Source organism: Streptomyces rubellomurinus (assembly GCF_000961885.1).
Classification (GTDB): domain Bacteria; phylum Actinomycetota; class Actinomycetes; order Streptomycetales; family Streptomycetaceae; genus Kitasatospora; species Kitasatospora rubellomurina.
Genome location: NZ_JZKH01000046.1, coordinates 1 through 57,159, shown reverse-complemented (window position 1 = coordinate 57,159; position 57,159 = coordinate 1). Strand labels below are relative to the sequence as shown.

Annotated in this window: 48 protein-coding genes, 1 tRNA gene, 1 pseudogene and 2 riboswitches (1 of these 52 only partly in view); of the genes and pseudogenes, 24 read left to right on the top strand and 26 right to left on the bottom strand. The window is 73.8% G+C overall.

The window, feature by feature from the left end:
* The 11 genes from VM95_RS22070 to VM95_RS45530 form a co-directional block, all read right to left on the bottom strand.
* On the bottom strand, positions 1–881 hold the 5' portion of the coding sequence (locus VM95_RS22070) for a polyprenyl synthetase family protein (RefSeq protein ID WP_045699597.1). 208 nt of this gene lie to the left of the window's left edge; 881 of the gene's 1,089 nt are visible here — the first part of the coding sequence; the start codon lies at positions 879–881; its stop codon lies beyond the left edge, outside the window.
* A gap of 251 nt (positions 882–1,132) precedes the next feature.
* The gene (gene hpnE, locus VM95_RS22065; RefSeq protein ID WP_045699569.1) at positions 1,133–2,566 is read right to left on the bottom strand and encodes a hydroxysqualene dehydroxylase HpnE; all 1,434 of its coding nucleotides are present in this window, start codon (positions 2,564–2,566) and stop codon (positions 1,133–1,135) included.
* Positions 2,567–2,720: 154 nt separating this feature from the next.
* Positions 2,721–3,578, bottom strand: coding sequence for a presqualene diphosphate synthase HpnD (gene hpnD / locus VM95_RS22060; protein WP_107073046.1), 858 nt, complete (start codon positions 3,576–3,578; stop codon positions 2,721–2,723).
* A 41-nt stretch (positions 3,579–3,619) separates the two neighbouring features.
* Positions 3,620–4,585, bottom strand: a complete 966-nt coding sequence (gene hpnC, locus VM95_RS22055; RefSeq protein ID WP_045699563.1) for a squalene synthase HpnC — start codon at positions 4,583–4,585, stop codon at positions 3,620–3,622.
* A 271-nt stretch (positions 4,586–4,856) separates the two neighbouring features.
* Positions 4,857–5,666, bottom strand: coding sequence for an ABC transporter ATP-binding protein (locus VM95_RS22050; RefSeq protein WP_045699561.1), 810 nt, complete (start codon positions 5,664–5,666; stop codon positions 4,857–4,859).
* A complete protein-coding gene (locus VM95_RS22045) occupies positions 5,659–6,600 on the bottom strand; it encodes an ABC transporter permease (protein ID WP_045699559.1) in 942 nt (313 codons plus the stop codon). The genes VM95_RS22050 and VM95_RS22045 overlap by 8 nt, the downstream gene beginning before the upstream one ends.
* A gap of 149 nt (positions 6,601–6,749) precedes the next feature.
* Positions 6,750–7,661: a glycosyltransferase family 2 protein gene (locus tag VM95_RS22040; protein ID WP_045699557.1), complete on the bottom strand. Its 912-nt coding sequence runs from the start codon at positions 7,659–7,661 to the stop codon at positions 6,750–6,752.
* Positions 7,662–7,678: 17 nt separating this feature from the next.
* Positions 7,679–8,416, bottom strand: a complete 738-nt coding sequence (locus tag VM95_RS22035) for a CDP-alcohol phosphatidyltransferase family protein (RefSeq protein WP_167352945.1) — start codon at positions 8,414–8,416, stop codon at positions 7,679–7,681.
* Positions 8,417–8,507: 91 nt separating this feature from the next.
* Positions 8,508–9,569 (bottom strand): iron-containing alcohol dehydrogenase family protein, encoded by a 1,062-nt coding sequence (locus VM95_RS22030; RefSeq protein ID WP_045699555.1) that lies wholly within the window; start codon positions 9,567–9,569, stop codon positions 8,508–8,510.
* A complete protein-coding gene (locus VM95_RS22025) occupies positions 9,557–10,312 on the bottom strand; it encodes a phosphocholine cytidylyltransferase family protein (RefSeq protein ID WP_045699553.1) in 756 nt (251 codons plus the stop codon). The genes VM95_RS22030 and VM95_RS22025 overlap by 13 nt, the downstream gene beginning before the upstream one ends.
* Complete coding sequence (locus VM95_RS45530; RefSeq protein ID WP_341846026.1) at positions 10,309–10,617, bottom strand: DUF5941 domain-containing protein; 309 nt, start codon at positions 10,615–10,617, stop codon at positions 10,309–10,311. The genes VM95_RS22025 and VM95_RS45530 overlap by 4 nt, the downstream gene beginning before the upstream one ends.
* A 185-nt stretch (positions 10,618–10,802) precedes the next feature.
* Between VM95_RS45530 and idi the strand changes: the two genes are divergently transcribed.
* Positions 10,803–11,423 carry an isopentenyl-diphosphate Delta-isomerase gene (gene idi, locus VM95_RS22020; protein ID WP_425265343.1) on the top strand — a complete coding sequence of 207 codons (621 nt, stop codon included), beginning with the start codon at positions 10,803–10,805 and terminating at the stop codon, positions 11,421–11,423.
* A 48-nt stretch (positions 11,424–11,471) separates the two neighbouring features.
* Here the strand turns inward: idi and VM95_RS22015 are convergent, their stop codons facing one another.
* On the bottom strand, positions 11,472–11,963 hold the full coding sequence (locus VM95_RS22015) for an ATP-binding protein (RefSeq protein WP_045699591.1): 492 nt from the start codon (positions 11,961–11,963) through the stop codon (positions 11,472–11,474).
* Between the two features lie 397 nt (positions 11,964–12,360).
* Here VM95_RS22015 and VM95_RS22010 point away from each other — a divergent pair.
* Positions 12,361–12,448: transfer RNA gene (locus tag VM95_RS22010), tRNA-Leu, on the top strand.
* A 328-nt stretch (positions 12,449–12,776) separates the two neighbouring features.
* Positions 12,777–14,420 (top strand): APC family permease, encoded by a 1,644-nt coding sequence (locus tag VM95_RS22005; protein ID WP_045699551.1) that lies wholly within the window; start codon positions 12,777–12,779, stop codon positions 14,418–14,420.
* A 169-nt stretch (positions 14,421–14,589) separates the two neighbouring features.
* On the opposite strand, the gene VM95_RS22000 is transcribed toward VM95_RS22005, so the two are convergent.
* Complete coding sequence (locus VM95_RS22000) at positions 14,590–15,579, bottom strand: class I SAM-dependent methyltransferase (protein WP_244178883.1); 990 nt, start codon at positions 15,577–15,579, stop codon at positions 14,590–14,592.
* A gap of 387 nt (positions 15,580–15,966) precedes the next feature.
* Here VM95_RS22000 and VM95_RS21995 point away from each other — a divergent pair, with 387 nt between their 5' ends.
* The gene (locus VM95_RS21995; protein ID WP_045699549.1) at positions 15,967–16,509 is read left to right on the top strand and encodes a DUF6624 domain-containing protein; all 543 of its coding nucleotides are present in this window, start codon (positions 15,967–15,969) and stop codon (positions 16,507–16,509) included.
* A gap of 111 nt (positions 16,510–16,620) precedes the next feature.
* On the top strand, positions 16,621–18,048 hold the full coding sequence (locus tag VM95_RS21990; protein WP_045699547.1) for an aldehyde dehydrogenase family protein: 1,428 nt from the start codon (positions 16,621–16,623) through the stop codon (positions 18,046–18,048).
* Between the two features lie 89 nt (positions 18,049–18,137).
* Here the strand turns inward: VM95_RS21990 and VM95_RS21985 are convergent, their stop codons facing one another.
* The gene (locus VM95_RS21985) at positions 18,138–19,607 is read right to left on the bottom strand and encodes a glycine hydroxymethyltransferase (protein ID WP_045699545.1); all 1,470 of its coding nucleotides are present in this window, start codon (positions 19,605–19,607) and stop codon (positions 18,138–18,140) included.
* Positions 19,608–19,628: 21 nt separating this feature from the next.
* Positions 19,629–19,726: riboswitch (ZMP/ZTP riboswitch) on the bottom strand.
* Between the two features lie 327 nt (positions 19,727–20,053).
* On the opposite strand from VM95_RS21985, the gene VM95_RS21980 reads away from it, so the two are divergent.
* From VM95_RS21980 to VM95_RS45265, 4 genes are all read left to right on the top strand, one after another.
* Positions 20,054–21,025 carry an ABC transporter permease gene (locus tag VM95_RS21980; protein ID WP_045699543.1) on the top strand — a complete coding sequence of 324 codons (972 nt, stop codon included), beginning with the start codon at positions 20,054–20,056 and terminating at the stop codon, positions 21,023–21,025.
* A 95-nt stretch (positions 21,026–21,120) separates the two neighbouring features.
* On the top strand, positions 21,121–22,875 hold the full coding sequence (locus tag VM95_RS21975; RefSeq protein WP_045699541.1) for an ABC transporter substrate-binding protein: 1,755 nt from the start codon (positions 21,121–21,123) through the stop codon (positions 22,873–22,875).
* Between the two features lie 120 nt (positions 22,876–22,995).
* Positions 22,996–23,988 carry an ABC transporter permease gene (locus tag VM95_RS21970; RefSeq protein WP_045699539.1) on the top strand — a complete coding sequence of 331 codons (993 nt, stop codon included), beginning with the start codon at positions 22,996–22,998 and terminating at the stop codon, positions 23,986–23,988.
* 139 nt (positions 23,989–24,127) lie between these two features.
* The gene (locus VM95_RS45265; protein WP_063773542.1) at positions 24,128–25,909 is read left to right on the top strand and encodes a dipeptide ABC transporter ATP-binding protein; all 1,782 of its coding nucleotides are present in this window, start codon (positions 24,128–24,130) and stop codon (positions 25,907–25,909) included.
* 68 nt (positions 25,910–25,977) lie between these two features.
* On the opposite strand, the gene VM95_RS21960 is transcribed toward VM95_RS45265, so the two are convergent.
* Positions 25,978–27,045 carry a DNA topoisomerase subunit B gene (locus VM95_RS21960; protein WP_244178882.1) on the bottom strand — a complete coding sequence of 356 codons (1,068 nt, stop codon included), beginning with the start codon at positions 27,043–27,045 and terminating at the stop codon, positions 25,978–25,980.
* A gap of 120 nt (positions 27,046–27,165) precedes the next feature.
* On the opposite strand from VM95_RS21960, the gene VM95_RS21955 reads away from it, so the two are divergent.
* Together VM95_RS21955 and VM95_RS21950 are read left to right on the top strand one after the other, a co-directional pair.
* The gene (locus VM95_RS21955; protein WP_244178881.1) at positions 27,166–27,663 is read left to right on the top strand and encodes a cytidine deaminase family protein; all 498 of its coding nucleotides are present in this window, start codon (positions 27,166–27,168) and stop codon (positions 27,661–27,663) included.
* A gap of 95 nt (positions 27,664–27,758) precedes the next feature.
* On the top strand, positions 27,759–28,322 hold the full coding sequence (locus VM95_RS21950) for an EF-hand domain-containing protein (RefSeq protein ID WP_045699537.1): 564 nt from the start codon (positions 27,759–27,761) through the stop codon (positions 28,320–28,322).
* 202 nt (positions 28,323–28,524) lie between these two features.
* Here VM95_RS21950 and VM95_RS21945 read toward each other — a convergent pair whose 3' ends face one another.
* Positions 28,525–29,100 (bottom strand): TetR/AcrR family transcriptional regulator, encoded by a 576-nt coding sequence (locus VM95_RS21945; protein ID WP_045699535.1) that lies wholly within the window; start codon positions 29,098–29,100, stop codon positions 28,525–28,527.
* A 164-nt stretch (positions 29,101–29,264) separates the two neighbouring features.
* On the opposite strand from VM95_RS21945, the gene VM95_RS21940 reads away from it, so the two are divergent.
* The 7 genes from VM95_RS21940 to VM95_RS21910 all read left to right on the top strand — a co-directional run bounded on the left by VM95_RS21940 (position 29,265) and on the right by VM95_RS21910 (position 34,523).
* Positions 29,265–29,852, top strand: coding sequence for a dihydrofolate reductase family protein (locus tag VM95_RS21940; RefSeq protein WP_045699533.1), 588 nt, complete (start codon positions 29,265–29,267; stop codon positions 29,850–29,852).
* Positions 29,853–29,954: 102 nt separating this feature from the next.
* Positions 29,955–30,407, top strand: a complete 453-nt coding sequence (locus VM95_RS21935; RefSeq protein ID WP_045699532.1) for a gamma-glutamylcyclotransferase family protein — start codon at positions 29,955–29,957, stop codon at positions 30,405–30,407.
* A 204-nt stretch (positions 30,408–30,611) separates the two neighbouring features.
* The gene (locus tag VM95_RS21930; protein WP_045699530.1) at positions 30,612–31,850 is read left to right on the top strand and encodes a bifunctional cobalt-precorrin-7 (C(5))-methyltransferase/cobalt-precorrin-6B (C(15))-methyltransferase; all 1,239 of its coding nucleotides are present in this window, start codon (positions 30,612–30,614) and stop codon (positions 31,848–31,850) included.
* Positions 31,847–32,608, top strand: coding sequence for a precorrin-4 C(11)-methyltransferase (gene cobM, locus VM95_RS21925; protein WP_045699528.1), 762 nt, complete (start codon positions 31,847–31,849; stop codon positions 32,606–32,608). Before VM95_RS21930 ends, cobM begins: the two co-directional genes overlap by 4 nt.
* Positions 32,608–33,396 carry a cobalt-precorrin-6A reductase gene (locus VM95_RS21920; protein ID WP_045699526.1) on the top strand — a complete coding sequence of 263 codons (789 nt, stop codon included), beginning with the start codon at positions 32,608–32,610 and terminating at the stop codon, positions 33,394–33,396. The genes cobM and VM95_RS21920 overlap by 1 nt, the downstream gene beginning before the upstream one ends.
* 63 nt (positions 33,397–33,459) lie before the next feature.
* Entirely contained in the window at positions 33,460–33,963 is a 504-nt protein-coding gene (locus VM95_RS21915) for a DinB family protein (RefSeq protein WP_045699523.1), read from the top strand.
* 53 nt (positions 33,964–34,016) lie between these two features.
* Positions 34,017–34,523 (top strand): protein-tyrosine phosphatase family protein, encoded by a 507-nt coding sequence (locus VM95_RS21910; protein ID WP_045699521.1) that lies wholly within the window; start codon positions 34,017–34,019, stop codon positions 34,521–34,523.
* 46 nt (positions 34,524–34,569) lie between these two features.
* On the opposite strand, the gene VM95_RS21905 is transcribed toward VM95_RS21910, so the two are convergent.
* A complete protein-coding gene (locus VM95_RS21905; RefSeq protein ID WP_107073044.1) occupies positions 34,570–36,099 on the bottom strand; it encodes a UDP-N-acetylglucosamine 1-carboxyvinyltransferase in 1,530 nt (509 codons plus the stop codon).
* A gap of 152 nt (positions 36,100–36,251) precedes the next feature.
* Positions 36,252–37,436: a cobalt-precorrin-5B (C(1))-methyltransferase gene (locus VM95_RS21900; protein WP_045699582.1), complete on the bottom strand. Its 1,185-nt coding sequence runs from the start codon at positions 37,434–37,436 to the stop codon at positions 36,252–36,254.
* A 510-nt stretch (positions 37,437–37,946) separates the two neighbouring features.
* Here VM95_RS21900 and VM95_RS21895 point away from each other — a divergent pair.
* A complete protein-coding gene (locus VM95_RS21895; RefSeq protein ID WP_208615506.1) occupies positions 37,947–39,686 on the top strand; it encodes a TIGR03767 family metallophosphoesterase in 1,740 nt (579 codons plus the stop codon).
* Between the two features lie 185 nt (positions 39,687–39,871).
* Here VM95_RS21895 and VM95_RS21890 read toward each other — a convergent pair whose 3' ends face one another.
* Genes VM95_RS21890 through VM95_RS21880 form a run of 3 tightly spaced genes read right to left on the bottom strand, consistent with a single transcriptional unit; the run spans position 39,872 to position 43,373 of the window.
* Entirely contained in the window at positions 39,872–41,407 is a 1,536-nt protein-coding gene (locus VM95_RS21890; RefSeq protein ID WP_045699515.1) for a precorrin-2 C(20)-methyltransferase, read from the bottom strand.
* Positions 41,404–42,030 (bottom strand): precorrin-8X methylmutase, encoded by a 627-nt coding sequence (locus VM95_RS21885; protein ID WP_045699513.1) that lies wholly within the window; start codon positions 42,028–42,030, stop codon positions 41,404–41,406. The genes VM95_RS21890 and VM95_RS21885 overlap by 4 nt, the downstream gene beginning before the upstream one ends.
* Positions 42,027–43,373, bottom strand: a complete 1,347-nt coding sequence (locus tag VM95_RS21880; RefSeq protein ID WP_244178880.1) for a hypothetical protein — start codon at positions 43,371–43,373, stop codon at positions 42,027–42,029. Before VM95_RS21880 ends, VM95_RS21885 begins: the two co-directional genes overlap by 4 nt.
* Positions 43,374–43,588: 215 nt before the next feature.
* Positions 43,589–43,654, top strand: a riboswitch (cobalamin riboswitch).
* Between the two features lie 65 nt (positions 43,655–43,719).
* Between VM95_RS21880 and VM95_RS42700 the strand changes: the two genes are divergently transcribed.
* The 3 genes from VM95_RS42700 to lnt all read left to right on the top strand — a co-directional run bounded on the left by VM95_RS42700 (position 43,720) and on the right by lnt (position 49,245).
* Positions 43,720–43,866, top strand: a complete 147-nt coding sequence (locus VM95_RS42700; protein WP_157882163.1) for a hypothetical protein — start codon at positions 43,720–43,722, stop codon at positions 43,864–43,866.
* Entirely contained in the window at positions 43,863–47,477 is a 3,615-nt protein-coding gene (cobN, locus tag VM95_RS21875) for a cobaltochelatase subunit CobN (protein ID WP_045699511.1), read from the top strand. Before VM95_RS42700 ends, cobN begins: the two co-directional genes overlap by 4 nt.
* 181 nt (positions 47,478–47,658) lie before the next feature.
* Positions 47,659–49,245 carry an apolipoprotein N-acyltransferase gene (gene lnt / locus VM95_RS21870; RefSeq protein ID WP_063773541.1) on the top strand — a complete coding sequence of 529 codons (1,587 nt, stop codon included), beginning with the start codon at positions 47,659–47,661 and terminating at the stop codon, positions 49,243–49,245.
* Here lnt and VM95_RS41715 read toward each other — a convergent pair.
* The 5 genes from VM95_RS41715 to VM95_RS21845 form a co-directional block, all read right to left on the bottom strand.
* Positions 49,221–49,985 (bottom strand): VOC family protein, encoded by a 765-nt coding sequence (locus VM95_RS41715; RefSeq protein ID WP_045699509.1) that lies wholly within the window; start codon positions 49,983–49,985, stop codon positions 49,221–49,223. The genes lnt and VM95_RS41715 overlap by 25 nt on opposite strands.
* A gap of 315 nt (positions 49,986–50,300) precedes the next feature.
* A complete protein-coding gene (locus VM95_RS21860; protein WP_045699508.1) occupies positions 50,301–51,173 on the bottom strand; it encodes an AraC family transcriptional regulator in 873 nt (290 codons plus the stop codon).
* Between the two features lie 122 nt (positions 51,174–51,295).
* Positions 51,296–52,501, bottom strand: coding sequence for an epoxide hydrolase family protein (locus VM95_RS21855; protein ID WP_045699506.1), 1,206 nt, complete (start codon positions 52,499–52,501; stop codon positions 51,296–51,298).
* A 90-nt stretch (positions 52,502–52,591) separates the two neighbouring features.
* Positions 52,592–54,712, bottom strand: a complete 2,121-nt coding sequence (locus tag VM95_RS21850; RefSeq protein WP_052706584.1) for a putative bifunctional diguanylate cyclase/phosphodiesterase — start codon at positions 54,710–54,712, stop codon at positions 52,592–52,594.
* Between the two features lie 274 nt (positions 54,713–54,986).
* The gene (locus VM95_RS21845) at positions 54,987–55,793 is read right to left on the bottom strand and encodes an SAM-dependent methyltransferase (RefSeq protein ID WP_045699504.1); all 807 of its coding nucleotides are present in this window, start codon (positions 55,791–55,793) and stop codon (positions 54,987–54,989) included.
* A 276-nt stretch (positions 55,794–56,069) separates the two neighbouring features.
* On the opposite strand from VM95_RS21845, the gene VM95_RS21840 reads away from it, so the two are divergent.
* Together VM95_RS21840 and VM95_RS21835 are read left to right on the top strand one after the other, a co-directional pair.
* The gene (locus tag VM95_RS21840; RefSeq protein ID WP_045699502.1) at positions 56,070–56,549 is read left to right on the top strand and encodes an SRPBCC family protein; all 480 of its coding nucleotides are present in this window, start codon (positions 56,070–56,072) and stop codon (positions 56,547–56,549) included.
* A 211-nt stretch (positions 56,550–56,760) separates the two neighbouring features.
* Positions 56,761–57,159, top strand: a pseudogene (locus tag VM95_RS21835) (hypothetical protein); the annotation flags it as partial.

Sequence of the window (57,159 nt, the reverse complement as noted above, 5' to 3'; positions counted from 1 at the left end):
TCGGCCAGCTCCCCGGCGAGCCGGCGGGAGGCCGCCCCGCCCTCGGCCAGTGCGGCGGCGACCGGCAGGGACTTCTTGCGCTGGCGCAGGTCGCCCCAGTGCGGCTTGCCGGTGACCTCGGTGGCGCCCCAGATCCCGAGCAGGTCGTCCACCGCCTGGAAGGCCAGGCCGAGGTGGTGGCCGTAGCGCTGGAGCGCGCCGGAGACCTCGTCGTCGGCCCCGGCCAGGACGGCACCGATCGCGGAGGCGGCGGCCAGCAGCGCGGCGGTCTTGCCGCCCTCCATCTCCAGGCACTCCGCGACGGTGACGCTGTCGCGCTGCTCGAAGGAGACGTCCATGGCCTGGCCGTCGATCAGCGCGCGGGTCGCCGTGGTGAGCAGCCGGACGGCCCGCGCGGCGTCGGTGGGGCTCGCGCCGCCGGTCACCGCGGCGTCGAGCAGCACCTCCGTGCCGAGCGTCGCCAGTGCGTCGCCGACCAGGATCGCCTGGGCCGGACCGAAGACCGTCCAGGCGGTGGCCCGGTGCCGGCGGGTCTCGTCACCGTCCATCAGATCATCATGGAGCAGGGAAAAGTTGTGCACCAGTTCAACCGCGACGCCGCCCGGCACCCCCACCTCGGCGTCCGCGCCGGCCGCCCGGGCGGACAGCAGCGCCAGCGCCGGGCGCACGGCCTTGCCGCCGTCCCCCTCCACCGGGGTGCCGTCGCGGTCGATCCAGCCGAAGTGGTAGGCCGCGACGGTGTCCATCGGTGCGGCCAGACGGGCGACGGCCGCCCGCAGCGGCGGGTTGCACAGCGTGCGGCTGCGGGCGAGCAGCTCCGGCACCGAGACCGGTTCGGCCTGTGCCGTTCCCGATGCGGTGAAGCTGGTGCGTGACTCCACGTGCGTTCCCTCTCCCTCGTCATGCCGACCCCCCCGGGGCGGCTGGAATCCAGCGCTGTCGGTACGGCTGGTGTCGGTGCGGATGCGGTCGGTCCGGATGCGGTCGGTCCGGATCCCGCCGCTACGGACGGTGTCGGTACTGCTGCCGGTGTCGGCGAGGCCGGCGCCGGCCCGGCCGGTCGGGCCGGTGCCCGCCGAGCCGGCCGGGGCGTGCCCGCGGGATCTGACGGGGTCCCCGGCGGCGGGGCCCGTCACCGGGGCCACCTCCCGTCGCCGCGGTCCACCGGCGGCCGGGCGCCGCCCGCCGCCAGGGCCGCGTCGGCGGCGGCGTGGCCGCTGCGCACCGCGCCCTCCATGGTCGCGGGCCAGCCGGTGGCCGTCCACGCGCCGGCCAGCAGCAGGCCGGGGACGGCGGTGCGGGCGCCCGGGCGCAGCGCCGCGCTGCCCGGGGCCGGGTCGAAGGTGGCGGTGCGCTCGCGGGTGACGAAGAAGTCCAGCACCTCGGCCCCGGCCGCCGCGGGGAGCAGCCTGGCCAGTTCGGGCAGGTAGCGGCGGCGCAGCTCGGCCACCGGAAGGTCGATCTCGTCCTGGACGGCGGACTGCGACAGTGCCAGGTACTGGGCGCCGGGGTGGGCCCGGCCCAGTTCCGTCCCGGCCAGGCCGGAGTGCGCGGTGCGGTCGAAGACCCACTGGACGGGCGAGCCGAGCGCGGCGAAGAACGGCCGGCGGATCACCCGGCGGTCGTAGACCACGTGCACGTTGAGGATCGGCGCGGTGCCGAAGCCGGCCAGCCGCTCCTGCCCGGGGACGGCGTCCGGCGGCAGCAGGGCGGCCGCGGTGTCCTGGGCGCCGGCCAGCACCACGGTGTCGGCCGAGAGCAGGTCGCCGTCCTCCAGGCGCACGGCGTGCTGGGGCGCGCCGGGCTTGAGCTCCGCGACCCGGGCGCGCAGCCGTACCGTCACGCCGGCGCGTTCGAGCTCGGCGAGCGCCCGGTCGTGGTGGATGGCGCCGAGCGGGACGGCGGCGATGCCGATGTCGGAGGCGCCGAGGTCGGAGAGCAGGCCGGTCTTGAACACCATCGCGGCGAGCGCCAGCGACACCTGGTCGGCCCGGGCGTTCAGGGTGGCCACGCCGACCAGGTCCCACAGGGCGGCGGTGGTCGCCGCGTTCTGCCCGTTGCGGCGCAGCCACTCGCCGAAGGAGAGCTCGTCCAGTGCCGGGTCGGCGAGGTCCAGGCCCCACAGGGCGAGCGCGCCTCGCACCACCCGGGCCCGGTCGGCCGGGGCGAGGTGCGGGTAGCCGGCGAGGCTGGCGGCCAGGTGCAGCGGGACGGGCAGGGCGGCCCGGCGCAGCCGGCCGAGGGTGCGCACCGGCGCGTCGGCGGGCCCGGTGACGGACAGCACGGGGACGTCGAGGCGGTCCTGCAGATGGGTGAGGCGGGCGGCGCCGAGCCGCTCCAGCAGGCCGCGGTAGGCGGTGCAGCAGCGCAGGTAGACGTGCTGGCCGTTGTCGACGGTCAGCTCGCCGCGCTGGAAGGAGAAGGCCAGGCCGCCGAGCCGGGGCCGGCCCTCCAGGAGGGTGACCCGCTGCCCGGCCTCGGCCAGCCGCAGCGCGGCGGTGATCCCGGCCAGGCCGCCGCCGACCACGACGACGGCCGGGCGCGCGGCATCGGCTCGCCCGGTCATCGGCGCTCCCCCTCGAAGTCGGCGGACCGCCCGGCGGCGGTCGCGGTGGTCGGCACGCGCCGCATCGGCACGCGTCCCGTCGGCGCTGTGGTGAACAACGGTCCACCCGGATGTGATTCCCCGCTGACACAGCGTGACAGAACTCCGGTGAGAATCAAGAACGCCCCCCGGCGAGCCCGGAAAGCGCCACGTACGCCTTCTCCCAGCCCGGCAGCGAGACCCGGCCGCGCAGCACCGACTCGGGGTCGGCGGCGATCCGGCCGAGCAGCCGGTGGTAGATCCCGGCCATCGCGGCGGTGCAGGCGCGGCTGCGGCGGTCGAGCATCGGCAGCAGCCGCAGGCCCTCCTCGAAGGCGGCCTGGGCGCGGGCGGCCTCGAAGCCGACCAGGCCGGCGAAGTCGGCGCCGGCCGGCGGGCGGGGCGTCGCGAAGCCCTGCTCGCAGCCGAACCGGGCGAGGTCCTCGGCGGGCAGGTAGGTGCGGCCGTTCAGGGCGTCCTCGCGCAGGTCGCGCAGGATGTTGGTGAGCTGCAGCGCCAGGCCCAGGGTGTCGGCGTAGTGCGCCCCGCGCTCGGGGTCGTCGCAGCCGTAGACGCCGAGCGAGAGCCGGCCGATGGCACCGGCCACGCAGCGGCAGTAGACCTTCAGCTCCTCGTAGGTCTGGTACTCGGCGCCCTTGAGGTCCATCTCGACGCCGTCGATCAGCTCGTCGAAGCCGCCGAGCGGGATCGGGAAGCGCCGGGCGGCGTCGGCCAGGGCGACCTTGATCGGGTCGGTGTCGTCCTCGTCGACCACCCCGGCGCGGACCTCGCCGACCAGCTCCCGGGTGCGCAGCAGCGCCTCGGCCTTGCGGTCGGCCGGGAGGTCGCCGTCGCCGATGTCGTCCACCCGGCGGGCCAGCGCGTACAGGGCGGACATGGCCAGCCGTTTGGGCTCCGGCAGCAGGCGGATGCCGTAGCTGAAGTTGCGCGCCTGCAGCCCGGTCACCGCCTCGCAGTACCGGTATGCCGCCATGACCTGGGCCGACGCCAGTGGTGATGCCGCCACTCGGGCGTTCACCTTCCCTTCGCGAAGATGGCCGCCGCCTTCGCTGCGAGGCGGCGCTTGTCCGGCTTCGCCTGCCGGGCGAGCACGTCGTACCCGGCGTCCTCGACGGCCGCCAGGGCCGCGTAGCCGCCTGCGGTGAATCCCGCCAGGAGCAGTCGAAGCCTCCCCCGAACCGTACCTACCAATGGTGCGCCCCGGTCGAGCAGGGTGCGGGCCCGTTCGGTCTCGAAGGCGATCAGTTCCCGCACCGCCCCGTTCGCGGCGGGCGCGGCGAGGTCGGCCTCGGTGACGCCGAAGCGCTCCAGGTCCTCGGTGGGCAGGTAGATCCGGCCGCGGGCCAGGTCCTCGGCCACGTCCTGGAGGTGTTCGACCAGCTGGAGGGCGGTGCAGACGGCGTCGGACAGGGCGATCCGCTCGGGGGTGGAGACGCCCGCGATGGCCAGCACCAGGCGGCCGACCGGGTCGGCGGAGAGCGTGCAGTAGTCGGCCAGGTCCTGGTAGGCCGGGTAGCGGGCGGTGGTCTGGTCCACCCGGTTGGCCTCGATCAGACGGCGGAACGGCTCGGGGGTCAGCGCGTGCCGGGAGACCAGCGGGACGAGCGCGCCCAGCAGCGGGTGGCGGGGCGCTTCGGCGCCGTCCGTGCGCAGGGCGGTCTCGAACACCCGGTCGAGGTCGCGCTCCAGCCCGTCCAGCAGGGCGAGCCGGAAGGCGGTCTCGGCGGGAGCGGGCGGGCCGGGCTGGGCCGAAGGGGTGACGGGGGGCGCTGCCTCGACCCCGAGCAGGGCGGCGGTGGCGGCCGGGTCGGCGAGGTCGCCGTCGCCCGCGTCGTCCACCAGCCGGGCGAAGCCGTAGACGGCCATCAGGTCGGCGCGCCAGGCGGCGGGCAGGAAGAACGGGGCGACCGGGAAGTTCTCGGCACCCGCCTTCTCCAGGGTCTGGCCCGTGGAGGGGTTCGCCGAGGGGTCTCTGGGCATGGCCGAAGCCGACACTGCTGTCACTCCCCCGTTCTACACCGCTCGCCGACACCGGCCTCACTCGGACACGCGTCCGAACGCGGGCGTCACCTCCGGCACACCACCCCCGCGCCTACCAGCCTCGCACCACCGGGCGCGCCGGAGAAGAGCGCCCCGCCCGCGCGCGGGGGCGCTCACCCCGCCGGCGGCGGGCCACCCGGGGCACGTACGGGCGCACACGGAAGGGCCGGCCCCGGAGGATTCCGGTGCCGGCCCCTGGCGTGACCTGCGGTTACGGGCGCTCGCCGCGCTCGTAGCGGCCGACGACCTCCTCGGTCGGGCCGTCCATGACCAGCTCGCCGGCCTCGATCCAGATGGTCCGCTCGCAGACCTCGCGGATCGAGTTGTTGTCGTGGCTGACCAGGAAGACGGTGCCGGCCTCGCCGCGCAGCTCCTCGATCCGCTTCTTGCTGCGCTGCTGGAAGGCCTGGTCGCCGGTGGCCAGCGCCTCGTCGATCAGCAGCACGTCGTGGGTCTTGGCGGCGGCGATGGAGAAGCGCAGCCGGGCGCCCATGCCGGAGGAGTAGGTGCGCATCGGCAGGGAGATGAAGTCGCCCTTGTCGTTGATGCCGGAGAATTCGACGATCTCCTGGTAGCGCGCCCGCACCTGGGCCGGGGACATGCCCATCGCCAGGCAGCCCAGGACGACGTTGCGCTCGCCGCTGAGCTCGTTCATCAGGGCCGCGTTGACGCCCAGCAGCGAGGGCTGGCCGTTGGTGTAGATGCCGCCCTTCTCGGTCGGCAGCAGGCCCGCGATGGCGGCCAGCATGGTCGACTTGCCGGAGCCGTTGGAGCCGATCAGGCCGATCGCCTCGCCCTTGTAGGCGGTGAAGCTGATGCCCTTGACGGCGTGCACCTCGCGCACGCCGGAGGCGCGCTTGCGGCTGATGATGCGGCTCAGCGCCGAGGTGGCGCTGCCCTTGCCGGAGCCGGCGCCGTGCACCCGGTAGACGATGTGCACGTCGTCGACGACGACGGTGGGCTCGCGGGCCACCACCGTGTCCGTCACGGCGTCCTGCTTGCTCAGGTCGGTGTCAGCCACGGCCGTACTCCTCCTCGGCCTTCCAGAAGAAGACGTATCCGATGACGAAGATCCCGACCGCCCAGGCGATGCCGTACGTCCACTGGTGCGGCGGCAGGCTCTGGTGCACGGGCAGGTGCTTGTTGTAGATGATCGGCGCGAAGGCGTGCCGCAGCAGGTTCATGTAGACCGAGGCCGGGTTGATCTCGCAGATCACCTGGACGTACTTCGGCCACCTGTGGACCTGGTCCTGGATGCTGAACATCACGCCGGACAGGAACATCCAGGCCCGCATCACGAACGGGATCAGCTGGGAGATGTCACTGGTCTTGGCGCCGATCCGGGCCATGATCAGCGAGATGCCGGTGTTGAACAGCGTCTGCAGGAGCAGCGCCGGGACGATCAGCAGCCAGGTCCTGCCCGGGGCGATGCCGGCGGCCAGCACGGTGACGACCAGCACGACCGTCGAGATCAGCAGCTGCTGGAGCTGGATCACGGTGAAGGCGATCGGCAGGCTGGCGCGCGGGAAGTGCAGCGCGCGGATCAGGCCGAGGTTGTCGGAGATCGCCCGGGTGCCGGACTGCACGGCGTTCTGGGTGAACTGGAAGATGAAGACGCCGACGCAGAGCCAGGCGATGTAGGTGTTCGGCGGGAAGCCGTTCTTGTTCTGCAGGATGATGCCGAAGACCAGGTAGAACACGCCGCAGTTGAGCAGCGGGGTCACGACCTGCCACAGCTGACCGAGCTTGGCGTCGGTGTACTGGGCCACCAGGCGGGCGGTGGCGAAGGCCCAGATGAAGTGGCGCCGGGCCCAGAGCTGCTTGGTGTAGGCGAACAGGCCGGGCCGGGCACCGCTCACCGCCAGGCCGTACTTGGCCGCGAGCTGCTGGGGGGTCAGGCCCGCGTCCGCCCCCCGGGGGGCTGAGAGGCTGACGGGTTCACTCACTGTCGACACATTCGTCCTTCACGCGGGATCGGTCGGGGCGGGCCGGTCGGCGGGGGTCCGCCGGCCGTGCGCCGAGGGAGATCCACTGGGATCACGGGGGGAGTCCGGCCGACGGGTGACCGCCGGCCGTGGCGAACGATCATTCGATCACGGGAGGATCAGATGATCGGAGGACGTCCCAGCCTGGTCAGTCGCCAAACGGTACGCCATCGCATCGGGCGACGCGGACCGCAGGGTTCGCGCCAGCCCGCCCGGAATCCGCCCCACCAGGCCTTCAGCGCCTCCGGGGAGGGGCGGCGGGCCAGGGTCAGCAGAAACCAGGTTCCCAGATAGAGAGGCACCAACAGGGCCGGAAGGTTCCGTCGCGCGAGCCACACCCTGTTGCGGGCCACGTTGTGGAAGTACGTGGCGTGCCGCGCGGGCGAGGTCGTCGGGTGGTGCAGGACGACGTCGGCCCGGTAGTCGATGGCCCAGCCGGCGTCCAGCGCGCGCCAGGCGAGGTCGGTCTCCTCGTGCGCGTAGAAGAACTCGGCGGGCAGCTGCCCGGCCCGCTCGAACACCGCGCAGCGCACCGCGCTCGCGCCGCCCAGGAAGGTGGTCACCCGGGAGGAGCGCAGCGGGTCGCTGGCGCGCAGCCGGGGGACGTGCCGGCGCTGGGTGACGCCGGTGTCCGGGTCGGCGATCCGGAACGAGACGATGCCCAGCTCCGGGTCGCCGGTGAAGGCCTCGCGCAGCAGGCGGGCGGAGTCGGTGCGCGGCAGGTGGCCGTCGTCGTCCAGGAACAGGACGGCGTCGACGTCCTTCCCGTCCTGGCCGAACAGCTCGATGCCGACGTTGCGCCCGCCCGGGATGCCGAGGTTCTCCGGCAGCTCGACGGTGCGCACGCCCTCGGGCAGCGGGGGCAGCGGGGCGCCGTTGGCGACCACGGCCAGCTCGACGGCCGGGCCCTCCTGGGCGCGGACGGACTCGATCAGGGCGTTCAGCTCGGCGGGCCGGTTGCCCATGGTGATGATCACCGCGCCGAGGCGGAAGTCCTCGGCGGCCGTGGTGGTGGTGCGCCCGTCGTTCATTGACTCGCTCCGCTCGTTCATCGCAGCCTGCTGGAGAGGACGATGCTCAGCAGGTGCAGGACGGTCTGCAGCATGGCGATCGCCGCCAGCACGACGACCGCGACGCGGGTGAAGGACAGGCCGCCGTGCGCGGCGTCGGCGATCCCGGCCGCGAGGATGAACAGCGAGGCCTCGACCGCGCCGACCAGGCGGTGGAACTTCAGCAGGGACGCCGCCCGGCGGGCCCTGGCCACGGTGGCCGAGCGCGGCACCGAGGCGCTGTCCTCGACGGCCGTCATGCCGCTGCGGGCGCGGGCCACGTCCACCAGGTCGGTCTCGGACTTGATCAGGATCGCGCCGAGCGCGGCCAGCGTGCCGAGGAAGGCCCACTCCCAGTGCGCGCCGGCGCCCTCGCGGTGCAGCAGGTCGGTGGCGCGCAGGCCGAGGCCGGTCAGCAGTGCCGCCTCGGACACGTAGTGGCCGACCCGGTCCAGGTAGACGCCGGTGAGCGAGGTCTGCCGGCGCCAGCGGGCGACCTCGCCGTCCACGCAGTCCAGCAGCAGGTAGACCTGGATCAGCACGGCGCCCAGGACGGCCCCGGCGAGGCCCGGCAGCACCAGCGCGGCGCCGGCCAGGACGCCGGTGAGCATCATCAGGTAGGTCAGGCCGTTGGGCGTGATCGCCGTCATGGTGGAGAGCACGCGGGTGATCCGCAGCGAGATCCTCCGCATGTAGAGGCGCCCGGCCCAGTGCTCGGCGCTGCGGCGCTGGAGCATGCCCTCCGGGTGGATCACCGCGCGCAGCTCCTCGATCGAGGGGCGGCGGGTCAGGTCGACCGGGGGCGGTGCGACGCCCGCGGCGGCGGGGTCAGCTGTTGACGGCTTGGACATAGTCGGCGTACGCGTCCCTGATCGCGGAAGGGGAGAGGTCGAGGTGTTCGAGGATGGTGAAGCGCCCCGGCCGGGTGTTCGGAGCGTAGTGCACCGCTTCGGTGAACTCCGCATCCGTGAAGCCGATTTGAGCTGCGGTCACCGGAAGTCCGTGGCGCGCCAGGCGTTCCACGATCAGTCCGGACAGCTCGCGCTCGCCCCGCAGGAAGCTGGCGAAAGCGGCGCCGAGGCCCACCTGTTCGCCGTGCTGGGCGGAGCGCTTGGGGTGAAGCACGTCCAGGGCATGCGAGATCTCGTGGCAGGCGCCCGAGGAGGGCCGGGTGCTGCCCGCGATGTTCATCGCGATGCCGGACAGTACCAGGGCCTCGGCCAGCGCCGTCAGCAGGTCCTGATCCTGAATGTTCCCTGGGTGCCGCAGCAGGTTCTCCCCCGCCGAACGGGCCATCGCGACGGCCAGTCCGTCCACCGGCTCGCCGGTGACGGCGTGCGACAACTCCCAGTCCGCGCAGGCGGAGATGTTGGAGACGACGTCCCCGATGCCGGCCGCGACGAAGCGCTGCGGGGCCTGCCGGATGACGTCCAGGTCGACCACGATGCCGATCGGGCTGGGCACCCCGTAGGAGCCGCGGCCGGAGTCGTTGTCGAGGGTGGAGACCGGCGAGCAGATGCCGTCGTGGGCCAGGTTGGTGGCGACGGCGACCACCGGCAGGCCGACCCGGGCCGCGGCGTACTTGGCGGCGTCGATGATCTTGCCGCCGCCGAGGCCGACGACCGCGTCGTAGTGCTTGCCGCGCATCTCCTCGGCGAAGCGCACCGCGCTGTCGAGGCTGCCGTCGTCCACGTTGTACCAGTCGGCGCCGGGCAGGGCGGGCTCCAGGCGCTCGCGCATCACGGCGCCGGAGCCGTTGCTGATCGCCACCGCGATCCGGCCCGAGGCCGACAGCCGCTGGTCGGCGAGGATGCCGCCGAGCGCGTCCAGCGCGCCCGGGCGGACCTCGACGAACAGCGGCGACGGGACCAGTCGGGTCAGTACCGGCACGCGATCTCCCGCGCCTTCGCCAGGTCGTCGTGGTTGTCGACCTCGACCCAGGAGACCTCGCCGATCGGCTGGACGTCGATCCGCAGGCCGCGGTCGACCATCTCCTGGTAGCCGTCCTCGTAGTACAGCTGCGGGTCGCGCTCGTAGGTGGCGCGCAGCGCGTCGGTCAGGTCGGCGGCGGCGGCCGGGTTGATCACGGTGACGCCGATGTACTCGCCGGTCGCCTCGCCCGGTTCCATCAGCTTGGTGATGCGGCGCATGCCGGCGGCCGGGTCGACGACGACCTTCATCTCCTCGTCGGCGAGCTTCTTCACCGTGTCGAGGGCGAGCAGGATGCCGGGGGCGGCGCCGGCCTCGGCCAGGCGCCGGTTGCCCTCCAGCATGGTGCGCTGGACGGAGGCCGGGTGGACGGTGTCGCCGTTGGCCAGCAGCAGGCCCTCGGTGAACAGCTCGCGGGCGCACCACAGCGAGTAGGCGTTGTTCCACTCCTCGGCCTTGTCGTTCTCGACCAGGTGGAGCTTGACGCCGTACTTGCTCTCCAGGGCGTCCTTGCGGTCGTACACCGCTTCCTTGCGGTAGCCGACGACGATCGCGGCCTCGCGCAGTCCGACCTCGGCGAAGTTGCCGAGGGTGAGGTCCAGGACGGTCCGCTCCCCGTCGACCGGCACCAGCGCCTTGGGCAGGGTGTCGGTGTACGGGCGCAGCCGGCGGCCGGCGCCGGCTGCCAGAACGAGGCCGATCATGCGGGGTCTCCTGATCCGTCGTGCTGTGCACAGGGGGGGTGTGCCGGGGGGCACCGGAGCCGCCGGGACGAACCGGGCGGCGGCGCGCCGGGAGCGGCGCGGATCCGGGCACCGTGCTCTAAGTGATGGTAGGCGACCGGGGCGACCAGCCCGAACGCGGCCGGTGGCTGCGCGGTGACGGGCGGGCGACGGATCGCACGCCCGAACGCGGTTCGAACGCCGATCGCACGGGTATACGAGTCCGGTCCCTCTTTCGAGGGACCCCCGGTGCCCCGCCCGGCCAGGACCGGACCCCCGAGGGTCATGATCCATCGGATTGTGCGTGTGGCCGGTGCCGACCGCCACCCGTACGGCAGACTGACCCCGGCGTCGGCGCCGGTGCGCCCGCCGTCCGGCGCGTCTGCCGCACCCCTCGCGGTCCACCGGGCGCACCCCCATGCCCGTGCTCCCCCCTGGTCCCCCTCCCGAAAGAGGCACCATGCCCCAGAGTCTGCCGACCGACCCGACGCACTTCACCGCCGACATCGACACCGGCCTCGACGTGGAGACGGACGTGGCCGTCGCCGCGACCGGCCCCGAGATCCTGCTGGAGCTGGTCGACGACGAGGGCGTCACCATCGGCACCGGCGAGAAGCTCTGGGCGCACCAGCAGCCCGGCCGGCTGCACCGCGCGTTCTCGGTGTTCCTCTTCGACCGCCAGGGCCGGCTGCTGCTCCAGCGCCGCGCCCTCGGCAAGTACCACTCCCCCGGCGTCTGGTCGAACACCTGCTGCGGGCACCCGTACCCGGACGAGCAGCCTTTCGTGGCCGCCGCCCGCCGCACCGCCGAGGAGCTCGGCGTCGCGCCGGCGCTGCTCTGCGAGGCCGGCACCGTCCGCTACGACCTGCCGGACGAGGCCTCCGGGCTGATCGAGCGGGAGTGGAACCACCTGTTCGTCGGCCTGGTCACCGCGCCGGTGCTGCCGGACCCGGAGGAGGTCGAGGACTTCGCCTTCGTGACCGCGCAGGAGCTGCGGGAGCTGCGCGCCGAGCGGCCGTTCTCGGTCTGGTTCGAGACGGTCTTCGAGGCCGCGCTGCCGGGCATCCGGGAGATCGCCGGGCGGGACTGGTAGGCGGCGGCCGGTGGCGGCGGCCGGGCGCGGTCCGCGGCGCCGCGCCGGTCAGTCCGCGGGCTCCGGGGGGACGGGCAGCGAGGCCCAGACGACCTTGCCGCCCTCCCCGGTCCGCTCCACGTCGCACACCCCGCCCGCCTGCAGGGTCACGCTCTTGACCAGCAGCAGGCCGCGGCCGCCGGTGCGGCCGGCGTCGCTCTCCTGGGCCTTCGGCCGGTACGGGTCGCCGTCCTCGACCGACACCCGCACCCAGCCCCGGCGGACGGACAGCTCGGTGGTCACCTCGGGGGACAGCTCGGCGGCGTGCGTCACGGCGTTGCCGACCAGCTCCGAGACGATCAGCAGCAGGTCGTCCACCAGCTCCTGATAGCGCACCCCGGCCATGCCCTGGGCGAGCAGGCGGTCCCGGACCGCGTGCCGGGTGAGCGGCACCGACGCCTCGGCGGCGGGCACCGGGAAGCGCCAGACCCCCTCGACCGGCCCGTCCGGGGCCGCGCGCGGCCCGCCGCGTCTCGGCTCGGCCTTCGCCGCCCCGCTGATCTGCTCCACGTGCCGCCGCCCTTCGTCCACGACCCGGCGCGGTCCGGGAACGACCGGAACCACCGGAACCGTCCGGGACTCCGGCGTTCCACCCCGGGGCCCCTCGGTCCACAGAGGCTAGGAGAGCGGCCCCGGCGGCCGGGGCACCGGCGACAACTTGCCCGTGTCGGACCGCTTCCGACCGGAACCGACCGCAGCGGGCACCGGAGTCGACCGCTTCCGTCGCGTCAGGTGCCACTTCGGCCCGGTTTCGAGCGTCCTCGCGAGCCGTCCCAGCCACCCCGGCCAGCCCGCCCGTCCCCACCGGCGCAAACGCGGTGAGAACCACTCCCGAATGCTGGTAGTGTTCTCTCTGTCGCCGAGGGGGCGAGAGAAAAACCCCCGGAGCACACACCCCGTCCGGGTGGCGGAATGGCAGACGCGCTAGCTTGAGGTGCTAGTGCCCTTTATCGGGCGTGGGGGTTCAAGTCCCCCCTCGGACACCAGAGAAATTCCCCGCGGATTCCCCAAGGAATCCGCGGGGAATTTTCTTTTCCCGGCGCGACCCGGCCCGGCCTCGCAACGGCCCGGGCCCGGCCCGACGCATCCCGGCCCCTCCCGAACGCCGACCGCCCCCTGCCGCCGGGGCTCCGGCCCGCGCGTCCACGTCCGGAAGCCGGACACGAGATGGCAACGATCGAACGGTTTGAGCTTCCTCTGAGGTCTTCGCCCCATTTCGCCCCATAGGCTTCTCTCCGTTTGTCCCGAATAGCAGGGCAAAACCGCAAAAACCACGACTCCACCCGATGAACCCCGAGCGAGAGGACCGATACGTTGAGTGAGCCCGAACCGTCGACGGCATCACACCAGAACTACCGCCGGTCACTCGGCACGATCAGCCTCACCGCGGTCGGCCTCGGGTCGATCATCGGGTCGGGCTGGCTCTTCGGCGCCGAGCGCGCCGCCCGCCTGGCCGGCCCCGCGTCGATCCTCGCCTGGGTGATCGGGGCCGCCGTGGCGCTCACCATCGCCCTCACCTACAGCGAGCTCGGCTCGATGTTCCCCAAGGCCGGCGGCATGGTCCGCTACGGCCAGTACTCGCACGGCTCGCTCGCCGGCTACCTCGCCGCCTGGGCCAACTGGATCGCCATCGTCTCGGTCATCCCGGGCGAGGCCACCGCCTCCGTCCAGTACATGAGCTCCTGGGACTTCGGCTGGGCCAAGGCCCTGTACGACGGCCAGGAGCTGAGCGTCAGCGGCGTCGCGCTCGCCAGCGTGCTGCTCCTCGTGTACTTCGCGCTGAACTGGTTCGCGATCACGATGTTCGCCAAGACCAACACCGCGATCACCGTCTTCAAGGTCGTCGTCCCGGCGCTCACCGCCGGCGCCCTGCTCTTCGCGCACTTCGACACCGCCCACTTCACCGACCACGGCGGCTTCGCCCCGAACGGCTGGAGCGCGGTCTTCACCGCCGTGGCCACCTCCGGCATCGTCTGGGCCTTCAACGGCTTCCAGTCGCCGCTCAACCTGGCCGGCGAGGCGCGCAACCCCGGCAAGTCCCTGCCGAAGGCCGTGATCAGCTCGATCCTGATCGCCCTGGTGATCTACATCGCGCTGCAGGTCGCCTTCCTGGGCGCCGTGCCGAACGAGGGCCTGGCGAACGGCTGGGGCGGCCTCGGCTACACCTCGCCGCTGGCCGACCTGGCGATGGCCTGGGGCCTGAACTGGCTCGCCATGCTGCTGTACGCGGACGCCTTCGTCTCGCCGTCCGGCACCGGCATGATCTACGCCGCCACCACCTCGCGCATGATCCACGGCGTGCAGGAGAACGGCCACCTGCCGAAGGTCTTCGGCAAGGTCGACGCCAAGACCGGCATCCCGCGCCCGGCGCTGGTGCTCAACCTGGTCGTCGCCTTCCTGTTCCTGGCCGTGTTCCGCGGCTGGGGCTCGCTCGCCGAGATCGTCTCGGTGGCCACCGTGATCTCGTACATCACCGGCCCGGTCGCCGTGATGGCGCTGCGCCGCCTCGCCCCGGACCTGAAGCGGCCGGTCCGGCTGCGGGCCATGCCGGTGATCGCCCCGATCGCCATGGTGTTCGGCTCGCTGGTGCTGTACTGGGCCAAGTGGCCGCTCACCGGCAAGGTCATCCTGCTGATGGCCGCCGGCCTGCCGATCTGGGCCTTCTACGAGCTGCGCAAGCCGTGGGCCGAGCTGAAGCCGCACCTGAAGGCGGGCGCCTGGATGATCGCCTACCTGTTCGTGATGGCCGGGGTCTCCTGGGCCGGCAGCACCGACTACGGCGGCCGCGGCGACCTGCCGGAGGGCTGGGACCTGCTGATCGTGGCCGCGATCGCGCTGGCCTTCTACTACTGGGGCGTCGCCAGCGCCTGGGCCAACCCCTCGCTGGCCGCCGTCCGGCGGGAGCTGGCCGAGGCGGAGCAGCCGGCGGACGAGCCGGTCGAGGCCGCGCGGGTCTGAGGCCCGGAGGTACGCGGGTACGGCGAAGGGCCGGTCGGAGGTTCCGACCGGCCCTTCGCCGTACCTGTCTCGGTGCTCGGACGCACCTGCCTCGGCAGGCTCGGCCCCGGCGGGTGCGGCGGATCAGCCCCGGCGGGTGCGGCGGATCAGCCCCGGCGGGCGCGGCGGATCAGCCCCGGCGGGCGCGGCGGATCGCGGAGGTGACCACCGGCGGGAGCAGGTCGCGGGCGGCGCGCTTGGCGACGTTCACCGGGCGGCGGCGCTCGGCGGCCCGGGCGCGGCGCTCGGCCAGGTCGCGGGCGGCCTCGTCCTGGGCCTCGCGCAGCGCCCGGCGGGACTCCTCGGCCTCGCGGCGGGCCCGCTCGGCGGCCAGCTTGTCGCTGTGGCGGGACGGGCGGAACGGCTCGATGCCCTCCGAGGTGCCGACCATCCGCACGAACCGGTGGCCGTTGATCGTCTCGATGCCGAGCTCGCAGCCGGCCGCGAGGCCGACCCGGTCGAGCAGGTCGCGCTGGAACGGCTCCGGGTCGCCCCAGGTGCCGTAGAACTTGCTCTCGGTGAGCAGGATCGGCTTCAGCCCGTGGTTGAACACGGCCTCCCAGGTCGCGGCGGCGACGCCGGGGGTGTGCTGCGAGCGGTAGTCGTCCAGCACCACGACGCCCTGCTCCTGCAGCGCGGCCCGGGCCACCTGGATGTCGCCGACGACGTGCTCGTACAGGTGCGAGGCGTCGATGTGGATGAACCGGAAGGAGCGGGACGCGAGGCGGCCGTCGGCCAGGATGCCGGTGGGCGCCTGGATGATCTCGGGCAGCTCGTCGTGGAAGGACAGGTAGTTCGCCTCGAACGCCGAGCGGGTCAGCGTCTTGCGGTACGACATGACCATCTCGGCCGCGTTCTCGTCGTCGGGCGCGTCCGAGTCGAAGAGGTCACAGACGGTGAACGTCTCGCCGGGCTGCAGGTGGTCGCCGATCACGATCGCGCTGCGGCCGAGGTAAGCGCCCATCTCCATCAGGTCACCGGTCACGCCGGCCTTTTCCTGGCGTGCCAGGAACCACTCGAAGGAATGCCGGTCGTGGTCCCAGAACCACCCCGGGACATCGTTCAAATCAGCCGGTTCGACGGGCTGGTGCGCTTCGCCCTGCAACGCGGCGTCGGTCACGGGATGCTCCTTACAGCGGTACGGATGACCTGCGGGTTGAACGAGCCTCAGCCGGCGGCGGGTTCCCCCGCCCGGCCCGGGAAGGCATCCGCCATCGACCGTGCACACGACACACCGGACCACTGGCACCAGTAGTCCCCCCACCGCTGAGTTCGCTGCAATCTACCTCCGCGTACGGCGTTCTGTGGAGGCCTTTCGGCAAGGAGTTCCGCGAACGGCCACTTCGGGGCCGGAGCATGGACACGGCCGCTTTCGGGGGGTGTCTCCATTGTGTCCCATCAGCTCCGGGGAGTCACCGTCCCCAGGGATGATCTTCGCCACGGATCCGGTGCCTACGGTGGTTTCCGCACGGCCCGGCGGACGGGCCCGGGGAACAGGGAGACGTGGATGGACCGGAGCGAGGAGGCCGGCCGAGGCCGTCAGGAGACCGCGCGGGGCGGGGAGTTGGCGGCGGAGCTGGTCGCGATGATGGCCGAGGACGGCGCGGCCGCGGCGCTGGCGAACAGCCCCGACCTGGCCGAACAGGCCCGCTGGCGGCGGCTCACCGCCCGGCACGGCGACCGGCTGGCCGCGATCATGGCGGAGCACGGCTGGCCCGCCGAGGACGTCGTGGGCGCGGACGCCGCCCGCGCGGCCTGGCAGGTCGCGCAGCACGCGGACCGTCAACTCGACGTCCAGCGGCGGGCGGTGGCACTGCTCGCGCAGGCGGTGGCGCGGGGCGCGGCGAGCCCGCGCGACCTGGCGTTCCTGGCCGACCGGCTGGCCGTCAACGAGGGGCGCGAGCAGCGGTACGGGACCCAGATCGGCGCGGTGGCGGACGGGCGGCCGGTGCCGTGGCCGTGCGAGGATCCGGCGCGGCTGGACGAGCGGCGGGCCGAGGTGGGGATCGAGCCGTTCGACGCGTACACGGCGCGGTTCGCGCCCGGGTGACCGGCCGTCGGCCGGGTGCGGCCGGGTGCGGCCGGCTCTTGCGCGCGAGCGCCCCGGACGCCTTGACTACCCCCGTCACGCGCAGCGGGTGATCGGACGAGAGGACAATCGGTGCAGCAGTACGCGGAGCACGGCGACCAGTACATCGACGGCGCCTGGCGGCTCTCCGGGGACGCCGGGTCGATCACCGTGCTGAACCCGGCGACCGGGCGGGCCGTCGCCACCGTCCCGGCCGGCGGGGCGGCCGACGTCGACGCCGCGGTCGCCGCGGCCCGCCGGGCGGCCCGGGCCTGGGCCGCCACCACCCCCGAGGAGCGGCTGGTGCCGCTGACCCGGCTGCGGGACGGCCTCGCCGCCGCACAGGAGGAGATCACCGCGACGGTGGTGGCCGAGCTCGGCGCCCCGGTCGGCTTCGCCGCGGCCGTGCACGCCGGGCTGCCGCTGACGGTGGCGAACTCCTACCTGACGCTGCTCGCCGAGCACCCCTTCGAGGAGCGGATCGGCAACTCGGTGGTGCTCGCCGAGCCGGCCGGGGTGGTGGCCGCGATCACGCCGTGGAACTACCCGCTGCACCAGATCACCGCCAAGGCCCTCCCGGCGCTGGCGGCCGGCTGCCCGGTGGTGCTCAAGCCCGCCGAGGACACCCCGCTGACGGCCCGGCTGTTCGCCCGGCTGGTGCACGAAGCCGGCTTCCCGGCCGGGGTGTTCAACCTGGTGACCGGCACCGGCGCGGTGGCGGGGGCCGCGCTGGCCGCCCACCCGGGGGTGGACGTGGTGTCGTTCACCGGCTCCACCGCCGTCGGCCGGCAGATCGCCGAGACCGCCGGGCGCGGGCTGAAGCGGGTCTGCCTGGAACTCGGCGGCAAGTCCGCCAACGTGGTGCTGCCGGGCGCGGACCTGGTCCGCGCGGTGAACGTCAACATCGCCAACGTCTTCGCCAACTCCGGCCAGACGTGCAGCGCGTGGACCAGGCTGCTGGTGCACGAGGACCAGTACGAGGAGGCCGTCGCGCTCGCCGCCAAGGCCGCCGCCAAGTACCGGCCCGGCGACCCCACCGACCCGCAGACCCGGATCGGGCCGCTCGTCAACGCCGAGCAGCTGGCCCGGGTGCGCGGCTACCTCGACGACGCGCTCGCCGCGGGCGCCCGGCTGGTCGTCGGCGGCCCCGAACCGGTCGCCGAACTGCCCGCCGGCCACTACGTCCGGCCGACCGTGCTCGCCGACGTCGCACCGGACGCGGCCGTCGCCCGGGAGGAGGTCTTCGGCCCCGTCCTGGTCGTCCTCCCCTACCGCGACGAGGACCACGCCGCCGAACTCGCCAACGGCACCGACTACGGCCTGGCCGGCGGCGTCTGGGCCGCCGACACCGAGACCGCCGCCGCCTTCGCCCGCCGCCTCGACACCGGCCAGGTCGACCTCAACGGGGGCCGCTTCAACCCGCTCGCCCCGTTCGGCGGCTACAAGAGCTCGGGCCTCGGCCGCGAGCTGGGCCGCCACGGCCTGGAGGAGTTCCTGCAGTACAAGTCGCTGCAGTACTAGGAGAGTCGGGCCGGGGCCGCCGCGCGGGTGTGCGGCGGACCCGGCGGCCTCCGGCAGACCCGCAACCCCCGGCGGCCCCCGTCCTGGCGTCAGGCCAGGTCGACGCCCGGGTAGAGGGGGAAGGGGGCGAGGAGGTCGGCGGCGCGCTTGGCGACGCCGTCGCGGACCGAGTCGTCGAGGGCGTAGGCGGCCTTCGAGGGGGCGCCCTTGGCCGTGGTGGCCGGGGTGGCCGCGCGCAGGACGGTGTCGATCAGGGCCGCGATCTCGTCCATCTCGGCGGTGCCGAGGCCGCGGGTGGTGAGCGCCGGGGTGCCGAGCCGGACGCCGGAGGTGTACCAGGCGCCGTTCGGGTCGAGCGGGACGGAGTTGCGGTTGGTGACGATGCCCGCGTCGAGCAGCGCCGCCTCGGCCTGGCGGCCGGTCAGGCCGTGGCCGGAGACGTCGGCGAGCACCAGGTGGTTGTCGGTGCCGCCGGTGACCAGGGTGGTGCCGCGGCGCAGCAGGCCCTCGGCGAGGGCCCGGGCGTTGTCGACGACGGCCCGGGCGTAGGCCCGGAACTCGGGGCGGCGGGCCTCGGCGAGTGCGACGGCCTTCGCGGCCATCACGTGCGAGAGCGGGCCGCCGAGCACCAGCGGGCAGCCGCGGTCGACGTGCTCGGCGAGCTCGGCGGTGCTGAGCACCATGCCGCCGCGCGGGCCGCGCAGCGACTTGTGGGTGGTGGTGGTGACGATGTGGGCGTGCGGCACCGGGTCGTGGTCGCCGGTCAGCACCTTGCCCGCCACCAGGCCGGCGAAGTGCGCCATGTCGACCATGAGGGTCGCGCCGACCTCGTCGGCGATCTCGCGCATCGTCGCGAAGTTCACCAGCCGCGGGTAGGCCGAGTAGCCGGCCACGATGATCAGCGGGCGGAACTCGCGGGCGCTCTCGCGCAGCGCGGCGTAGTCGATCAGGCCGGTGGCCGGGTCGGTGCCGTAGCTGCGCTGCTCGAACATCTTGCCGGAGATGTTGGGGCGGAAGCCGTGGGTGAGGTGGCCGCCGGTGTCCAGGGACATGCCGAGCATCCGCTGGTTGCCGAGCTCCTGGCGCAGCCGCGCCCAGTCCTGCTCGGTGAGGTCGTTGACGTTCCGGACCCCGGCCCGGGCCAGGGCGGGGCTCTCGACGCGCTGGGACAGCACGGCCCAGAAGGCGGTCAGGTTGGCGTCGATGCCGGAGTGCGGCTGGACGTAGGCGTGCTCGGCGCCGAACAGCTCCCGGGCGTGCTCGGCGGCGATCGTCTCGACGGTGTCGACGTTGCGGCAGCCGGCGTAGAACCGGCGGCCCGCCGTGCCCTCGGCGTACTTGTCGCTCAGCCAGTTGCCCATGGCGAGCAGCACGGCCGGGGAGGCGTAGTTCTCGCTGGCGATCAGCTTGAGCGAGGCGCGCTGGTCGTCGATCTCGCGGCCGATGGCGGCGGCGATCCGCGGCTCGACCCCGGCGACGACGTCGACGGCGCTGCGGAAGGCGGTGTTCGCGGTGGGGCTCGCGGCGGTGTGCGGGGGCTGCTGGTGGTCCTCGGCCATGGCGGTCTCCTGACGGGGATAGCGGGCGGCCCAGGCGCTCGGCAACTACGGCGTGAGGATTCACGGGACCGCTTCCCGATGGTCGATTCCATCCGTGCGCGCCAGTCGCGGCCCACCGGGATCGTAGCAATACCGGGCACCGGCGCGGGCACTGTGGCGGAGGTCTCAGAATGCGGGACAGGCAGCCCGGATTGCGGCCCTATGTCCGTTCCGGTGCGACGGCCGTGTTGCGGCGAAATGAAGCCGTCACGATTCCCGAAACAATGCCGAAGGAAAGCCGAAGGAATGGCGCCGGACGGCATTTCGCGAATTTGCCGAACATCCGACGCATCCGATCTGATGTGGCCCGGACGGACCGCCGGGAAACCCCCGGCCGGCCGCCCGGAAATGCCCATCGGCGCACCCACACCCACGGGGCGGCGGAGAATTCGGGGAGAACGCCTGTCATGGCCGTGGTCGACACCGTCCCGGCGCCGGTCCGCCGGCGCCCCGCCGCGCCGGGCCCGCTGCGCCGCCTGCTGCACGACCGGGTCGGCGCCGCCGCGCTCGCTGTCGTCCTGCTGTTCCTGCTGCTCGCCCTGGCGGCGCCGCTGGTCGCCGCCCTGTACGGGAAGAACCCGGTCGAGCACTACGGCCAGAACCTGCCGGGCCTGCTCAGCGACGGCGGACTGCCGATGGCCCCGAACGGCGGGATCTCCGGCGAGTTCTGGTTCGGACTGGAGCCCGGACTCGGCCGGGACGTGCTGACCCAACTGCTGTACGGCATCCGCACCTCGCTGCTGATCGCCTTCGCGGCCGCCGTCGTCACCACCGCGCTCGGCGTGCTGGCCGGGGTCGCGGTCGGTTACCTCGGCGGGCTCGCGGACCGGGCGTTCGGATTCCTGGCCAACGTGCTGCTCGCCTTCCCCACCCTGCTCCTGCTGCTGGCGCTCAGCCCGGTCGTCCAGTCCCGGCTGGTCGATCCGGGCGCCGCCGAGCCCGAGTGGATGCAGTTCCTGGTGCTGGTCCTGGTGTTCTCCGCGTTCGGCTGGATTCCGCTCGCGCTTTCCCTGCGCGCCACCGTGCGATCGCTGCGGGAAAGGGATTTCGTGCAGTCCGCCCGGGCCCAGGGCGCGAGCCGGTTCCACATCGTCGTCCACGAACTGCTGCCGAACGTCCGCTCGCAGCTGCTGGTGCACGCCACCATGGCGGTGCCGACCTTCGTCGCCTCCGAGGCCGCGCTGTCCTTCCTCGGCGTCGGCGTCACCGAGCCGGTGCCGGACTGGGGCCGGATGATCGCGCGCGGCTCGGAGGTCTTCCAGGCCGACCCCACCTACATGGTGTTCCCCGGCGTCGCGCTGCTCGTCTTCGTCCTCGCCTTCAACCTGCTCGGCGACGCCGTCCGGGACGCGCTCGATCCGCGGACCGGCGGGCGCTGAGGCCCGGTCCGCCACTTCTTTGCCCCTCCGTCCATCCCTTCACCCCCCCTTGACCCGCCCCGGCGCGATCCGCCGGGGCCGAGGAGAGATCCACCATGCGCCGAACCAGAGCGTCGCTCGCCGTCATCGCCACCGCCCTGCTGGCCACCTCCTGCTCCGCCGGCGCGGGCAGCACCGGCTCCGCGCCCGCCGGCGCCTCCGCCAAGGAGACCTCGCCGCTCACCGCCGCGCTCGGCACCGAGAAGGAGAGCGCCGGACCGGCCCCCGCCGTCCCCGGCGCCCGCCCGGGCGGCACGGTCAACGTGTACAACAGCGTGGAGTTCCGCCACCTCGACCCGCAGAAGGTGTACGCGGGCGCCGCCTACAACGCCTCGCTGCTCTGGGGCCGCCAGCTCACCCAGTACCAGGTCGTCGACGGCAAGGCCAAGCTGGTCGGCGACCTCGCCACCGACACCGGCACCCCGGCCGACGGCGGACGCACCTGGACGTACCGGCTCAAGGACGGCGTCGCCTGGGAGGACGGCAAGCCGATCACCTCCCAGGACGTCAAGTACGGCATCGAGCGCACCTTCGGCAAGGGCTACGAGGTCGGCCCGCCGTACTGGCCGCAGTGGCTCACCGGCGAGGCCTCCTACGAGGCCGCGCGCGCCAAGTACGCGGGCCCGCAGGCCGGCGACCTCGCCGCGATCGAGACGCCCGACGAGCGCACCGTCGTCTTCCACTTCCCGCAGCCGCAGGCCGACGTGCCGTACATGGCCGCGCAGTCCTCCTCCTCGCCGGTGCGCCGCGACAAGGACACCGGGACGGACTACGACCGGCTGCCGTTCGCCACCGGCCCGTACCGGATCGTCGAACACGTCCAGAACACCCGCATGGTGCTGGAGCGCAACCCCGGGTGGAAGGCCGACACCGACCCGATCCGCAACCAGTACCCCGACCGGTTCGTCTTCACCTACGGCAAGGAGACGCTCAACATCAACCAGGAGATCCTCGCCGGACGCGACGGCGGCGCCGACGCCACCACCGCCTCCGACACCCTCTCCCCCGAGCTCTACCAGACCGCCGACACCGACCCCAAGGCCCGCGAACTCGTCGTCACCGGCCGCCAGGGCGCCTTCGTCACCCAGCTGGTCGTCAACAACGAGCGGGTGCCGGACGTCCAGGTCCGCAAGGCCCTGCACCTGGCCTACCCGCGCCAGCAGGCCCGCCAGGTCCAGGGCGGCTCCCGGACCGGCGAACTCGCCACCACCCTCAGCTCGCCCGCCCTCATCGACTGGCAGAAGTACGACCTCTACCCCGCCAGGCCGGAGGGCGACCCGGAAGCCGCCAAGGCCGAACTCGCCAAGGCGAAGCAGGCACCCGGCAGCCTCACCTACGGCTACAAGAACACCCCGAACGGACAGCGCGTCGCCCAGGTGCTGGTGGACGGCTTCGCCAAGGCCGGGATCACCGTGGTGCCCAAGCCGATCGACCCCAAGGCCTACCTCGACGAGGTGCACCGCGCCGACTCGCCGTACGAACTGTTCGAGGAGACCTCGTCCGTCGACTGGCCGACGCCCTCCACGCTGATCCCGTTCTCCTTCGACGGCCGGGCCGACGGCGACCTCAACTCGGCGCGCTACCGCAACCCGGCGGTCGACCGGGAGATCGACCGGATCAACCAGATCGGCGAACCGCGCGCCAAGGCCAAGGAGTTGTACGCGCTGGAGCAGACCGTGATGAAGGACGTGCCGGTGCTGCCGTTCGCCTACCCGACCGTCAACCAGCTGCGCGGCGCCAACGTCGGCGGGGCGTTCGTCCACCCGATCTACGGGACGGTCGGGCTGAGCTGGCTGTACCTGAAGTCCTGAAGGTCCGAAGTCCTGGGCCCCGGGGCCCTGAAGCTCTGGGGCCCGAGGTCCCGGGGTCCCGGGGCTCTGAAGTCCCGAAGTCCCGCGCCCGGCTGGTGAATCGTCCGAGGTACCGAGAAAATGCTCAGTTTCGCCCTGCGGCGCGCCCTCCAGGCGCTCGCCGTCCTGGCCGCGGTCTCCGCCGCCGCCTTCGCCCTCTTCTACGCCGCGCCCGCCGACCCGGCCCGCGCCGCCTGCGGCCCGCGGTGCGACAGCGGGCAGGTCGCGGCGGTCCGCCAGAGCATGGGGCTCGACCAGCCGCTGCTCGCCCAGTACGCCGACTACCTCGGCGGGATCCTCGCCGGGCGGGACATCGGCGACGTGGACGGCTCCGTCATCCACTGCGACGCCCCCTGCCTCGGCTACTCCTACCGGCTGCACCAGCCCGTCACCGAGGCGCTGACCGACCACCTGCCCGTCACCCTCTCGCTCACCGCCGGCGCGCTCGCGGTCCTGCTGGTGCTCGGCCCCGGCACCGGATTCCTCGCCGCGCTGCGGCACGGCCGCCGCACGGACCGGCTGCTGTCCGGCTTCACCCTGGTCGGCGCCAGCGTGCAGATCTACTTCCTCGGATACGTCGCCCAGTGGGCGCTGGTGTACTCCACCGGCCTGCTGCCGCTGCCCGGCTACACCCCGCCGGCCGAGGACCCGGCCGCCTGGGCCGGCGGGATGCTGCTCCCGTGGCTCGTCCTCGGCTTCGTCAACTCGGCGGTGTTCGCCCGCCTTTCGCGCTCGCAGCTGCTGGAGACGATGAACGAGGAGTACGTCCGCACGGCCCGCGGCAAGGGCCTCGGCCGGCTGCGCGCCCACCTCAAGTACACGGCGCGCGGCGCCGCCGGGCCGCTCGTCCAACTGCTCGGGCTGGAGGCCGGGGCGCTGCTCGGCGGGGCGGTGATCACCGAGACGGTGTTCGGGCTGAACGGGGTCGGACGGTTCGCCGCCGAGGCCGTCGAGGGGCAGGACCTGCCGGCCGTGGTCGGCGCGGTGCTACTGGCCGCCTGCTTCGTGGTGCTGTTCGTCGCGCTGGCGGACCTGGCGGTGGCCTGGCTCGATCCGCGCGTCCGGTTGAGCTGAGGGGAGTTGTTCGATGATGGCGATGACGGGGTCTCCTGGGGCTTCCGGCGGTGGTGGCCGTGGCCGTGGCCTGGTCGGGAGCGGTGGCGGTGGATTGGTCGGGAGCGGTGGCAGAGGCCCGGACGGGAGCGGCGGGTCGGTGCTGAGTGTGCGGGACCTGACGGTCACCTTCGCCGCCCCGCGCGGTGGCGAGCCGGTGACGGCGGTGAGCGGGCTGTCCTTCGACCTCGCACCGGGTGAAGTCCTGGGCCTGGTCGGCGAGTCGGGCTCGGGGAAGTCGACGGTCGGGCTCGCCGTCCTAGGCCTGCAGGACCCGCGCACCACCACCGTCACCGGCTCGATCCGGCTGGGCGGGCGGGAGTTGGTGGGCGGGGCGGCGGAACCGGCGGGTGCGCAGGAGCTCGTGGGCACGCAGGAGCTCGTCGGCGCGCAGGCGCTCGTCGGGACGCAGGAGCTCGTCGGCGCACAGGAGTCGGTGCTGCGCCGGGTGCGCGGCGGCCGGGCGGCACTGGTCTTCCAGGACGCGCTCACCTCGCTCAGCCCGTTCCACGGCGTCGGCGCCCAACTCGCCGAGATGTACCGGCTGCACCACCCGGGCGCCGGGCGCGCCGAGGCCCGCCGGCGGGCGGTCGCGATGCTGGAACGGGTCGGCATCCCGGCCGCCCGGGCCGGCGACCACCCGCACCGGTTCTCGGGCGGCATGCGCCAGCGGGTGATGATCGCGATGGCGCTGATGAACGACCCGCAGCTGCTGATCGCCGACGAGCCGACCACCGCCCTGGACGCCCGCGTGCAACGCCAGGTCCTCGACCTGCTGCGCGAGTTGCAGCGCGAACACGGGACGGCGGTCCTGCTGGTCAGCCACGACCTGGGGGTGGTCGCCGGGACCACCGACCGCACGCTGGTGCTGCGCGGCGGCCGCGAGGTCGAGTCCGCGCCGACCGGCGACCTGCTGGCCGCGCCGCGCGAACCGTACACCCGGGCCCTGGTGGGGGCGGCGCTGGGACTGGACTCCGTACCGGGCTCAGAACTGCCAACAGTTGACGATCCGTCACCTACGAGAACGTTCCGAACCAGGGGCGACGCGGGGCTGCGGCCCTCGGAGCGCTGGCTGGTGGAGGTCGACGACCTCGCCGTGCACTTCCCCGGGCGGCGGCGCCTCGCCTCCCCGCGCGACCTGCGGGCCGAGGGGCTGCGCCTCCCGACGCTGCGGGCCGAGTCGGTACGGGCGGTCGACGGGGTGAGCCTGCGGATCGCACCCGGCGAGACGGTCGGGCTGGTCGGCGAGTCCGGCTCCGGCAAGTCCACCACCGCGCGCGTCCTGGCCGGCCTCCAACACCCCAGCGGCGGCCGGGTGCGGTACGACGGCCAGGACGCCACCCGGCCCGACCGGGAGCTGCGGCGCCGCCTCAGCCGCGAGGTCCAGCTGGTCTTCCAGGACCCGTACGCCTCGCTCAACCCGCGCCGCACCATCGCGCGGACGCTGGACACCCCGCTGCGCCTGCACACCCCGCTCGGCGCGGCGCAGCGGCGGGAGCGCGCCGCCGAACTGCTGGAGCAGGTCGGGCTGTCCGCCGACCACCTGGACCGCTACCCGCACGAGTTCTCCGGCGGGCAGCGCCAACGCATCGGCATCGCCCGGGCGTTGGCGCCGCAGCCGCGCCTGATCATCGCGGACGAGCCGGTGTCGGCGCTCGACGTGTCCGTCCAGGCGCAGGTGCTCAACCTGCTGATGGAACTGCGCGAACGGCTCGACGTGGCCTTCCTGTTCGTCTCGCACGACCTGGCCGTGGTGCGGCACTTCTGCGACCGGGTGGCGGTCATGCACCGGGGCCGGCTCGTCGAGTCGACGGACCGGGACCGGCTGTTCGCCGCGCCGCACACGGACTACACCCGGGAGCTGCTGGCGGCGGCGCACTAGCGGGCCCAATTGGCGAAGGTGCGAACGCCGTTGCGGGGGAACGGCGTTCGCACCGCGCTCGCCGGTTGTCAGCCCTGGAGGGCCCGGGCGACGAGGGCGGCGGCCCGCTCCGGGTGCTCCGCCAGCCAGGCACCGAGGCGGTCCCGGACGGCTTCGGCGACGCAGGCGCGCACCGGGGTGTTGCCCAGGCGGTCGCGGATGGCGCCTTCGAAGGCGGGACCGTCCATCTTGACGGACACGACCGCCGTCAGGCCTTCGGCGAGCCGGTCCGCGATCCGATCGGCGATCCGATCCGTGGTCCCGTCCGTGATCCGATCGGTGATCCGGTCCGTGGTCCGGTCCGTGATCCGGTCCGTGATCCGGTCGGCGTCGAGGTCGGGGCTCGCCTCGGCGGGCAACCGGCGCTCCCGCGCGTACGCGGTGACGGCGGCCGCCAGCCCGTCGCGCAGGCCCTGGACGTGCGTGCCGTGCGGGGTGGGGTGGCTGTTGGCGTAGCCGCGGATCCGCGCCTCCCCGGTGTCACGCCAACGCAGGGCCACCTCCAGCGTGCCGGACATCCGGGCGTCCTCGCGCTCGACGGCGATGACGTCCGGACCACCGGGGGGCAGCCCCTGGCGGTCGAGGAACGCGACGAGGTCCCGTGCGCCGCCCGTGGACCGGAACCGGAGCGAGCGGGTCTCGCCGGGGTGGCGGCGGTCGGTGAGGGTGATCTCCAACGGACGGTAGAGGAAGGCCAGTTCCCTGAAGCGGTCGGCGAGGGTGTCGAACGAGTACGCGGTGGTCGTGAAGATCTCAGCGTCCGGCCAGAGGGTGAGGACGGTCCCGGTCCCGGACGCCTCCCCCTCCTCGGTGAGCGGGGTGACGGCGACGCCGCGCTCGTACGCCCGGGTCCAGCGGACCCCCGCGCGGTGCACCTCGGCCGTCAACCGCGCCGAGAGGGCGTTGGCCACGCAGGGCCCGATGCCGGCCCAGCCCCGCCCCAGATCGAGGCGCCCGACCGGCGCCGGTCCGGGGCTGAGGCGGGTCAGCAGGGCTTCGAGGTCGGGCTCGTGCGGGTCGCCGGTCGGCTCGACGGGGATGCCCGGCCCGTCGTCGGCGATCCGGACGCCGCCGTCCGGCGTCAGGGTGACGTCCACGTGGCCGGCCCGGCCGGTCAGGACTTCGCGATCTCCGAAAATATTGGCGCCGGGGTCGGTCCGCGGCCCATGATCGAAGCCTTCGCATTCGATCCACTCCACTCCAAGCAAGGAGCAGCCATGCCGGCCAGCGCGCGGACCAGCGCCGACCCCGACGCCGTCGACCTCGAACTCGTCGCGGCCGCCGAGGAGGTGGCCCGGCGGTTCTGCCGCGGCGACAACCACACCGTCGCGGCCGCCGGGCGCAACGCGGACGGACGGATCGTCACCGCCGTGAACGCCTACCACTTCACCGGCGGGCCGTGCGCCGAGCTGGTGCTGATCGGCGCGGCGGCCGGCCAGGGGGCGTACGAGCTGACCACGATCGTCGCGGTGGGCGACCGCGGGCGCGGGGTCATCCCGCCGTGCGGGCGCTGCCGGCAGGCGATGCTGGACTACTTCCCCCGGGCGCGGGTCATCGTCGGGCGGCGGTCAGCGCTGCGCGCCGTGCCGGTGCCGGACCTGCTGCCGGAGGCGTACGTCTGGGCGGACCACCAGGACGACCCGCAGCTCGGGGACGACGCGGACCCCCAGGGCGACGCGGACCTCGGGAACGACCCGGACCTCGGGGAGCAGTAGCCGATGCGTTCGCTCGCCGTTCGGCTGCGCCGGGGTGGCGCGACGCGTTAGCGTGCTGGCGGAGTGACGCAGCGATCGCCAGCCGAGGGGGCGCATTGTCGGACGACCTGCTCATCGCAAAGATCAACCACGGTTTCGACCACCTCGACGCCGATGGGGACGGCCTGCTGACCGAGCGGGACCACGTGCTGATGGGCCTGTCGGTGGCCCGCTCGCTCGGCCACCGGGAGGGTTCGGAGGCCGAGGCGGTGATCGTGCGGGCCTACCTGACGGTCTGGCACGACCTGCACCTGGCCCACCTGCCGGCCGGGACGCAGGCGATCACCCGGGAGCAGTTCCTGAAGTCCACGGGCTCGCTCGCGGACGACCCGGAGGCGGCGCGGGCCTGCTACGGCGCGCTCGCCGCCGCGTTCCTGGAGGTCGCGGACGCCGACCGCAGCGGCACGATCGACGCCGGGGAGTTCTTCGTGTTCCAGCGCGGCCACTTCGCCGGGCTGTCCCGCGACGACGCTGACGAGGCCTTCCGCCGCCTCGACCGGGACGGTGACGGCATGCTGTCGGCGGCCGAGTTCACCGACGCGATCGTCGAGTTCTGGACCAGCCGCGACCCGGAGGCGCCGGGCAACTGGTGGACGGGGAAGGCGCCGGAGGCGTTCTGACGCCGGGCCCGCACGCTTCTAGCGTTGCTAGCGTTCTTGACGCCGCCAGCACCGCTGCTAGCGGCGATACTGCCGCTAACACCGATACCGATGCGACCGCCGCTCCGGCCTGACGGGTGCCCACCCCGGCCGGAGCGGCGCTCGCGGTTTCCGGCCGTCCGTCGCCGCCGCCCCCTCGGTCGCCTCGGTCGCGGGCGAGCGCTCAGGCCGCCGGGACGATCCGCTCGACGATCGCGTCGATCAGTGCCGTCAGGCCGTCCGTTCCCAACACCTCGGGGAGCGTGAGCTGTTCGAGGATCAGCCCGGTCATCGCGAGGTAGAGCACGACGACGGTCTCCCGGTCGCCCGGCAGCCCCTGGCCGAGGTGGTAGGCGACGTTGGCGTCCAGCTCGTCCCGGACGGCTTCGGTGAGCCGGGCGCGCAGTTCGGGGCGGCGGGTGGCCTCCAGGCGCAGCTCCAGCAGGGCGACGTAGCCGGCCCGGTCCTCCGAGATGCGCCGGAAGATGTCGCGCACCAGGGCCTTGACCAGGTCGCGGTCGCGCGGGGCCCGCAGCAGCTCGGCGATCATCACCGGGTCGGGGGTGAGCCGCTCGTGGATGTACCGGGCGGTCTGGTCGAGCAGGTGGTCCCGGTTGGAGAAGTAGTTGGAGGCGGTGCCCTTGGGCACGCCGGCCTGCACGTCGACCGCGCGGAAGGTCAGGCCGCGGGCACCCTCGCGGGCGAGGACCTCGATGGCGGCGTCGGCGAGGGCGGTGCGGCGGGCGGGGTTCTGGACCATGGACCGATTCTCTCTTCCACGATTCCGGGGTTCTTCTCGACCCCGGCAACCAGTGCGAATGGACAACCACTACAAATGGAGTACTATAGGTGAAGTGGTTGGACGGACGGGCCGGATCCTCCCTCGCCGTCCACCCCGGACAGCCCCCGACCCCAAGGACCCGTATGCGCAAGCTCACCTACCTCATCGGCGCCACCATCGACGGCTACATCGCCGCCCCGGACGGTGACTTCGACTTCTTCACCCCCTTCGTCACCGAGGACTACGCCCCCGCGCTGTTCGCCCAGTACCCGGAGACCCTCCCCACCCCCGCCCGCGCCGCGGTCGGCATCGCCGAGGCCCCCAACAAGCGCTTCGACACCGTCCTGATGGGTCGCGGCACCTACGACCCGGGGCTGGCCGCCGGCCTCACCAGCCCGTACGGCCACCTGCGGCAGATCGTGTTCTCCCGCACCCTCGACCCGGCGCTGGACCCGGAGGTGGAGATCACCTCGGAGGACCCGCTCGCGGTCGTCCGCCGGCTCAAGCAGGAGGAGGACGGGCTCGGCATCTGGCTCTGCGGCGGCGCCGAGCTCGCCGGGCAGTTGCTGCCCGAGATCGACGAGCTGATCATCAAGCAGTACCCGGTGGTGGCCGGCGAGGGCATCCCGCTGTTCCGCGCGGGGTTCGAGCCGCGGGCCTTCACGCTCACGGACAGCCGGACCTTTCAGCGCGGGAACGTGGTGCTCACGTACGAGCGGGCGGCCTCGTAGCCGCGACCGGCCGTGGACGCCGCGGGTACCGCGGGTTCCGCGGGTACCGCCGGACGGGTGCTGGGCGTACCGTGGGCGGCCCCGCCCAGGAGGTCCGCGCCCGTGCCCGAGTCCGGTGACGCCCTGCCGTTCTTCGTCTACGGGACGCTGCGCACCGGCGGGCGCAACCACGCCGTCCACCTGGCCGGGCGGTGCGCGGACGTCCGGCCGGCGGTGCTGGACGGCGCCGCGCTGCACCAGGGGCCCGGCTACCCGTACGCGGTGCCGGACGCCACCCCGGGGAGCCGGGTGCTCGGCGAGCTGATCACCGTCCGCCCCCGCGCGTACGCGACGGCACTCGCCGCGCTCGACCGGCTGGAGGACTGCCGGGCCGACGGCACGGGCCTGTACGTGCGGCGGCGGCTCGCGGTGCGGACGTCGACCGGCGGGACAACGGACGCGTGGGTGTACCTCGCCGGGCCGGCCGTCGAGGCGCGGCTGCGCGAGCGGCCGGCGCTGATCACCTCCGGGGACTGGGCATGGGCGGAGCGCGGAGCGCGGACGGCGAACGAATGACAGAGTTCACCTGACAGATGACAGGTGACAGATAACAGATGTTGAACTCTGAAAGCTGAAATCTGTTATCTGTTCGCTGACATCTGTTCGCCGACATCTGGCCGCTGAACGTCCAACACCGCCAGGTAGGCTGCCCCGGCCAGCAGGAACGCCCGCAGAACACCCGTAGAACGCCCGCAGGACCGAACGACGAGGAGCCACCCGGTGCCCGAGCAGCCACCCCCGATCACCGTCGTCGGGATCGGCGCCGAGGGCTGGTCAGGTCTCGCCCCCGACTCCCGGGCCGCACTGCTGGACGCCGAGGTGATCCTCGGTGCCCCCCGACAGCTGGACCTCCTCCCCCGGCCCGAGGTCGCCGCCGAGCGCGTCGCCTGGCCGTCCCCGCTGCGCCCGGCCGTCCCCGGCCTGCTCGCCGCCCACGCCGGCCGCCGGATCGCCGTCCTGGCCAGCGGCGACCCGATGTTCTACGGCATCGGCCGCACCCTGGCCGAGACGGTCGGCCCCGAGCGGCTGCGCGTCCTGCCGCACCCCTCCTCCGTCTCCCACGCCTGCGCCCGGATCGGCTGGCCGCTGGAGGCCACCGAGGTCGTCAGCCTGGTCGGCCGCCCGCTGGACACCCTCGCCCTCGCCCTGCACCCCGGCCGCCGCCTGCTCGTCCTCAGCGCCGACGCCACCACCCCCGCCGCCGTCGCCGCGCTGCTCACCGCCCGCGGCTACGGCACCGCCCGTCTGCGCGTCCTCGAGAAGCTCGGCCACGCCCACGAACGGCAGCTCGACGGCCGCGCCGACGACTGGCCGCACCCGCCCGGCGACCCGCTCAACCTCATCGCCGTCGAGCTCGGCGACGGCCCGCGCGGCTCCCTCGTCCCCGGCCTGCCCGACGCCTCCTACGAGAGCGACGGCCAGCTCACCAAGCGGCACGTGCGCGCCGCCACCCTCGCCGTGCTCGCCCCCTCCCCCGGCGAACTGCTGTGGGACGTCGGCGGCGGCTCCGGCTCGATCGCCGTCGAGTGGCTGCGCGCCCACCGCGACTGCCAGGCCGTCAGCATCGAGCGCGACCCCGTCCGAGCCGAGCGCATCGCCCGCAACGCCGCCACCCTCGGTGTCCCCCGGCTGCGCGTGGTCACCGGCCCCGCCCCCGCCGCACTCGCCGAACTCCCCACCCCCGACGCCGTGTTCATCGGCGGCGGCCTCACTGCCCCCGGCCTGCTGGACAGTTGCTGGTCCGCGCTGCGCCCCGGCGGCCGCCTCGTCGCCAACACCGTGACGCTGGAGTCCGAGGCACTGCTCACCGAGTGGTACCGGCGCCACGGCGGGGAGCTCGTGAAGCTCGCCGTCGCCCACGCCGTGCCGGTCGGCGGCTTCACCGGGTGGCGCCAGGCCATGCCGGTCACCCAGTGGTCCGCCGTCAAGCCCAACACCCCTCAGGAGAACGCCTCGTGACCGTCTACTTCATCGGAGCCGGCCCGGGCGCCGCCGACCTGATCACCCTGCGCGGCCAGCGCGTCCTGGCCCGCGCCGAGGTCTGCCTCTACGCCGGCAGCCTGGTGCCGCGCGAACTGCTCGACGAGTGCCCGCCCGGCGCCCGCCTCGTCGACACCGCGCAGCTCAACCTCGACCAGATCATCACCAAGCTGGTCGCCGCGCACGAGGCGGGCCGGGACGTGGCCCGGCTGCACTCCGGCGACCCGTCCGTCTTCTCCGCCGTCGCCGAGCAGATGCGCCGCCTCGACGCGGCCGGCGTGCCGTACGAGGTGGTCCCCGGCGTCCCGGCGTTCGCCGCCGCCGCGGCCGCCCTGAAGCGGGAGTTGACCGTCCCGACGGTCGGCCAGACCGTCATCCTGACCCGGATCGCCAAGCGCGCCACCCCGATGCCCGAGGGCGAGGACCTGGCCACCCTCGGCCGCAGCGGCGCCCTGCTGGTGCTGCACCTGGCCGCCGGCTACGTGGACGACGTGGTCGAGCAGCTGCTCCCGCACTACGGCGCCGACTGCCCCACCGCCGTGGTCGCGATGGCCAGCCGCCCCGACGAACTGGTGCTGCGCGGCACGCTCGCCGACATCGCCGGGCAGGTCAAGGAGGCCGGCGTGGTCCGCACCGCCGTCATCATCGTCGGCCGCACCCTCGCCGCCGAGCAGTTCCGCGACAGCCACCTCTACTCGGCGGACCGCGAGCGCCCGCACGAGCCCTGCGGCGCGTGATGCGGCCCCTGCAGCACCTGCGACACCTGCTGATCCTCGGCGGCACGACCGAAGGCCGGGCGCTGGCCGCCGCGCTCGCCGACCGCCCCGGCCCGCGGGTCACCAGCTCGCTGGCCGGCCGGGTCGCCCAACCCCGGCTGCCCGCCGGGCAGGTGCGGATCGGCGGCTTCGGCGGCCCGGACGGCCTGGCCGCCTGGCTGCGCGCCGAACGGGTGGACGCCGTCGTCGACGCCACCCACCCGTTCGCCGCCGGCATCTCCCGCAACGCCGCCCTCGCGGCCGCCGCCACCGGCGTGCCGCTGCTGGTCCTGCGCCGCCCCGGCTTCACCGCGGCCCCCGGCGACCGCTGGCACCCGGTGCCCTCGCTCGCCGCGGCCGCCGAGCTGCTGCCCACGCTCGGTCGGCGGGTCTTCCTCACCACCGGGCGGCAGGGCATCGCCGCCTTCGCCCACCTCGACGGGCTCCAGTTCCTCGCCCGCTCGGTCGACCCGCCGGAGCCGCCGATGCCCGCGGCGCTCGAAGTCCTGCTGGACCGGGGCCCGTTCACTCTCGACGGCGAACGCGCACTGCTGCGCGAGCACCGCGTCGACGTCCTCGTCACCAAGGACAGCGGCGGCGCCGCGACCGCCCCCAAGCTCACCGCCGCGCGCGAACTCGCCCTGCCCGTCGTCGTGGTGGAGCGTCCGCCGGTCCCGGCCGGGCTGCCCGTCGCCCCGGACGTCCCGGGCGCGCTGCACTGGCTGGAGCGACTGGAGCGGCCGGGGCAGCCGGAGCGGCAGCCGAACTGATCCCACCGTCCCGCTTCGTGAAATTGCGGAGCGTCCGCACCCGCCGCGCGGCAGGATGAGGGCATGAGCGATGATCCCCGCACGTCCACACCCCGGACCGCCGACGAACGCGCCACTCTGGCAGGGTTCCTGGACTACCAGCGCGGCACCCTGGCGATGAAGTGCGCCGGCCTGAGCACCGAGCAGCTTCGCGCCCGCGTCCTCGCGCCGTCCGGGCTCTCCCTGCTCGGGCTGGTCCGGCACCTCGCCGAGGTCGAACGCGGCTGGTTCCGCAACGTGCTGGCCGGCGAGGACGCACCCGGCTTCTGGAGGCACCCGGACGGCTCCTACGCCGAGTTCGACGCCGACACCGCCGACCCGGAGGAGGCCTTCGCGATCTGGCGCCAGGAGTGCGACCACGCCCGGGAACTCGTCGCCGCCGCCGAGTCGTTGGACGTCCAGGGCCACTTCGGCGAGGAGGCGTTCTCGCTGCGCTGGATCCTCGGCCACATGATCGAGGAGTACGCCCGCCACAACGGCCACGCCGACCTGCTGCGCGAGCACCTGGACGGCACGACCGGCGAGTAGCCCACCCGGCGGCCGAGCGCAGTCCGGGCAGGCCCCCGGAGAGGGAGCAGGGGATGCGCACCCGCCAGAAGGACCGCGACACCCCGGGGCCGTCCGAGCCCTGGAACGAGATCGCCCCCGGGCTCTGGATGGGCGGGCACTACTGCACCCCGCCCGGCGGCGAGCTCGAACCCGCCGTCGTCCGGTACGAGTTCGACCTGGTGGTCAGCCTGTTCACGTTCCCCGGGCACGGCCCCGCGCCGGGCGTGGAGCACCTCGTGCGGGAGGTGCCGGACGCCGCGCTCTCACCGGGGCAGCTGCGGGCCTTCCAGGAGGCGGCCGACGCGACGGCGCTGGCCGTCCTCCGGGGCCGCCGGACGCTGGTGCGCTGCCACTCGGGCTACAACCGCTCGGGGCTGGTGGTGGCACAGGCGCTGGTCGGCCTGGGGCACGGCGCCGGGGAAGCCGTCCGGTTGGTACGGGAACGGCGCTCGCCGTGGGCGCTGAACAACCCGGTGTTCGTGGACTACCTGGACACCGGGTTGGACGTCGCCGCGCTACTGTCCGGCCTCAACGGGTGAGGCCGGACAGTAGATTGACGGGCCGTCATGTCGTCGCCGTACGGGCTCAGATGTCGCGGAAGGTCTCGATCTGGGCGCCGATGGAGTTCAGGCGCTCGGCCAGGTCCTCGTAGCCGCGGTTGATGACGTACACGTTGCGCAGCACGGAGGTGCCCTGGGCGGCGAGCATCGCGAGCAGGATGACCACGGCCGGGCGCAGCGCGGGCGGGCACATCATCTCGGCGGCGCGCCAGCGGGTGGGGCCCTGGACGAGGACGCGGTGCGGGTCGAGGAGCTTGACGTCCGCGCCGAGCCTGGTCAGCTCGGTGAGGTAGATGGCGCGGTTGTCGTAGACCCAGTCGTGGATCATCGTGGTGCCGTGCGCGGCCGCGGCGATGGCGGCGAAGAACGGCACGTTGTCGATGTTGATGCCCGGGAACGGCATCGGGTGGATGGTGTCGATCGGCGCGGTGAGCTTGGAGGGGCGCACGGTGAGGTCGACCAGACGGGTGTGGCCGTTGTGGGCCCGGTACTCGGGGGTGCGGTCGTAGTCGAGGCCCATGCCCTCCAGGACCGCGAGCTCGATCTCCAGGAACTCGATCGGCACCCGGCGGATGGTCAGCTCGGAGGAGGTGACGACGGCGGCGGCGAGCAGGCTCATCGCCTCCACCGGGTCCTCGGCCGGGGTGTAGTCGACGTCGCAGGTGATCTGCGGGACGCCGTGCACGGTGAGGGTGGTGGTGCCGATGCCCTCGATCCGGACGCCCAGCTTCTCCAGGAAGAAGCACAGGTCCTGGACCATGTAGTTCGGCGAGGCGTTGCGGATGACGCTGACGCCGTCGTGCCGGGCGGCGGCGAGCAGGGCGTTCTCGGTGACGGTGTCCCCGCGCTCGGTCAGCACGATCGGCCGGTCCAGCGGGGTGCCGGGCTCGACCGAGGCGTGGTAGGCGCCGCCGGTGGTGGCGACCTCCAGGCCGAAGCGGCGCAGCGCGGTCAGGTGCGGCTGGACGGTCCGGGTACCGAGGTCGCAGCCGCCCGCGTACGGGATGGCGAAGCGCTCGGCGCGGTGCATCAGCGGGCCGAGGAACATCAGCACGCTGCGGGTGCGGCGGGCGGCCTCGACGTCCATCGCGGCGAGGTCGAGCTCGGCCGGCGGGGTGAGTTCGAGGTCGCGGCCCTCGTTGATCCAGCGGCTCCTGACGCCGATGCTGGTCAGCACCTCCAGGATGCGGTAGACCTCCTCGATCCGGGCGACGCTGCGGATCGTGGTGCGGCCGGTGGTCAGCAGCGAGGCGCAGAGGATCGCCACGCAGGCGTTCTTGCTGCTGCGGACGTCGATCGCGCCGGAGAGGCGGGTGCCGCCGGCGACGCGCAGGTGCATCGGGCCGGAGTAGCCGAGGGAGACGATCTCGCTGTCGAGGGCCTCGCCGATGCGGGCGATCATCTCAAGACTGACGTTCTGCTTGCCCTGTTCGATGCGGTTGACCGCGCTCTGGCTGGTGCCGAGTGCCTCGCCGAGCTGCGCCTGGGACCAGCCGCGGTGCTGACGAGCGGTACGGATGAGGGTGCCGATACGGGTGAGGTAGTCGCCTGTCACTCGGCAGACCATATCTCATGGTTGAGATGGCACCAGAATCAAGGGCGGGCGTGGCGCCACATTTGTCCGTTTCTCACCCTGTATGCGCATCGGATCTTCACATCACCGTGCGATATTCCTGAGGTTCTGCTGTGCAAGCGCGGCACAGGAGTTCACGCCGTGGACGGCCCCAGCGGTTCCGCCCGGCCCACGATGGTGCCCGCCCGGTCGATGCAGATGACGTCCACCGCGACCGGCGAGCCCACCAGCACGCCCAGCGCCGTCGCCCGGGCCGCCTCCGCGACCAGGTCGCCCAGCGGCACCCCGGCCTCCCGGCACAACTGCACCGCCTGCAGGCCGGTGTTGGCCCCCGCCACCGCCTGCGCCAGCGCCTCGTCCGCGCCGCCGCGCCGGGCCAGGTCCGCCAGGTACCCCTTGTCCACCTGGGAGCGCGCCGAGTGCAGGTCCAGGTGGCCGGCGGCGAGCTTGGACAGCTTGGCGAAGCCGCCCGCGATGGTCAGCCGGGGCACCGGGTGGCGCTTGAGGTACTTGAGGACGGCCCCGGCGAAGTCGCCCATGTCGAGCAGCGCGTCCTCGGGCAGCCCGTGCACCGCGACCGCGACCTTCTCCGAGGTCGAACCGGTGCAGCCCGCCACGTGGGTGCGCCCGGCGGCGCGGGCCACGTCGACGCCGCGCCGGATCGAGTCGATCCACGCCGAGCAGGAGTAGGGGACGACGATGCCGGTGGTGCCCAGGATGGACAGGCCGCCGAGGATGCCGAGGCGGGGGTTCCAGGTCGAACGGGCGATCTCCTCGCCGTGGTCGACGGAGATCTCCACCACCACGTCCCCGCTGCCGCCGTGCTCGGCGGCGACCTCGGCGACGGCGTCCCGGATCATCTGCCGGGGCACCGGGTTGATCGCGGGCTCGCCGACCGGCAGCGGCAGGCCCGCCTTGGTGACCGTCCCCACACCCGGCCCGGCCCGGAAGACCACCCCGGCGCCGGGCTCGCCCGCCCGTACGGTGGCGCGGATCAGGGCGCCGTGGGTGACGTCGGGGTCGTCGCCGGCGTCCTTGACCACCCCGGCCATGGCGCTGGACCGGGCCGGTCCGGGGGCCGGCTGCGCGGCGGTCGACCGGTCGGCTGCCGGCTGCTCGGTCGCCGACAGTTCGGTCGCCGGCTCCCCGGCGGTCAGCCGCTCGACCGCGAGGGCGAAGGCCGGCTGCTGGCCCTTGGGGAGGGTGATGGTGACCGGGTCCGGGAACGTGCCGGTGAGCAGTGCGGTGTACGCGGCCTTGGTGGCGGCGGTGGCGCAGGCGCCCGTCGTCCAGCCGTGTCGCAGGCCGCTGCTCTTCAGCTGCCCGGCCCGGCCGCCCGCACCGGCACCCGCACCGGTGCCCGTCGTGGCGCCGACGTCGGCTCCCGTACCGGTCCCGGCTCCGGTTCCGGCTCCTGCTTCGGCTCCCGCTGCGGCCACCTGTGCCTCGCTTCCCACGACGCCCGCGCCCGGCCACCTCGGCCGGACCAGCCGATTTTCCCTCACCCGCCCCACCGCAGCACGACCGGGGCGGGCCCTGCCGCCGGACCGACGGGCCGGTGCGGGAAGCGGTGCGGGAGGGAGCGCGGGAAGCGGTGCGGGAAGCGGGGAGGAACCACCGCCGGGCGTTCTCGAACTGTTCTCCGCACGGGTCTCCCCCCGCCCGACTACCAGCGAGTAATCTTTCGCTCCGTTAATTAGCGGGTTCATGACGCCGGCGGGGTTCCTCACACCGGCCGCTTCGTGGTGCCCGCAGGGTCCATGACGCGTGGTCCGGCGACCGGTACATCCGGCCGGGCCGTCAGTAACTGGGGGTTTCCCGTGGCAGCGATGAGACGTCGCACCTTCCTCACCGGCACGTCGGTGGCCGCCGCCTGGTCGGCCCTGTCGCTCGGCGGCGCGCAGTTCGCCTCGGCGGCGGCGCGCGAGCAGGCGCTGGCGACCACGGCCGCGCGCGCGGTCAGCGTCACCGGCACCACGCTCGAACAGGTGGCCACGCCGGTCGGCACCGGCGGCTACAAGCGGCTGACCGCCGGGCCGGGCTGGCCCCTGATGGTGCGCGGCGACCTCGCCGCGGCGGGCGACGGGCGCGACGACCGCCGCACCGGGCTGGCCAGCTTCGTCCAGTTCAGCGACCTGCACCTGGTGGACACCGAGTCCCCGGTGCGCTTCGAGTACCTCGCCAAGCTCACCGGCAGCGCCTACCGGCCGCAGGAGGCACTGAACGCGCGTGGCGTCTCCTCCCTCGTCGAGCGGGTCAACTCGCTGGCCGGCGGCCCCTACACCGGCCTGCCGTTCAGCATGGTGATGGCCACCGGCGACAACACCGACAACCACGAGCTGGCCGAACTCGACTGGTACCTCAAGGTCATGGGCGGCGGACGGCTCGCCCAGAACACCGGCGACACCAGCCGGTACGAGGGCGTGCAGAACTCCGGCAACGCCGCCTTCTGGAACCCCGAACTCGCCTACGCCGACAGCTACAAGGCCAAGGGCTTCCCCCAGGTGCCCGGCTTCCTCTCCGCCGCAGGCCGCCCCTTCGACGCGCCCGGCCTGCGCACCCCCTGGTACACCACGGTCGGCAACCACGACGACAGCATCGAGGGCTCGCTGCCCGACTTCGGGCTCCTCAACGACCTCTACACCGGCGGCTACAAGCTGGAGGGCTGCGACGACGCGACCGCCGGCCAGCTGGCGGACTCGCTGCGCCGCGACCCGGCGGGCGCCGTGCTGCTGCTCGCCAAGCTGATCGCGAGCGGCGAGGCGGTCCGCGAGGTCACCCCGGACGAGCGCCGACACCCGTTCACGCTCAAGGAGTTCGCCAAGGCGCACCTCGACCCGGCCGCCACCGGCGCCGGCCCGTACGGGCACGGCTTCACCTCGGACATGGTGAGCAGCGGCAAGCTCTACTACACCTTCCGCATCTCGGAGAAGGTCGTCGGCATCAGCCTGGACACCACCAACCAGGCCGGATTCGCGGACGGTTCGCTGGGCACCGCCCAACTGCGCTGGCTGGAGCAGCAATTGAAGGCACACAGCGGGCACTGGTACGACACCAACGGGAACCGGGTCACGGGCGGCAGCACGGACGACCTGATCCTGGTCTTCAGCCACCACACCAGCACCAGCATGGGCAACCTGCTGCCGGACCCGCGCAACATCTTCGAGAAGCGGCACGACGGCAACGAGCTGGTGGCACTGCTCCAGCGCTACCCGAACGTGGTCGGGTGGGTGAACGGCCACACCCACATGAACAAGATCACGCCGCACGGGCACGCCGTGCCGGAGCGGGCGTTCTGGGAGATCAACACCGCCTCGCACATCGACTACCCGCAGCACGGGCGCATCATCGAGATCGCGGACAACGGGGACGGCACGATCTCCCTGTTCACCACGCTCATCGAGTCCGCCGCGCCGTACGCGACGGACTTCGCCAGCACCTCGGACGCCAACCTGGCGGCGCTCTACCGCGAGCTGTCGTACAACGACCCGAACGGGCGCCCGACCGCACTGCTGGGCGCGGGCGAGGACCACAACACGGAGCTGCTGCTCACCAAGCCGACCCGGTGACCGGGCGCCGGACGACCGCGCCCTCCGGGTGAGGGCCGCCGCGGGGTGACGGCGAACAGATAACAGAAGACAGACGACAGATAACAGCGGACAGATTTCATCATCTGTCCGCTGTTATCTGTTCGCTGTTATCTGTTCGCCGTCAGCCGTCAGCCGTTCTGCCGCCGCCCGGCGCCCGGCGCCCGTCAGTCCGGGTACCGCCGTGGCGTCCAGACGACCTCGACGCCCGACGCCCGCTCGACCGCCTGGGTCTGCGAGGAGCCGATGAGCAGGATCGTCCGCATGTCCACCAGGGCCGGGTCCAGCTCGCCGAGCCGGACGATCCGGACGCGTTCGGTCGGGCCGCCGACGTCCCGCGCCATCACCACCGGGGTCTGCGGCGCGCGGTACTCCAGCAGCAGGTCGCGGGCCAGGCCGACCTGCGTGGTCCGGGACTTCGAGCCCGGGTTGTACAGCGCCAGCACCAGGTCGGCCTCGGCGGCGGCGCGCAGCCGCTTCGCGACCGCGTCCCACGGCTTCAGCCGGTCCGACAGCGACACCACCGCGTAATCGTGCCCGAGCGGGGCGCCGGCCCGGGAGGCGGCCGCGTGGGCGGCGGTCATCCCCGGCACGATCCGCACCGGCACGTCCCGGTAGGCGGGCTCGCAGGCGACCTCCAGCACGGCGGTGGCCATCGCGAAGACGCCCGGGTCGCCGGAGGACACCACGCAGACCCGGTGTCCGCGCCGGGCGAGGTCCAGGGCGAACTCGGCGCGCTCCGACTCGACCTTGTTGTCGGAGCCGTGCCGCTGCTGCCCCGGCCGCTCGGGCACCCGGTCCAGGTAGGTGGTGTAGCCGACCAGGTCGGTGGCCTCGGCCAGCGCGCCGCGCGCCTCCGCGGTGAGCCACAGCGGCCCGGCCGGCCCGGTGCCGACCACGGTCACGCTGCCCATGCCGTCCGCCAGCCGTACGGTCGGCTCCAGCGGCGCGACCTTGCTCGGCAGCACCGCGACCGAGAAGTACGGCACGCTGTCGCCGTCGATCTCGGCGAGCGGCGCGATCCGCTCCCCGTCCTGGTAGGCGCGTTCGACGTACTGGGCGTCGGCGAGCCGGCCCGCGCGCTCCAGGGCCCGCCGGACGGCCGGGAAGGTGCGCCCCAGCTTCATGATCACGGCGGAGTCGGCGGCCGCGATCCGGGCGGTCAGCTCCTCCTCGGGCAGCGTGCCCGGGATGACGGTGAGCGTCTCCTCGGCCTCGGTCAGCGCCTGTCCGAGCCGGGCGGCGGCGGCGCTGACCGAGGTCACGCCGGGCACCACCTCGGTCGGGTAGCGGTGCGCGAGCCGCTTGTGCATGTGCTGGTAGGAGCCGTAGAAGAGCGGGTCGCCCTCGGCGAGGACGACGACGTCGCGCCCGGCGTCCAGGTGGGCGGCGAGCCGGTCGGCGGCCTCCGTGTAGAAGTCGTCGAGCGCGCCCCGGTAGCCGCCCGGGTGGTCGGTGCTCTCGACGGTGAGCGGATAGACCAGCTTCTCCTCGATCTGACCGTCCGTCAGATAGCGTTCGGCGATCGAGCGCGCGATGGAGCGGCCGTGCCGGGCGCTGTGGTACGCCACCACGTCGGCCTTGCCGATAAGTTCGGCCGCGCGGACGGTGACCAGCGACGGGTCGCCCGGGCCGAGCCCGACCCCGTACAGCCGCCCGGTGGCGCCGCCCTGGCGATCCTGGCCAGTCTGACGATCCGTCACTCTACTTCGCTCGCAATCGCGTTGATCGCGGCGGCGGCCATCGCGCTGCCGCCGCGCCGGCCGCGCACCACCAGGTGCTCCAGGCCGGACGGGTGCTCGGCCAGGGCCTGCTTGGACTCGGCGGCGCCGATGAAGCCGACCGGGACGCCGATCACCGCGGCCGGACGCGGCGCGCCCGCCTCGATCATCTCCAGCAGCCGGAACAGCGAGGTCGGCGCGTTGCCGACCGCCACCACCGCGCCCTCCAGGCGGGGCAGCCACAGCTCCATGGCGGCGGCGCTGCGGGTGTTGCCCATCGCGCGGGCCAGCTCGGGCACCGACGGGTCGGTGAGGGTGCAGATCACCTCGTTGTCGGCGGGCAGCCGCTTGCGGGTCACGCCGCTGGCCACCATGTTGACGTCGCACAGGATCGGCGCCCCGGCGTGCAGGGCGGCGCGCGCGGAGGCGACCACGCCGGGCGAGTACACCAGGTCCTCGACCAGGTCGACCATGCCGCAGGCGTGGATCATCCGCACCGCGACCTGGGAGACGTCCGCCGGAAGGGCGGCCAGGTCGGCCTCCGCCCGGATGGTGGCAAAGGACTGGCGGTAGATGGACGCGCCGTCCTTCTCGTACTCGATCACTTCGTGGTCCTCCTGGCCGCGGCGACCGCCTCGGCCGTCTGCTCGTTCCTCACGTCCACGGACACGTTCACGGACACGTCCACGGAAGGGCCCGCGGTCGTCGCCGGCCCGTTGACCGTCACCCGGTAGCCGTGCCCCGTGGCGAGCACGTCCACCCATCGCCCGGCCGGGTGGCCGCAGCGCCGTTCACAGCCGGACCAGTGCACCGGCAGTGCGCCCGGCCCGGATTCCGCCGACTCCAGCGCCCGCGCCGCGTCCGCCCGGACGTCGGCGAGCGACTTGGCGCAGCCCGGCAGCCCGGTGCAGGCGGTGGCCCGCTCCCAGGCCGAGCCCGGCTCGGTGCGCACGCCGGCCGCCGCCAGGGCGGGCAGCCGGTCGGCCGGGGCGCCCGGCAGCACCACGCCGCGCCAGGGGGTCAGCCGCAGTTCGCCCGCAGAGGCGGCGACGAGCGCGCGCCACTGGGCGGCGCTCGCGCGGCCGAAGCGCAGGCCCACCGAGAGAGCGCCGGGCAGCGCACCGACGGCGGGTGCCTGCCCGGCGAACGCGGGCAGTTCCACGGCGCCGGCCGGCAGCCGGCCGCTGCCCCGGTCGGGCAGCAGGTCCGCCACCTCGCGCACGTGCCAGGCCTTGCGCCCGGTGGCGCGCAGCACGTCCAGGAACGCGTGCGCCGCGTCCAGGACGGCCGTCACCTCCTGCCCGGGCTCGACCGGGTGCCCGTAGGCGGCGCGCCCGAGGCGCAGCAGCGCGGGCCGGCCCGCGCCGGCAGCACCCGCATCAGCAGCGCCCGAAGCACCGGCGTCCGAGCCTGCGATCAATGTCACATCGGCGTCGAGCGCGGCGACATCGCCCCGCCCGTCGTCCAGCGCGAACAGGAACTTGCCGGAGAGCCCGGCCGCCCAGTCGCTCGCGCACAGCCGCGCGTCCAGTTCCCGTACCCAGGGCCGCAGATCGGCCCCCGGAGCGCCCCCGGCGCCGGGCAGGCCGGCCAGCGGCGAGGCCACGATGTTGCGCACCCGCTCGTGGGTGTCCGAGGGCAGCAGGCCCACCGCCCGCAGCCGGTCGGCGAGTTCGGCCGCGCAGTGCGAACCCAGGCCGCGCAGTTGGACGTTGCCGCGCGAGGTGGTCTCCAGCGCGCCGTCACCCAGGGCTTCGGCCGCCTCGGCCAGCGCGAGAGCCTGACGGCCCGTCAGGAGCCCGCCGGGCAGCCGGACGCGGGCGAGGGCGCCGTCGTCGGCGGCGTGCAGGCGCAGCGCGCCGGGGCAGGCGTCCGCGCGCCCCCGGTCTGGCACCCCCCGGTCGGACGCCGCGGCGCCCGGCGCGGCGGCGTCGGGTGTCGGTGGCATGGCGGCGAGCATACAGATGATCCGATCGGTTGCCCCCGTCCGCTGCATCACATTCCCGGGCCGCCCCGTGCCCGGGCCCACTCGTGCCGGCGCCCGTGCCGGCGCTCCGCCGACCGCTCCCGCCACCGGCCGCTCTCCCGCAGGTCAGCCGTACCCCGTACGATGCTGCCGGGCGGTCCCGGCGGACCGCCCGACGCCAGCGACGGCGCAGGGGAGGAAACCGGTGCGAACCCGGTGCGGTCCCGCCACTGTGACCGCGGCGCACCGGGGAGCCGGTGGACCGCGGAAGCCAGGAACTCCTGCCGTCCTCCACCGGCCCGGGGCGCGGACCCCGAGGAAGGCAGTCATGCACCAGCGCTGTCGCATGCCCGCGCCCGTGTCCCCGGCCACCACCACGGCCACTGCGGCCACCCCGGCCGACCCGGCCACCACGGCCAACCCGGCCATCCCGGCCGACCCGGCCACCGACGAGGCCGGGAGGGCCTTCGCATGATCCTGCTGCTGTCGACGTCCGACACCGACCTGCTGAGCGCCCGCGCCTCGGACGGACCTGTCCGCTACCGGCTCGGCAACCCGGCCCGGCTGACCGCCGAGGACCTGCCGGCGCTGCTGGAGGGCACCGAGCTCGTCGTGGTCCGCCTGCTCGGCGGGCGCCGCGCCTGGCAGGAGGGCCTGGACGCGCTGCTCGCCGGCCCCCGCCCGGTCGTCGTGCTGACCGGCGAACAGGCCCCCGACGCCCAGCTGATGGAGCTGTCCACCGTCCCGGCCGGCATCGCCGCCGAGGCCCACGCCTACCTCGCCCACGGCGGCGCCGCCAACCTGGCCGAGCTGGGCGCCTTCCTCTCCGACACGGTGCTGCTGACCGGCCACGGCTTCGCCCCGCCCGCCTCCGCACCCGCCTGGGGGCCGCTGGAGCGCGAAGCCCGTACGAACGACGGCCCGACCGTCGCGGTGCTCTACTACCGCGCCCACCACATGAGCGGCAACACCGCCTTCGTGGAGACGCTCTGCCGGGCCGTCGAGGACCAGGGCGCGCAGGCCCGCGCGTACTACTGCGCCTCGCTGCGCGGCGCCGAGCCCGAGCTGCTGGCCGCGCTCGGCGAGGCCGACGCGATCGTCACCACCGTGCTCGCCGCCGGCGGCACCCGCCCGGCCGACGCGCAGGCCGGCGGCGACGAGGAGGCCTGGGACGCGGGCGCGCTCGCCGCCCTGGACCGGCCGATCCTGCAGGCCCTGTGCCTGACCTGGTCGCGCGCCCAGTGGGAGGCCAGCGACGACGGCCTGTCCCCGCTGGACACCGCCACCCAGGTCGCCGTGCCCGAGTTCGACGGCCGCCTGATCACCGTCCCGTTCTCCTTCAAGGAGCTCGACGAGGACGGCCTGACCGTCTACGCCGCCGACCCGGAGCGCGCCGCCCGCGTCGCCGGAACCGCCGTCAGCCACGCCCGGCTGCGCCACGTCCCCGCCGCCGAGCGCCGCCTCGCCCTCGTGCTGTCCGCGTACCCGACCAAGCACGCCCGGGTCGGCAACGCGGTCGGCCTGGACACCCCGGCCAGCGCCGTCCGGCTGCTGGAGCGGCTGCGCGCCGAGGGCATGGACCTCGGGGACGACCTGCCCGGGTTCGACGGCACCGAGACCGAGGGCCACGAGGGCGACGCGATCATCCACGCCCTGATCGCCGCCGGCGGCTACGACCAGGACTGGCTGACCGAGGACCAGCTCGCCCGCAACCCCGTGCGCATCCCCGCCGCCGACTACCGCCGCTGGTACGCCACCCTCCCCCGGGCCCTGCGCGAGCAGGTCGAGGAGCACTGGGGCCCGGCCCCCGGCGAGCTGTACGTCGACCGCTCGCAGAACCCGGACGGCGACATCGTGCTCGCCGCGATCCGCTCCGGGAACCTGCTCGTCCTCATCCAGCCGCCGCGCGGCTTCGGCGAGAACCCGGTCGCCATCTACCACGACCCCGACCTGCCGCCGAGCCACCACTACCTGGCCGCCTACCGCTGGATCGAGGCCGCGCAGGCCGACGGCGGCTTCGGCGCCCACGCCGTCATCCACCTCGGCAAGCACGGCAACCTGGAGTGGCTGCCCGGCAAGACCGCCGCGCTGTCCGCCGAGTGCGGCCCGGACGCCGTCCTCGGCAACCTGCCGCTGGTCTACCCCTTCCTCGTCAACGACCCGGGCGAGGGCACCCAGGCCAAGCGCCGCGCCCACGCCACCCTCGTCGACCACCTCGTGCCGCCGATGGCCCGCGCCGACTCCTACGGCGACATCGCGCGCCTGGAGCAGCTCCTCGACGAGCACTCCAACATCGCCGCGATGGACCCGGCCAAGCTGCCCGCCATCCGCGCCCAGATCTGGACCCTCATCCAGGCCGCCAAGCTCGACCACGACCTCGGCCTCGACGAGCGCCCCGAGGACGACGGCTTCGACGACTTCCTGCTGCACGTCGACGGCTGGCTCTGCGAGGTCAAGGACGCCCAGATCCGCGACGGCCTGCACGTCCTCGGCCAGGCCCCCGCCGGCACCGACCGGGTCAACATCGTGCTCGCGATCCTGCGCGCCCGCCAGATCTGGGGCGGCGTCAGCGCCCTGCCCGGCCTGCGCGAGGCGCTCGGCCTGGACGAGGCCGCCCTCACCCTGGGCGCCACCGACGCCGCCGAGGCGCAGGCCCGCGCCCTGGTCGAGGCCATGGAGGCCGAGGACTGGGCGCCCGAGGCCGTCGAGAAGGTCGCCGCCGGGCACCCGGAGGCCGTCCGCGAGGTCCTGGCCTTCGCCGCCACCCAGGTCGTGCCGCGCCTGGCCGCCACCACCGACGAACTGGACGCCGTCCTGCACGCCCTCCAGGGCGGCTTCGTCCCGGCCGGGCCCTCCGGCTCCCCGCTGCGCGGCCTGGTCAACGTGCTGCCGACCGGCCGCAACTTCTACTCCGTCGACCCGAAGGCCGTCCCCAGCAAGCTCGCCTGGGAGACCGGCCAGGCCCTCGCCGCCTCGCTGGTCGAGCGCTACCGGGCCGACAACGACGGCGCGTTCCCGCCCTCGGTCGGGCTCTCGCTCTGGGGCACCAGCGCCATGCGCACCGCCGGCGACGACATCGCCGAGGCCTTCGCGCTGCTCGGCGTGCGCCCCGTCTGGGACGAGGCCTCCCGCCGGGTCACCGGCCTGGAGCCGATCCCGCTGGACGAACTCGGCCGCCCGCGCATCGACGTGACGCTGCGCATCTCCGGCTTCTTCCGGGACGCCTTCCCGCACGTCGTCGCCCTGCTGGACGACGCGGTGCGCCTGGCCGCCGCCCAGGAGGAGGCCGACGCGGACAACTTCGTCCGCGCGCACGTGCAGGCCGACCTGGCCGTGCACGGCGACGAGCGCAAGGCCACCGTCCGCGTCTTCGGCTCCCGCCCGGGCACCTACGGCGCCGGCCTGCTCCAGCTGATCGACAGCCGCGACTGGCGCACCGACGCCGACCTCGCCGAGGTCTACACCGTGTGGGGCGGCTACGCGTACGGGCGCGGGCTGGACGGCCGCCCGGCGCGCGAGGAGATGGAGACCGCGTACAAGCGGATCACCGTCGCCGCGAAGAACACCGACACCCGCGAGCACGACATCGCCGACTCGGACGACTACTTCCAGTACCACGGCGGCATGGTGGCCACCGTCCGCGCCCTCACCGGCAAGGCGCCGACCGCCTACATCGGCGACTCCACCCGCCCGGAGACCGTCCGCACCCGGACGCTGACCGAGGAGGCCGCCCGCGTCTTCCGCGCCCGGGTCGTCAATCCGCGCTGGATCGAGGCGATGCGCCGCCACGGCTACAAGGGCGCCTTCGAGATGGCCGCGACCGTGGACTACCTGTTCGGCTACGACGCCACCACGGGCGTGGTCGCGGACTGGATGTACGAGAAGCTGACCCAGGAGTACGTCCTCGACCCGGTCAACCGGGAGTTCCTGGCCGGCGCCAACCCCTGGGCGCTGCACGGCATCAGCGAGCGCCTGCTGGAGGCGGCGAGCCGCGGCCTGTGGGAGCAGCCGGACCCGGCGCTGATCGAGCAGCTGCAGGCGGCGTTCCTGGAGACCGAGGGCGACCTGGAGGGCGACGAGGGCTGACCGGTCACCGCCGGACGGGGCCGCCGGTGTCGTCACCGGCGGCCCCGTCCTCAGGTGCGGTGACCGGGGTGCGGTGACCGGCGTGCGGTGACCGGGGTGGTGCCGGTCGTTCCGGTGACCGGCGTCAACTTCGTGTGCAGCCGTCTGGCACCGATCGCGGCCCAAGCGGACAATACGGGTCATGTCGCGCCGCACCGGTACCGCCAGCCCAGACCTGAGCACGACCACCGCCGACGACCGGGAGGCGCCCGCGCCGCACCGGCACCGGGGGCGGGTGGGGGCACTGGCGTGCGGGGCCGTGCCGGTGCTGGCCTTCCCGGCCGCCGGGCAGGCCTGGCTGGCGTGGGTCGCGCTCGTGCCCGGGCTGCTGCTGATGCAGCGGGCGCCCTCGGCGCGGGAGGCGGCGGTGCGCGGCTGGTGGTTCGGCGCCGGGTTCATCCTGACCGCGATGTACTGGCTGGTGCCGTCCATCGGCCCCGGACTGCCGGTCCTCGCCGGCCTGTTCGGCGCCCTTCAGGGCGCCCTCGGCTACGCCGTGCACCGGCTGCTGCGGCCGCCGCTGACCACCCGGCGGGCGCTGCTGGCCCTGCTGGTCGTCCCCGCGGTGTGGGTGACCACCGAGTACGCGCGCTCCTGGCACGCCCTCGGCGGGCCGTGGGCCCTGCTCGGCGCCACCCAGTGGCAGCACCCGGCCGTCCTGGCGCTGGCCTCGGCGGGCGGGATCTGGCTGGTCAGCGCGGCGGTCGCGGCCGTCAACACCGGGGTGCTGGTGCTGCTGACGGCGGTGCACTGGCGGCCGCGGGCCGTCGCCGCGCTGAGCGCCGTCCTCGTGCTGGCGGCCGGGCCGCTGCTGTTCGCGCTGCGCGAGGCGCCGGTGCGGGACGGCGCGGTGACGGTGGTGCTGGTGCAACCGGGCATCGTGGCCGACCCGCAGGAGCGGTTCGAGGCGAGCGCCCGGGCCACCGAGGCACTGGTCGGGCAGCCGGTGGACCTGATCGTCTGGGGCGAGAGCAGCACCACCGCCGACCTGGACCGCGACCCGGCCGCGCTCGACCGGCTGCGCGGGCTCGCCGCCACCACCGGCGCGCAGGTGCTGGCCGGGGAGGACGCGCGCAAGGCGGACGGGCGGATCTCCAAGGACGCGGTGCTGGTCGCGCCGGCCGGCGTGGTGGACCGCTACCGCAAGATCCGGCTGGTGCCGTTCGGCGAGTACATCCCGATGCGGCCCGCGCTCGGCTGGATCGCCGGGGTCAGCCGGGCGGCGGGGGAGAACCGGGCGCCCGGCACCGCCTTCCACGTCCTCCCGGCGACCGACCGAACGGGCCGGCCGCTGCCGGTCGGCGCGCTGATCTGCTTCGAGTCCGCGTTCCCGGACATGGCCCGCACCGCGGCGCAGGACGGCGCCCGGGTACTGGTGTACCAGTCCTCGACCTCGACCTTCCAGCGCACCTGGGCGCCCGAGCAGCACGTCTCGCTGGCGGCGATCCGCGCCGCCGAGACCGGCCGCCCGGCCGTGCAGGCCTCGCTGACCGGGGTGTCGGCGGCCTTCGACGCGCAGGGCCGCGAACTCGCCCGGCTGGGCACCGACGCCACCGGCGCGCTGACCGTCCGGCTGCCGCTCACCGCGCCCGGCACGCAGACCTGGTACGACCGGGTCGGTGACGTGGTGCCGGTGGGCGCGCTGCTGGTCACGGCGGGCGCGGCGGTGGGCGGGTGGCGCGCCCGGGCCGCGCGGCGCCCGGCTCAGCCGGCCGTACCGGCGCTGTAGACGCCGAACGCGGCGCCCTGGGCGTCGCGCAGCACGGCGATCCGCCGGCCGCCCGGCATGGAGTAGGCGGGCATCAGCACGTCCGCGCCGAGGGCGACCGCCCGCTCGGCCGTGTTGTCGACGTCGGCGACCGAGAAGTACGGCAGCCAGTGCGGCGGCACCTCGGGCGGGAAGTTCTCGCCCATCGCCAGCATGCCGCCGAAGTCCTGCCCGGCCAGGCCCCACTGGGTGTAGTGCTCGGACGGGGCGACGGACCAGCCGAAGACGGCCGGGTAGAAGGCGATCGCGCCGTCCGGGTCGCGGGTGAGCAGCTCGACCCAGCCCAGTGAGCCGGGTTCGTTGAACACCCCGGCGCCCGGGAAGGCCCGGGGCTGCCACAGCGTGAAGACCGCGCCGGACGGGTCGGCGGCCACCGCGAAGCGGCCGAGGTCGAACACGTCGGTGGGCTCCACCAGCAGGCTGCCGCCGCCGTCCTTGATCCGCGCCGCGGTGTCGTCGGCGTCGGCGACCGCGAAGGACACCGTCCACGCCGTGGGCTGCCTCGGCGCGTACCGCGGGGTGACGGCGGCCGCCGGGGCGTCGCCGAGGTGCATCTGGGTGTAGCCGCCGGCCTCGGGGCGCACGTCGGTGTCGGCGCGCCAGCCGAACAGTTCGGCGTAGAACGCCTTGGCGGCGGCCGGGTCCGAGGTGCCCAGCTCGACCCAGCAGGGGCCGTTGGTGGTCACCGAGGTCTGCTTCATGGCTGCACGCCTTTCCGATGGGCCCTCGGACGCGGCCGTCGCGCCGCCCGCCCGCGCCCCAGCATGCGGGGCGCGGGCGGGCGGCGGCGGGCGGTGGTGGGCCGAACGGGGTGGCGCGGGCGTGACGGTGTGGGCGGGACGGCGTGGGCGGGGCGTGCGAACAGGTGACAGCGAACAACTTTCAGATTTCAACTTTCAGTGTTCAGCTTTCAGATTTCAGATGTTGAAAGCTGTCATCTGTTCTCTGTCAGCTGTCAGCTGTTCGCTGTCCACTGTCCGCTGCCGTCCGGACCCGCCGACCGCCTGGCCGTCCCGTCAGCGGGCCGTCCGCGCCACCGGGATCCACAGCTCGGCGTTCGCGTCGCCCGTGCCCGGGACGAACCGGACCACCAGGGTCTCGGGGCCCGGCCGGGACTCGTACGGGTTGGACGGGAACCACTGGCCGTACACGTCCCCCCACATCTCCTGCAGGGCCTGCGGGAACGGCCCCGCGTTGGTGAACACGGCCCACGTGCCGGCCGGGACGTGCAGGACGTCCAGGTCGTCCGGGACGACGGCGTCCTCGCGCGCCACCACCGCGTGCCAGTAGTCGAGTTCGGAGCCCTCCTCGCGCCCCGGCTCGAAGTTGTCGCTCACCGACACGATGCCGAGCGGGTCCTTGCCGGTCAGCGCGTTGATCCGCTCGACGGTCTCCGTGCCCAGCCCCTTGATGAACTCGGCGATGTGCGGGTTGACGCCCTGGTAGATGAGCGGCACCCGGGCCTTCTTGCCGACGATGCGGAAGTCCGGCTTCTCGACGATTCGGTATTCCATACTGCTGCTTCCTTCCACGACGAGTCGGAAGGACATCCTGGGCTGGGAGGTCAGCACCGCACCGTCGCGCCGGGCCTCGCCCGGTCCGACGCCGTGCATCGCCCGGAACGCCCGGGCGAACGCCTCCCCCGACGTGTAGCCGTACCTGACCGCGATGTCGAGCAACGTCCGCTCGCCGTCGAGGACTTCGGCCCCGGCGACGGTCAGCCGCCGGCGCCGGACGTACTCCGAGAGCGGCATTCCGGCGAGCATCGAGAACAGCCGCCGGAAGTGGTACTCCGACGTCATCGCGATGCGCGCCAGCTCGGCCACGTCGACCTCGCCGTCCAGCCGCCGTTCGATGTCCTCCATCGCCCGGTTCAGGTGCTCCAACACGCTTGCCCCGTCCTTCCCTTGCTGATCTCCACCGTAGGAACCGCCCGACCCCGCCCACCCGACGATCCGTGCCCGCTACGGTCGGGTCGCGGCCGGGCCGCGGTCGGGCAGCGGACCCGAGGTCACGGACTCAAGGTCACGGACTCGAGGTCGCGGAAGAAGGCCCGGATGTCGCCGACCAGCAGCTCGGGCTCCTCCATCGCCGCGAAGTGCCCGCCGCGGTCGAACTCCGTCCACCGGACGATGTTGTTGCTGCGCTCGGCGACGTGGCGCAGCACGAGGAAGTTCTCCTGCGGGAAGGCCGCGAAGGCGGTCGGGGCCCCGGACGGCTCCGGCGGCGCGCCCCAGTAGTCGGCGTGGGCCCGCTCGTAGTAGATGCGGGCGGACGAGCCGGCGGTGCCGGTCAGCCAGTACACCATCACGTTGGTGAGCAGGTGGTCCCGGTCGACGGCGCCCGCCGGGCGGTCGCGGGTGTCGGCCCACTCGTGGAACTTCTCCGCGATCCAGGCGAGTTGGCCGACCGGCGAGTCGGTGAGGGCGTAGGCGAGGGTCTGCGGGCGGGTGGACTGGATGTCGGCGTAGCCCTGCTTGTCGCGGTTCCAGGCCTTCGTCCGCTCCCAGGAGGCGAGGGTGCGTTCGCGTTCGGCGGGGCCGAGCGCGGCGAGTTCGTCCTCGGTGGGCTCGGCGGCCGCCGCGGCGCCGGGGATCAGGTTCAGGTGGACGCCGATCACCGACTCGGGGCGGGTGCGCCCGAGTTCGCGGGAGACGGCCGAGCCCCAGTCGCCGCCCTGGACGCCGTAGCGCGGGTAGCCGAGGCGTCGCATCAGTTCGGCGAAGGCGGCCGCGACGCGCCGGTACTCCCAGCCCTGGTCACGGGTGGGGCCGGAGAAGCCGAAGCCGGGGATGCTCGGCAGCACGAGGTGGAAGGCGTCGGCGCGCTCGCCGCCGTGGGCCGCGGGGTCGGTGAGCGGGCCGACGATGTGCTCGAACTCCACGATGGAGCCCGGCCATCCGTGCGTGACCAGCAGCGGCGTGGCGTCCGGCTCCGGGGAGCGGATGTGGGCGAAGTGGACGTCGGCGCCGTCGATCGTGGTCATGAACTGCGGCCACTCGTTCAGCCGGGCCTCGGCGGCCCGCCAGTCGTAGCCGTGGCGCCAGTGGTGCACGAGCTCCTTCAGGTGGTCGCGCGGGACGCCGTACTGCCAGCCGACGCCGGGCAGTTCGTCCGGCCACCTGGTCCGGTCGAGCCGCCGGTTGAGGTCGTCCAGGTCCTCGTCGGGGACGTCGATGCGGAACGGCCGGATGGTCTCGTCGGGTGGCGTCGTCATAGCGACGCAGCATAGACGGCCCGGCGCACACCAAGATCGACAGCGGGACCGGAACCGCCCCGGGCAGGCCCGGCGCCCGGGCCGTCCCGGTCAGTCCTCCCCGACCGGGCGGCCGCCCGGCTCCTCGACGATCCGCCGGGCGATCTCCGCGGGCCGCACCGGGCGGCCGAAGTGCCAGCCCTGCGCCCAGTCGCAGCCGATGGTCCGCAGCCGCTCGGCGTCCTTGAGGGTCTCCACGCCCTCGGCGGTGACGGTCAGTCCGAGCGCGTGCGCCATCGACACCAGGCCGCTGACGATCCGCCACCCGGTGGCCTCGTCCTTCGCCGGGTCGTGCAGGTCGCCGACGAAAGAGCCGGCGATCTTCAGGCCGGAGACGGGCAGGTCGCGCAGGTAGGCGAGGTTGGACCAGCCGGTGCCGAAGTCGTCCACGGCCAGCGCCACCCCGAGGTCGACCAGCCCGTGCAGGGTGCGCAGCGCCTCGTCCTCGGGCCCGACCACCGTCGACTCGGTGATCTCGAGCTGGAGCCGGGCCGGGTCCAGGCCGGTGCTGTCGAGGATCCGGGCGAGGTCGGCGACCAGGGCGGCGCTGCGCGCCTGCCGGACCGCCAGGTTGACGTTCAACTGCGGTGCGGCGTCCCCGTACTGCTTGATCCACTCGGCGGCCTGGCCGCAGGCCTGCTCCAGCACCCAGCGGCCGAGCGGCATGATCAGCCCGGTCTCCTCGGCGGTGGTGACGAACTCGTCCGGGCCGAGCACGCCGAGCTGCGGGTGGCGCCAGCGCACCAGCGCCTCCACGGCGGCCATCCGGCCGTCCGCGAGCCGGTAGAGCGGCTGGTAGTCGATGAAGAACTCGCCCCGGTCGAGGGCGGCCGGCATCCGCACGGACACCGCGTAGCGGTTGACCGCGCGGGCGTTCTCCTTGGGGTCGAACAGCGTCCAGCGGCCGCGACCGGCCTCCTTGGCGCGGTAGAGCGTCAGGTCGGCGGCCCGCACGGCCGCGCCCGGGGTGGTGGTGGACACCCGGCGCTCCAGCACGCCGACGCTGGCGCCCACGGCGAGCTTGTGGTCGCCGATCAGCACCGGCCCGGCCAGCGCCTTGAGCACCGTCTTGGCGGCGGCCACCGCCTCCTGCTCGCCCCGGCACTTCTCCAGCAGGACGACGAACTCGTCGCCGCCGAGCCGGGCGACCAGGTGGCCGAGCGGGGTCAGCGCGGTCTTCAGCCGGTCGGCGACGGCGGACAGCAGTTCGTCGCCCATGTCGTGGCCGAGGCTGTCGTTGACCACCTTGAAGCCGTCGAGGTCGACGTAGCAGAGGCCGAACCGGGCACCCGGCTCCGGGTCCTCGAACAGCTTCTCCAGCCGTTCGAAGAAGGCGGCGCGGTTGGGCAGGCCGGTCAGCGGGTCGTGGGTGGCCTGGTAGCGCAGCCGCTCCTGGAGCCGGTAGCGGTCGGTGACGTCCTCCAGCATCGCGACCTGGTACTGCGGGGTGCCGTCGTCGTCGCGGATCAGCGAGACGGTCAGGTGGGTCCAGATCACCTCGCCGTCCTGGCGGTAGTACGGCTTGTCGAACTGGAAGTACTCCCGCTTGCCGCTGATCAGCTCCTCGTACGCCTCCCAGACGCCCGGGGTGTCCTCGGGGTGGACGAGGTCGCCGACCCGGCGGCCGATCATGTCCGCCGGGCCGGCGCCGAACAGCTCCTGGAGGGCCTTGTTGACGGCCATGATGTTGCCGTCGGTGTCGCCGATGCCGATGCCGATCGCGGCGCTCTCGAACAGGGCGCGGAAGCGGGCCTCGGAGGCGCGCAGCGCGCGTTCGGCCTCCTTGCGGGCGGCGTCGGCGGCGGTGCGGATGGCCTCCTGCTCGCGCAGGGTGCGCTCACGCAGGGCGGCCGCCCAGCCGGCGGCGAAGGCGCCGGTCAGGGCGGGCCCGCGGTCGTCCGGGACGGGCTGCTTGTGGAGCAGTTCGACCGCGCGGGCGAGCAGCACGGGGTCGGTGAAGTGCGCGTCGACCAGGTCCGCGCCGGCCTGCGCCGCCAGCCGGGGCTCGAAGGGCTCGTCGAGCTGGGCGCGGTGGAGCAGTGCGGCGGTGCGCGTGACCAGGTGGCCGAGCAGTTCGGGGTGGACGGCGATGCCGTGGTCGGCGGAGAGCAGCCGGGCCCAGTCCTCGTGGAACCGCTCGGCGCTGCCGGACACCGGGGTGGGGCTGTTCATGCGCCCGCTCCGGTACGGGCCGGGGCGACGCGGGGGGCGTCGGCGGCGGTGCGGGAGGCGGGTGCGCTAGAGATTCCAGCGACGCTACGGTTGCTAGCGCCGAAAGGATGTCTTCTGGCGACCCGTCTGCTGACATCGGTACGGGCTCTTTCGGCGGTACGGGCGCTGTCGGCGGCATGGACGCGGTCGCCGGTCAGGGCGCGGGCGCGGGACCGGCCGGGGGCCGTCGCGCGGGTCGCGCGGCCTCCGGCGTCGCCTCGCCGGTTCCGGACGGTCAAGGGCGGAACCCCACGCCCGCCACCCCGACCATCCGCTCGGGGTGCTCGCCGACCGACTCGGGCTGGTCCGGGCGCCACTGCGGGAGGTAGACCACGCCCGGCTCGACCAGCTCGAAGCCGGCGAACATCTCGGTGATCTGCTCGTGGGTGCGCATGGTCAGCGGAGTCGGGGTCATCCGGTAGAGCCGCTGGTGGTCCTCGGCCTGGTCCGGGCGGCCCTCCAGGGAGGCGTGCGAGAGGACCAGCGCGCTGCCCGGCGGGAGCGCGTCGCGGATCGCGCCGATCAGCTTCCACGGGTCCTCGTCGTCGCTGACGAAGTGCGCGACGGCCACCAGCAGGACGGCCACCGGCTCGCCCGCCGCCAGCAGCTCGACCACCTCGGGGCGGGCCAGCAGGTCCGCGACGTCGCGCACGTCGGCCTGGACGGCGGAACTGGCCGGGTCCTCGGCGAGCAGCAGGCGGCTGTGCGCGACGGCGACCGGGTCGCGGTCGACGTAGACGACCTTCGCTTCGGGGCGGATCACGCGCGCGATCTCGTGCACCGCGCCGAAGGTCGGAATGCCGGAGCCGATGCCCAGGAAGCGGGTGATGCCGCGCTCGGCGAGGAAGCTCACGGCGCGACGCAGGAAGGCCCGGTTGGAGCGCATGATCTGCGGCAGCTCCGGCCACAGGGCGAGCGCCTTGCGGGCCATCTCCCGGTCGACCTCGAAGTTGTGGGAGCCCCCGAGGTAGTAGTCGTAGACCCGCGCGGCGTTCGGTTTGTCCAGGTCCGTACCTTCCGGTACCCAGCTCGGTCGCCGCATGCCTGTGACTCCTTCACTTCGGTTCGGCCCGCAGTCCGGTCACCCCCGCGTTCCGGTCCTGCCCGCGTTCCGGGTCCGGGGGTGCAACGCCTGACTGCCACTGCTGTGACAGCTGAGACTACAAGCACACAAGATCCTCCCTTGCACCCCGAACGGGTGCAAGCGGAGTGCCCGCCTCCCGGCCATCGATGTTCGCGGAGCGTTCACCGTCCCCGTCCGTGCGCAGGAGGCCCGGAAGCCGCCCGCGGGCGGCCGCGGCGTCGCTAGGGTGGGCGCGTGGACCCCAACCACTACCGCTTCCGGGGCGTGTGGCGCCTCGCGGCGCCGCCGTCCGCGGTGTACGCGGCGCTGGAGGACGTGAACCGCTACCCGCTGTGGTGGCCGGAGGTGCGGGAGGTCCGGCAGACCGGCGCGCAGTCCGGGTACGTCGTGCTGCGGGCGCTGCTGCCGTACCGGCTGGTGGTCCGCCTGGAGACGCGGCTGCACGACCCGGACGCCGGAGTGCTGGAAGCGGTCATGCGGGGCGACCTCGACGGCTGGTCGCGGTTCACCGTCGCGGCGGACGCCTCCGGCGGGCCGGACGGGTCCGGCGGCGGGAGCCTGGTGCTGTTCGAGGAGGACGCTCGGCCCGGCAAACCGCTGCTGCGCCGCCTCGCCCTGCCGCTCCACCCACTGTTCCGGGCCAACCACGCGGTGATGATGCACCGCGGCCGGCGGGGGCTGGAGGCCTACCTCGCGCGAGCCGGTGACGGCTGACGGCTGACGGCTGACGGCTGACGGCTGACAGACCACCGGTGACTGTTGACATATGACAACTTTCAACTTTCAACCGACAGATTTCACCATCTGAAATCTGAAAGTTGAACGCTGAAAGTTGAAAGCTGTCAGCTGTCAGCTGTCACCCGCCAGCTCCCGCGGCCGGCCGCTCCGCCCCCGCCCGTCCCCCACCCCCGGGAGGTCTCGCCCCATGCCCACCACCACCCCGGGCACCGCGCCCGCCCCCGACTTCGGCTTCGACGCCCCCTTCGACCGCTCCGGCACCGGCAGCAGCAAGTGGGCCCGGGCCGCCGCTCCCGGGGTGATCCCGATGGGGCTGGCGGACATGGACCTGCCCGGCCCGCCCGCCGTCGCCGCGGCACTGGAGCGGCGGGCCCGGCACCGGGCGTACGGGTACACGGTGTGCGACCCGGCCGGGCGGGAGCTGGTCGCCCGCTGGTACCGCGCCCGGCACGGCGCCGAGGTCGACCCCGAGTGGGTCCTGCTGCTGCCCTGCGGCCCGCGCACGGCGCTGCGCGTCCTCCTGGAGACCGTGCGCCGGCAGGAGGGCGCGCCCGCGCAGGCTCCGGTCTGTCTCTTATACACATCT

Coding starts and splice junctions, on each gene's coding strand:
- VM95_RS21970 (WP_045699539.1), top strand. CDS start 22,996: ATGCTCAGTTTCGCCCTGCGGCGCGCCCTCCAGGCGCTCGCCGTCCTG.
- VM95_RS21850 (WP_052706584.1), bottom strand. CDS start 54,712: ATGAACAGCCCCACCCCGGTGTCCGGCAGCGCCGAGCGGTTCCACGAG.
- VM95_RS21980 (WP_045699543.1), top strand. CDS start 20,054: ATGGCCGTGGTCGACACCGTCCCGGCGCCGGTCCGCCGGCGCCCCGCC.
- VM95_RS21985 (WP_045699545.1), bottom strand. CDS start 19,607: ATGGCCGAGGACCACCAGCAGCCCCCGCACACCGCCGCGAGCCCCACC.
- VM95_RS21920 (WP_045699526.1), top strand. CDS start 32,608: ATGCGGCCCCTGCAGCACCTGCGACACCTGCTGATCCTCGGCGGCACG.
- cobN (WP_045699511.1), top strand. CDS start 43,863: ATGATCCTGCTGCTGTCGACGTCCGACACCGACCTGCTGAGCGCCCGC.
- hpnD (WP_107073046.1), bottom strand. CDS start 3,578: ATGGCGGCATACCGGTACTGCGAGGCGGTGACCGGGCTGCAGGCGCGC.
- VM95_RS21880 (WP_244178880.1), bottom strand. CDS start 43,373: ATGCCACCGACACCCGACGCCGCCGCGCCGGGCGCCGCGGCGTCCGAC.
- VM95_RS21995 (WP_045699549.1), top strand. CDS start 15,967: ATGGACCGGAGCGAGGAGGCCGGCCGAGGCCGTCAGGAGACCGCGCGG.
- VM95_RS21855 (WP_045699506.1), bottom strand. CDS start 52,501: ATGACGACGCCACCCGACGAGACCATCCGGCCGTTCCGCATCGACGTC.
- VM95_RS21955 (WP_244178881.1), top strand. CDS start 27,166: ATGCCGGCCAGCGCGCGGACCAGCGCCGACCCCGACGCCGTCGACCTC.
- VM95_RS21915 (WP_045699523.1), top strand. CDS start 33,460: ATGAGCGATGATCCCCGCACGTCCACACCCCGGACCGCCGACGAACGC.
- VM95_RS21910 (WP_045699521.1), top strand. CDS start 34,017: ATGCGCACCCGCCAGAAGGACCGCGACACCCCGGGGCCGTCCGAGCCC.
- VM95_RS22025 (WP_045699553.1), bottom strand. CDS start 10,312: ATGATCGGCCTCGTTCTGGCAGCCGGCGCCGGCCGCCGGCTGCGCCCG.
- VM95_RS21940 (WP_045699533.1), top strand. CDS start 29,265: ATGCGCAAGCTCACCTACCTCATCGGCGCCACCATCGACGGCTACATC.
- VM95_RS21895 (WP_208615506.1), top strand. CDS start 37,947: ATGAGACGTCGCACCTTCCTCACCGGCACGTCGGTGGCCGCCGCCTGG.
- VM95_RS22040 (WP_045699557.1), bottom strand. CDS start 7,661: ATGAACGACGGGCGCACCACCACCACGGCCGCCGAGGACTTCCGCCTC.
- VM95_RS45530 (WP_341846026.1), bottom strand. CDS start 10,617: ATGACCCTCGGGGGTCCGGTCCTGGCCGGGCGGGGCACCGGGGGTCCC.
- VM95_RS21845 (WP_045699504.1), bottom strand. CDS start 55,793: ATGCGGCGACCGAGCTGGGTACCGGAAGGTACGGACCTGGACAAACCG.
- VM95_RS42700 (WP_157882163.1), top strand. CDS start 43,720: ATGCACCAGCGCTGTCGCATGCCCGCGCCCGTGTCCCCGGCCACCACC.
- lnt (WP_063773541.1), top strand. CDS start 47,659: ATGTCGCGCCGCACCGGTACCGCCAGCCCAGACCTGAGCACGACCACC.
- VM95_RS22035 (WP_167352945.1), bottom strand. CDS start 8,416: ATGCTCCAGCGCCGCAGCGCCGAGCACTGGGCCGGGCGCCTCTACATG.
- VM95_RS21945 (WP_045699535.1), bottom strand. CDS start 29,100: ATGGTCCAGAACCCCGCCCGCCGCACCGCCCTCGCCGACGCCGCCATC.
- VM95_RS41715 (WP_045699509.1), bottom strand. CDS start 49,985: ATGAAGCAGACCTCGGTGACCACCAACGGCCCCTGCTGGGTCGAGCTG.
- hpnE (WP_045699569.1), bottom strand. CDS start 2,566: ATGACCGGGCGAGCCGATGCCGCGCGCCCGGCCGTCGTCGTGGTCGGC.
- VM95_RS21975 (WP_045699541.1), top strand. CDS start 21,121: ATGCGCCGAACCAGAGCGTCGCTCGCCGTCATCGCCACCGCCCTGCTG.
- hpnC (WP_045699563.1), bottom strand. CDS start 4,585: ATGCCCAGAGACCCCTCGGCGAACCCCTCCACGGGCCAGACCCTGGAG.